The following is a 57,671-nucleotide window of genomic DNA, read 5'->3' on the forward strand; positions in this document are numbered from 1 at the left end:
TCCTCAAACGCCGGACGGGCTGGGTAGACCAGCCCGTCCGGCGTTTGCATGGTCACCTCCTGCGCAGCCGTATGCTCACCGCCTCCGTAGTGTCACCCCCGCCCCCACCGCCGCCAGCGCCAGCAGCACCGCCCCCGCGATCGCCGCCCCCTGCATCCCGCTGGTGAACGCCTCCCGTGCGGTCCGGGTCAGGGCTTCTCCCGCGGGCCCCGGCAGCCGGCTCGCCGTGGCCAGCGCGCCGCCCAGGGTCTCGCGGGCCCCGGCCGGGGCCGTGGCCGGCATCTCGTGGCGGTAGACCGCGGTACCGATCGAGCCCAGCACGGCCATGCCCAGCGCACCGCCGAACTCCGCGGCCGTCTCGAGGAGCGAGGACGCCGTCCCGGCCCGCTCCACCGGCGCGGCGGTCATCGCCAGGTCGGTCAGCTGGGAGACGATCGCGACCATCCCGCAGGCGAGGACACCGGCGCCGGTCAGCACCAGCCACAGCGAGTCGGTGCCGATCAGGGCGAGCAGCACGAACCCGGCCGCCATGGCCGCGAAGCCGCCGGCGACGACGTACCCGCGGTCGACGCCCCGTTGCACCAGCTGAGCTGTGAGCGGCCCCGCGGCTCCGATGAAGACCGAGGGCAGCAGACTCCACAGCGCCGCCGCGAGCGGGCTCATCCCGAGAACCGACTGCAGGTACTGCGTGGTGAAGATCGCCGAGCCCATCATGGCGAGCGAGGCGACGAGGTTCAGGACCAGCGCCGGGGTGAAGCCGTGGCCCTTCAGCAGGGCCGGCGGGATCAGCGGGGAGCCGGTGGTGCGCTGGCGGCGGACGAAGAGGGCGGCGAAGAGCAGGCCGACGGTGACCGAGACGACGTAGAGCGGGTGCCAGCCCTCGGAGGGGATCTCCTTGACGCCGTAGATCACCGGGAGCACGGCGGCCATCGAGAGCGGGACGCTCAGCCAGTCGAAGCGGCCGGGGGAGGGGTTCCGGGACTCGGGGAGCAGGAACGGGCCGAGCAGCAGGAGCAGGGCCATCGCCGGGAGGTTGACCAGGAAGACCGAGCCCCACCAGAAGTGCTCGACGAGGATCCCGCTCATCACCGAGCCGAGCGCGATCCCGCCGGTCATCACCCCGGACCACAGGCCGATCGCCTTCGCGCGCTGGCCGGGGTCGGTGAACATCGTGCGCAGCAGCGCCATCGTCGACGGCATCAGGGTCGCCCCGCCGATGCCGAGGACCGCGCGGGCGGCGATCAGGGTCCCGGCGCTGTCCGCGTAGGCGGCGAGCAGCGAGGCGCCGCCGAAGGCCGCGGCGCCGAACAGGAGCAGACGCCGGCGGCCGATGCGGTCGCCCAGCGCGCCCATCGTCATCAGCAGGCCGGCCAGGACGAAGCCGTAGATGTCGAGGATCCACAGCTGCTGGGTACCGCTCGGTGCCAGGTCCGCGCCGATCGCCGGGAGGGCGAAGTAGAGGACCGAGACGTCCATCGAGACCAGGAGCAGCGGGAGCATCAGCACGCCGAGCGCGGTCCATTCGCGCCGCCCGGCCAGGGCGTCGGTGTCCGGTGGAGTGGTTGCGGTCGTGCTCGTCGGGTTCGTCATACCGAGGAATGTACGGGCGTCTTAAACGCTTGTCTAGAACGCTTGTATAAGTCATGCGTCTGGGACGGCTGTATGGATTCCGGGTAGGGTGGTCGGCATGGGACACCGTGAGGATCTGCTGGAAGGCGCCAAGCGCTGCCTGCTGGAGAAGGGGTTCGCGCGGACGACGGCGCGCGACATCGTCAGGGAGTCGGGCACCAACCTCGCCTCGATCGGCTACCACTACGGCTCCAAGGACGCGCTGCTCGCGCAGGCCTACATCGCCCTGGTGGAGGAGATGTCCTTCGAGGGCGGCGACGGGGGGCTGACCGGAGCGCCCGGCTCGATCGAACGGTTCCGGGAGGTGTGGTCGAACATCGTCGACAGCATGCGCGGGCCCGGCTCGATGTGGCGGCTCAGCGTGGAGATCGTGACGATGGGCGATCAGATGCCCGAGGTGCGCGACCAGTTGGCGCGCGCCCAGCGCGAGGGCGGCCGGGGGCTGACCTCGCTGCTGATGGGCGTGCCGGAGGAGGAGGTCTCCGACGAGACCGCCGACACCCTCGGCCGCTTCTACATGACCCTGATGTCCGGCCTCATCTCGCAGTGGACCTTCGACCCGAAGACCGCGCCCGACGGCGACGCGCTCGCCGCGGGGCTGCGCCAGATCGTCGAGGCCGCGAACCGGAGTTGACGCGGCGCGGCGCGGGTGCCGGCGGCCGGGTGGTTCCGGTGCGCCGGTTCAGCCGAGCGGGTACGTCACCACGGCGCGGGCCGGGAACCGGAGCACGTCGTCGTACAGCGGTGAGCGCTCGACGGTGACCCGGACGCCGTCGACGGGGTCGTAGTACCAGACGGGGCTCTGCAGGCCGGGCCCGCACAGGCCGTCCGGGAGCTTGTACGGCTCGCCGGCCACGCCGACGCTGCCGTTGCTCTCGTCGAACAGGTCCGCGTCCGCCGGCACGATGCCCGCGCCGCGCAGGTAGTCCGAGAGCAGGCCGCTCCGGAAGGACAGGACGGCCCTGCCGTTCCGGGTGAAGTAGTGGACGTCGGAGGCGTCGGACGGGATCGGCGTGCCGTGGACGAGGATCCGGTCCGGCAGCCGCTGCTCGCTTCCGGCACAGGCCCGTTGGTCGCCGAGCGGCTGGGGCAGGTCGTCCCGGAAGAGCCAGACGGCTCCGGCGGCGAACCCCGTCAGGGCGAGCCCCGCGATCCCCAGCGCGGCCGACCGGCGGCCCGGCCGGGGCCGTACCCCCGCACCGTTCTCCTCCGCAGGCGAAGCGGCCGCCTCGCCCTGCCGTATGTCCGGACCCGAATCGCCCATGTCCGCCCCCGCCGACATTCTTGATGTGAACACGCGGAGCATACGCCGACCGGCACCCGCACACGGCCCGGAAGGCGCACCTCAGGCGAGCCGGGCCCCCTTCAGCGCCATGTGCAGCAGCAGGCGGTCCTCGCCGTCGTCCAGGTCGAGGCCGGTGAGCTGCTCGACCCGGGACAGGCGGTAGTACAGGGTCTGCCGGTGGATGCCGAGCGCGGTGGCCGTGCGGCCCGCCTGGCCCGCGTGGTCCAGGTAGACCTCGGCGGTGCGGGCCAGTTCGTGGTGGGCCGGGGCGAGGAGGGGGGCCACGACCGGGTCGTGCGTCGCCTCCGGCGGCAGCGCGGTCAGCAGGCGGTACGGGCCGATCTCCGCCCACCGGGCGACCGGCCCGAACCGCGGCTCCGCCAGTGCGGCCCGGGCGGCCGCCGACGCCTCCTGCCAGACCGCGCCCAGCTCCGCCAGCCCGGTCCGGGCCCCGCCCACGCCCGCGGCGCAGGCCCGCGTGCCGGGGACCGGCCCCGCCGATCCCGCGGCCACGGCCGCCGCCGTCCGCGCCCCGGCGCCGTGCGCCGCCGCCGACCGGGCCTCCTCCGCCTCCTTGAGCAGCCGGGCGGCGGCCGTCAGGGCAGGGGTGGCGGTGTCCGTGCTGCGCAGCCGGACCAGGACGGCCAGGCTGTGACCGGCGGCCCCCCAGGGCAGTGCGCACAGCGCGGTGGCGTGCGGGACCGTGCGTGGGGACGGCGCGTCGTCCGGGTCGGCGGACGGCCAGGGGGCGACACAGACCAAAGTGTGCGGGACGTCCGCACGGACGCCCAGGGCCGTACGGAGTTCGGCCACCGCCATGTCCTGCTGCCAGCCGCTCTCCGCGACCAGCACCGCCCGCAGCTCCCGGCCGAGGCCCGCCCCCGCCTGCGCCTCGTCCGCGAGCAGTGCCCCGATCCGCCCCGCCACCCCCATGGCGGCGGCCAGCTGGGGGTCCGTCGGACCCGGATCGGAGTCGAGCAGCCACACATAGCCGAGGACGACACCCCGATGGCGTACCGGCAGACAGATCCGCCCCCGGTACACCCCGGCCTCCGGGGTCGGCGGGATCCGGACCGGTCCGGTCGCGCGGGTGATGCCGAACCCCTCGAACCAGGTGCGGACCGCCGTCGTGGAGCGCCGGGTCAGGATCGAGCGGGTGCGGACCGGGTCCAGCGCCGACGGATCGAGGTCGCCCTCACTGTCGTAGGCCCCGAAGGCGATCAGCTCGAAGTCGCGGTTCTCCAGGGTCGCCGGGACGCCCAGCAGCTCCGAGATCTCGTCGACCAGCTCCTGGTAGTCGCCCTTGAATTCGGATGTCACCCGGGCATTCTCCCGCAATTCACGGACGCCTTCATACATCTGTCTGAGATCCGCTGCGCGGATGCGTGACAGCTGTCGATGGCCCACGATCGGAGGGATCCTTGACTATCACGGTGGTTCCCCGTGCCGTATCCGAATCGTCGGATCGCGGCCTGTCTGGCATGTGTTGTGGAGGTGCCCCGTGCTGGGTCCCGTGATTCTCGCCGCGTCGCGCAGCGACCGGATGCGACGTCTGATCTCGGCGGCCCCGGTGACGAAGCAGGTCGTCGACCGCTTCATCCCCGGTGAGTCGGTCGCGGACATCGTCCCGATCATCGAGGAGCTCACCGGCCGCGGCCTGGAGCTGACGATGGACGTCGTCGGCGAGGACATCACCACCCCCGAGCAGGCCACCGCCGCCCGGGACGCCTACCTCGCGCTCGTCGAGCGGCTGAAGGGCCTCGGCCTGGGCGAGCGGGTCGAGATGTCGGTCAAGCTGTCCATGTTCGGACAGGCGCTGGACGGCGGTCACGAGCTGGCCCTCGCGAACGTCCGCCCGGTCGTCGAGGCCGCCGCCGCCATCGGTACGACCGTCACCCTCGACGCCGAGGACCACACCACGCTCGACTCGATGTTCGCCATCCACGAGGAGCTGCGCCGGGACTTCCCGCAGACCGGCTGCGTCATCCAGGCCTACCTCTTCCGCACCGAGGCCGACGCCCGCCGCCTCGCCGCGGCCGGCAGCCGGGTCCGCCTGGTCAAGGGTGCCTACAAGGAGCCCGCCGAGGTCGCCTACCAGCAGAAGCACGAGATCGACAAGGCGTACGTACGGATCCTGCGGACCCTGATGGAGGGCGAGGGGTACCCGATGGTCGGCTCCCACGACCCGCGCCTCATCTCCATCGCCCAGGAACTCGCCCGGCTCGCCGGCCGCAAGCCCGACGACTACGAGTTCCAGATGCTGTACGGCATCCGCAGCGACGAACACCTGCGCCTCGCCGCCGAGGGCCACCGCATGCGCGTCTACACCGCCTACGGCACCGACTGGTACGGCTACTTCATGCGCAGGCTCGCGGAGAAGCCGGCGAACCTGCGCTTCTTCGTCCGCTCCGTGCTCAGCAAGGGCTGAAGCGCCATCCCTCCCGCCCGCCTCCCTGCAACACCCGCTCACGTACAAGGAGTTACGGATCCCATGGACGCTGTGACCCAGGTCCCCACCCCCGTTAACGAGCCGGTGCACGGCTATGCCCCCGGCTCGCCCGAGCGCACCCGCCTGGAGGCGAAGCTCAAGGAGCTGGCCGAGAACCCGATCGAACTGTCGATGACCATCGGCGGCGAGAAGCGGCTCGGCGGCGGCGAGCCCTTCCAGGTCGTGCAGCCGCACCACCACAAGGCCGTCATCGGCACCGGCCGGCACGCCACCCAGCAGGACGCACAGGACGCCATCGACGCGGCCCTCGCCGCCGCGCCGGCCTGGCGCGCGATGTCCTTCGACGACCGCGCCGCGATCATCCTGCGCGCCGCCGAACTGCTCGCCGGCCCCTGGCGCGAGACCATCGCCGCCTCCACCATGCTCGGCCAGTCCAAGACCGCGCAGCAGGCCGAGATCGACAGCCCCTGCGAGCTGGTCGACTTCTGGCGGTTCAACGTCCACTACGCCCGCCAGATCCTGGCCGAGCAGCCCCCGGCCAACTCCCCGGGCGTCTGGAACCGCCTCGACCACCGCCCGCTGGAGGGCTTCGTCTACGCGATCACGCCGTTCAACTTCAGCGCGATCGCCGGCAACCTGCCGACCGCGCCGGCCCTCATGGGCAACGTGGTCGTGTGGAAGCCGTCGCCGACCCAGACCCACGCCGCCGTGCTGCTCATGCGGCTGCTGGAGGAGGCGGGTCTCCCCAAGGGCGTCATCAACCTCGTCACCGGCGACGGCATCGAGGTCTCCAAGGTCGCCCTCGAACACCGCGACCTGGCAGGCATCCACTTCACCGGCTCCACCAAGACCTTCCAGTACCTGTGGAAGACGGTCGGCAACAACATCGAGAAGTACCGCTCCTACCCGCGTCTGGTCGGCGAGACCGGCGGCAAGGACTTCCTCGTCGCCCACCCGAGCGCCGACCGGGCCGTCCTCAAGACGGCGCTCACCCGCGGTGCCTTCGAGTACCAGGGCCAGAAGTGCTCGGCGACCTCCCGCGCCTACATCCCCGCGTCCATCTGGAACGACGGCTTCCGCGAGGAGTTCGCCGCCGAGGTCGACTACCTGACCATGGGTGACGTCACCGACCTGTCGAACTTCGTCGGCGCCGTGATCGACGACCGCGCGTTCGCCAAGAACAAGGCCGCGATCGACCGCGCGAAGACCGACCCGTCCTGCGAGATCGTCGCGGGCGGCTCCTACGACGACTCGGTCGGCTGGTTCGTCCGCCCGACCGTCGTCGTCTGCAGCGACCCGGAGAACGAGGTCTTCCGCACCGAGTACTTCGGCCCGTTCCTCGCCGTGCACGTCTACGAGGACGACGAGTACGACGAGATGCTGACCCAGATGGAGTCGGTGTCCGACTACGCGCTCACCGGCTCGGTCATCTCCAACGACCGGGCGGCGGCCGCGTACACGATGGAGAAGCTGCGCTACGCGGCCGGCAACTTCTACATCAACGACAAGTCGACCGGCGCCGTCGTCGGCCAGCAGCCCTTCGGCGGCGGCCGCTCCTCCGGCACCAACGACAAGGCCGGCGCCCCGCAGAACCTGCTGCGCTGGACGCTGACCCGCGCGATCAAGGAGACGCTGGTCGCGCCGACCGACTACGCGTACCCGCACATGGGCTGACCCCCAGCCCCCCGAGCACGGGCCGGGAAGCCTGACCCACGAGCAGGCTTCCCGGCCCGTTCCCATGGGCGGATCCGTCCCGTTCGGATGGGCGGATCCGGTCCGCGCCGCCCGCCGCCCGCCGCCGTCAGACCGTCGCCGTCAGTCCGTCGGCGTCGTCGCGTCCCTGAACCCGGCCTCCGCCTCGGTGTCCGGCGCCGCCGACAGGATCACGATCTTCAGCTCCGAGTCGCCGTCCGTCAGGACGTCGCAGTCCACCGCCACCGGCCCCACCCTCGGATGCTCGACCGTCTTGCGGTCCTCGCGGTGGCCCGCCACCGTGCCGCTCGCCCACATCCGGGCGAACCGCTCGTTGCCCTCGGACAGTTCCCTGATCAGCTCCGCCAGCCGGGCGTCCCGCGGAAAGCGGCCGGTCGCGCGGCGCAGGTCGGAGACGAGGGCCAGGTCCGAGCCGTCGACGTCGTCGACGTGCACCGGCCACCAGGTGACACGGACGTCCGCGGCGCCGACCGGGAACCGCTCCCGGGCGAAGTTGCGCAGCTCCGGCGGGGTGGCCGACGGGTCACCGAGGAGCGCGGCCCAGCGGGCGTTCCAGCACAGCAGCTGCCAGTGCGCGGTGAAGACGGCGACCGCGACGTCCCCGAGCCGGCCGAGCACGCGGCACACACCCGGCGGGAGGTCGTCGGGGATCGGACCGCCGTCCGGCGGGACCAGGCCCGCCATGCGGTAGAGGTGCTCGCGCTCGTCGGCGGTGAGCCGCAGGGCACGGGACAGGGCGGCGACCACCTGCCCGGACGGCGCCGTGGCGCGGCCCTGCTCCAGCCGTACGACGTAGTCCACCGACACCCCGGCCAGCTCGGCGAGTTCCTCGCGGCGCAGCCCTGTCGCACGCCGGGTCCGGCCGGTCTCGGGCACGCCCACGGCGGCCGGCGACAGCCGCTCCCGCCAGGCCCGGATCGTCGGGCCCAGACCGGCTTCCTCTTTCCTGGCCATGACCTCCATCCTGCCCCAACCCGGTGATCCTGGTAATGCCGTTCCTACGGTCACGGCGTCCCTGGCAGCGGCTCCGCGCCGGGCAGACGATCGGTCCATGACCATCACCTTCATCACCGGGGCCAACAAGGGCCTCGGCCGCGAGACCGCCCGCCGCCTCGCCGCACTCGGCCACACCGTGCTCGTCGGCGCCCGCGAGCCGGAGCGGGGCGCGGCGGCCGCCGACGCGCTCGGCGCGCGGTTCGTGCGGATCGACGTGACCGACGACGCCTCGGTCGCCGCCGCGGCCGCCGACGTCGCCGCCCACGAGGGCCGGATCGACGTACTGATCAACAACGCCGGCGTGGCAGGTCCGCACGGCGACCCGGGAGAGCTCACCGCCGCCGACGCCCTCGCCGTCTTCGACGTCAACCTCTTCGGCGTGATCCGCACGACCACCGCGTTCCTGCCCCTGCTGCGCCGGTCGGCGGACCCCGTCGTCGTCAACGTCAGCAGCGGACTGGGGTCGGTCGCCGTCACCCACGACCCGGCCCGCATCGAGTCCACGGTCGTGGCGCCGCTCTACAACTCCTCCAAGGCGGCCCTCGTCATGCTCACCACCCAGTACGCCAAGGCCTTCAAGGACATCCGCGTCAACGCCGTCGACCCCGGTTACACGGCGACCGACCTCAACGCCCACAGCGGCCCGCAGACCGTCACCGAGGGCACCGACGCGATCGTCCGCCTCGCCACCGAGCCGTCCGACGCCGGGACGGGGCGCTTCATCGACCGCCACGGCCCCGTCGCCTGGTAGGCCGTACGGCCCCGCGGTCCGGTGGCCCCGTACGACACTGGGGCCATGTCTCTCACCGTCGCCCACACCGCCGACCTCGACCCCGCCGACCTGCGCGCCGCCCGGGCCCTCCTGCACGAGGCGTTCGGCGGGGACTTCGCCGACAGCGACTGGGAGCACGGCCTGGGCGGCCTGCACGCCCTCGTGCACGACGAGGCGGGGCTCGCCGCCCACGGCTCGGTCGTCATGCGCCGCGCCCGGCACCGGGGCCGCTGGCTGCGCGTCGGCTACGTCGAGGCGGTGGGCGTACGGCCCGACGCCCGCCGCCGGGGGCTGGGCGGTCAGGTGATGGCGGCGCTGGAGGGGATCGTCGGCCGGGCGTACGACCTGGGTGCGCTGTCCGCCAGCGAGGACGGGGCCCGGCTCTACACCGCCCGGGGGTGGGGGCGCTGGGGCGGACGGGTCTGCGCGGTGTCCCCGGCGGAGGGGATCGTGCGGCTGGCGGACGAGGAGGGGGACGTGTACGTGTGGCCCGGCCTCGCCGGGGACGTCCTCGACCCCGCCCACGAGCTGATCTTCGACTGGCGGGACGGGGACGTCCTGTAACCCGTTCGCCCCATCCGTTTCAGACGTCAAAACCCCAGGTCACTGTCGTGTGACCGGCTTCGCCGTCTCAGATAGTAGGAAGTCCGAGTAATTGTGCAGACAGAAGCGGGCCGCTCCCTTACTTTTGTAGGAGCCGAACGTCTCGCTCGATCAAGCGAATGGCGGTCGTGAGCCGGGCCCCGTGCAGGCAACCCCTGCGGCACCGCTCCCCGCCCCTTCCGGCGTCTCGTATCCCCCCTGCCGTACTCCATGTATGTCGAAGGAGTCGATTCCCATGGCCGAGACGACCGTCCGCCGCCGAGTCCGCCACGTGTCCCGCACGAGCGATTCCGACCGCAAGAACGCCGCCGCCGCTCTCCAGCGCGCCCTCGACCGCCGCGACAACGGCGGCGAGACCGGCCACTGAGCACACGTCATAAACGCCGGTAACACGTGTAACGCCCCCCTCGACGGGAGCCGCACCCGCACGGGGTACGGCGCGGCCGGGACAGCCGCGCCGTACCCTGCGGAGACTCCCCGCGTCACTGCCCGCGCCGTACCTCGAAGTGGTCGATCCGCGCACCGCTCTGCGCCAGCGCCGACACCGTCAGCCTCGGGGCCGTACCCGCCTCCGCCTCCACCTTGAGGAAGGAGAAGCCGGTGTACCGCACCCGCGACCACTCCACCGTCTCCGCCACGTTGTGCTGCCCCTTGGCCCAGTGGAAGCTGTCCACCGCGCCGTGCCGGGTGACGTGCCCCTCGTAGCTGTCCCTGACCCCGGACGGGAACGCGTACAGGTTCCGCCCGCCGCCGCCCGCCGTGACGTACACGATCCCGTCCCGCGTCGGGTCGGTCGAGCCGCCGACCGGGACCGCGCGGCCGACCCCGCCGTTCCTCACCGCGTCCGTGCGCTCGTAGACGTGGTTGTGGCCGTTGATCACCAGGTCCACCTGGTACTTGGTGAACAGCGGCAGCCAGGCCGCCCGGATCCCGCCGTCGGAGGCGTGCGAGGACGTCGAGTACGCGCAGTGGTGGAAGAAGACGACGACGAAGTCGACCCCCTTCGCCGCCCGCAGCTCCTTCAGCTTCTTCTCCAGCCACTTCGTCTGCCGGCCGCCGCTGTAGCCGAGGTTGGCGGGGATCTCGTACGACACGTCGTTCGCGTCGAGCGCCACGAAGCCGACGTTGCCGTAGGTGAACGCGTACACGCCCGGCGAGCCGTGCGGGTCGAAGCCGTTGTCCGGGAGGGCGAAGCGGGCGTACTGGCCGCCGTAGCCGTCGGGGGAGTACCAGGCCTCCATGTCGTGGTTGCCGGTCGTCACCATCCACGGGACGGACCGCGCCACCGGGTCGTTCTGCTTCAGGAACCGGTCCCACTCCGAGGCGTCGTAGCCGTCCGAGGTCTTCCCGGCGCCGTTGCCGTCCGCGTAGCAGATGTCGCCGGCGTGCAGGTGGAAGGCGGGGTTCTGCTTCAGCAGCGCGTTGTCGCTGGCCTTGCCGGCCTGGCTGACGCCCTGGTCGCCGAAGGCGGTGAAGACGAACCGCTCCGGGCTCGCGGGCGCGGTGCGGAACGGGGTGATGGCGGAGCGGTGGCTCGGCGCGGCCGGGTCCCAGCCGTCGTGGCCGACGCCGTAGTAGTACGTGGTGCCGGGCGTGAGGCCGTCCAGGGCCGCGTGCACGTAGTACTGCTCGACCACCGGGCGCACCCCCTGCACCCCGGGCGTGTGCAGATGCCGGATCTCCGCGGCGACACGCGTGCCCAGCTCGTCCGGGCGTGTCCCGATCCGCACGAACGGCTTGCGCACCGCGGACGGCACCTGCCAGGAGATCCGCATCCGGGTCCGCGGGTCGGAGCCGAAGGCGAGATGGCGGCCGAACGGCACGACCGTCGCGCCCCGCACCGCCGAGGTGGCCGGTGCCGGACTCGCCGACTTCGCCGCACAGCCGGCGACCAGCCCGCCGCCCGCCATCGCGCCCGCCGTCACCAGGGTGCGGCGGCTCACCAGCCGGGTGCGCAGGTACTCGTACTGCTCGGCCATGCTCATCCGGGCGGCCAGCCGCGGCGGGATGCCGAAGTCGGGGATGTCCATGAGGAGGACGCTGCCCAGCGCAGGCCAACACCAGCCACACATACGGGTGAACGCAGGTCGACGGAACGACCCGCCCTGTCCGTATGCCGGACGATGTGTGTCATCCCATGGGACGAGGAGTAGGGTGCCCGCATGTCTCGCAGCATCAATCTCGCAGTGATCCCCGGTGACGGCATCGGGCAGGAAGTCGTGGCCGAAGGCCTCAAGGTCCTCTCCGCCGTCCTCCCGCAGGATGTGAAGCTGGAGACCAAGGAGTACGACTTCGGCGCCCAGCGTTACCACGCCACCGGTGAGACCCTCACCGACGCCGACCTCGACGCGCTGAAGCAGCACGACGTCATCCTGCTGGGCGCCATCGGCGACCCGAGCGTGCCCTCCGGCGTCCTGGAGCGCGGCTTCCTGCTGAAGCTCCGCTTCGCCTTCGACCACCACGTCAACCTGCGTCCGTCGAAGCTGCTCCCGGGTGTCGCCACCCCGCTGGCCGGCGAGCCGCAGATCGACTTCGTCGTGGTCCGCGAGGGCACCGAGGGTCCGTACACCGGCAACGGCGGCACCATCCGCAAGGGCACCGAGCACGAGGTCGCCACCGAGGTCTCCGTCAACACGGCCTTCGGTGTCGAGCGCGTCGTCCGGGACGCCTTCGCCCGCGCCCAGGCCCGCCCGCGCAAGAAGCTCACGCTGGTCCACAAGAACAACGTGCTGACCTTCGCCGGGCACCTGTGGACGAACATCTTCAACAAGGTCGCCGCGGACTTCCCCGAGGTCGCGACGGACTACATCCACGTCGACGCGGCGACGATCTACCTCGTCACCGACCCCGGCCGCTTCGACGTCATCGTCACCGACAACCTCTTCGGCGACATCATCACCGACCTCGCCGCGGCCGTCTCCGGCGGCATCGGCGTCGCGGCGAGCGGCAACATCAACCCGAGCGGCGAGTTCCCGTCGATGTTCGAGCCGGTGCACGGTTCCGCGCCCGACATCGCCGGCCAGGGCAAGGCCGACCCCACCGCCACGGTCCTGTCCGTCGCCCTGCTGCTCCGCCACCTCGGCTACGAGGCCGAGGCCGCCCGTATCGACGAGGCCGTCACCGCCGACCTCACCGAGCGCCAGGGCAAGCCCGCCCGCTCCACCTCGGAGATCGGCGACGCGCTCGCCGTACGAGTAGCCGGCTGACCCTGCCCCAGAGCAAAAGGCCTGGGGGGACCCCCAGGCTTCTCCGATCACTCAGAAGCCGCCGGGTCGCACAAGCGCTCGGCGGCTTCCCCATGCCTGCCGCCGGGTGCCACCATCAACCCCGGGTCCGCATTCACCCCGATTCCTTCCACCCCGGCCCCCGCGTGATAATCGAACGCGGAGCCGCGCCATGAGGGAATGCTCGGACGTCCTAGGACAAGGGTGTGTGCGCGGCCCATCACTACAACCGGTGCTGCATCTCCCGGGGGACAACCCCCGGACCCCCGGCCGAAAGACCGCAGCCGCCCCGGCCCAAGCCTGGAAGCGAAGGACCCTACTGATGACGACGCCCACGATCGAGCTCAAGCCGTCCGCGCACCCGCTGCCCACCGCGGAGCGGCAGGCGATCCTGGCCAACCCCGGATTCGGCCGCCACTTCACCGACCACATGGTCACCATCAAGTGGACCGAGGGCCGCGGCTGGCACGACGGCCAGCTCGTTCCGTACGCGCCGATCCCCCTCGACCCGGCCACCAACGTCCTGCACTACGCCCAGGAGATCTTCGAGGGACTGAAGGCCTACCGCGGCCCCGACGGCTCGGTGGCCACCTTCCGCCCCGACCAGAACGCCAAGCGCTTCCAGCGCTCCGCCCGCCGGCTCGCCATGCCCGAGCTGCCGGTGGAGACCTTCATCGAGGCCTGTGACCTGCTGGTCCAGCAGGACAAGGACTGGGTCCCGGCGCACGGCGGCGAGGAATCCCTCTACCTGCGCCCCTTCATGATCGCCACCGAGGTCGGCCTGGGCGTCAAGCCGGCCAACGAGTACCTCTTCCTGGTGATCGCCTCCCCGGCCGGCGCCTACTTCCCCGGCGGGGTCCGGCCGGTCTCCATCTGGGCCTCCGAGGACCGTGTCCGCGCCGTCCCCGGCGGCATGGGCGACGCCAAGACCGGCGGCAACTACGCGGCCTCCCTGCTCGCCCAGGCCGAGGCGGCGGCCCAGGGCTGCGACCAGGTCTGCTACCTCGACGCGGTCGAGCACAAGTGGGTCGAGGAGCTCGGCGGCATGAACCTGTACTTCGTGTACGGCGACAAGATCGTCACCCCGACCCTCACCGGTTCGATCCTCGAAGGCGTCACCCGCGACTCCCTCCTCACCGTCGCCCGCGACCTCGGCTACGAGTCCGAGGAGGCCCGGGTCTCCATCGAGCAGTGGCAGCGCGACTCGGAGAACGGCACCCTCACCGAGGTCTTCGCCTGCGGCACCGCCGCCGTGATCACCCCGGTCGGCACCGTCAAGCGCACGAACGCCGAGTGGCAGCAGTCGGGCGGCGAGCCCGGCGAGGTCACCCTCAGGCTCCGCGAGGCGCTCCTCGACATCCAGCGCGGCACGGTGGAGGACAAGCACGGCTGGATGCACCGGCTCGGCTGATCCGGCCGACCGCACCACCGGTGGTCCCGCCGGCCGCACCAACGGGCGATCTTCGACCGACCGTTCGACGCGTAGTGCCTCCCCCGTGCGGGTATCTCCTGAGTCCACGGGGGAGGGAGCACGCGTGAGCGGACGATCGCCGATGCCACGGCTGCGCTGGCTGATGCGCACGTTACGCACCCCGCGCCGCCCGCAGAGCCTCACCGTGCTCGCCCTGCTCACCGCCGTCGCGGCCCTGCTGCTGTGGCGGGCCTCGTCCATGGGCAACTACGGGCAGAACCTCGCCCTCAACCTCGGCACCGACATCGTCGGCGTGGTCGTCACCGTGTTCGTGATCGGCCCCCTGATATCCCGGGCCCAGGAGGGCCGGGTCCGCGAACACACCCGGCTGGACTACGAGTGGTTCGCCGGGCAGGTGCACGGCTCGACCTCCAACGTGAAGGTCCTGGACACCTTCTCCAACCTGTTCGGACCCCAGTTCTCCGAGCGCCTGTTCCGGGGCGTCAGATCCGCCACGGCGAGCGGCGCCCGGGTGCAGATCCTGCTCCTGGACCCCGACTCCCTCGCGGTCATCCTGCGCGGCCGCGAACTGGGCGAGCAGAGCGCCGACATCCGCCGCGACATCATGCGCAACCTGCGCACCCTGGACGCGTTCGCCCGCCGCCTCGACACCACCTCCCGGCAGCTGCTCGAGGTACGGCTGTGCTCCACCTCCCCCGGTGTCACCCTCTACCGCTGGGACGAGCGCTGCCTGGTCTCCTTCCTGACCGTCGGCCGGCTCTCCGGCGAGGGCGTCCAGCTGGAGGTCGCGGTCCGCTCCCCGCTGGGCACCTTCGTCGAACAGCGCTTCGACGAACTCTGGCAGCAGGGCAAGCCGATGGAACGGTTCACCCGCATTCCCGTCACCCTCGTCGACGCCACGGACGGGCGACGGGAGTTCGTCTGCCACTTCGTCTTCCTCGACGACCGCCTGTACGTCGCCGCCCCCGACCTCGTCACCTACCTGGCCCGCCACCGGCTCGACCAACTCAGCGCCTACAGCGAGGCACTGAGCGGGTCCGGCGCGCACGACGTCATCGTCGTGGACGACGAGAGCGAGCTGCACCGACGGCTCATCCAGCACTTCGGGGAGAAGTACGATGCGCGGGCGGCCGCCTTCGTGGAGTTGCGGCCGTCCACGGTCCTGGTCACGGAATGACGGTCCTGGTCAAGGAATGACGGTCCTGGTCACGGAATAGAGGGCCCCGCCACACATGAGCTCAGCGCACCACCCCCGCTTTCGCGCCTTCACGCCCCGTGACCTGGACGGTCTGCTCCGGCGTGTCCCCCTGACGGACGATCAGCGGCTGGCGCTGCGGGCGGTCTCCTCGGTACTGCCGTTCCGTACCAACGCGTATGTCGTCGACGAGCTGATCGACTGGTCCGCCGTGCCCGAGGACCCGGTCTTCCGGCTGACCTTCCCGCAGTCCGGGATGCTGCCCGCGCCCGACGTCCGCCGGATGGCCGAACTGCTGGCCGCGGACGCCCCGCGCGCCGAGATCCAGCGTGCCGCGCACGAGATCCGGATGCGGCTCAACCCGCACCCCTCCGGCCAGCTCGACGCCAACGTCCCCGTGCACGAGGGACAGCGGCTGACCGGCCTGCAGCACAAGTACCCGGAGACGCTGCTGCTCTTCCCGCGCCAGGGCCAGACCTGCCACGCCTACTGCACCTACTGCTTCCGCTGGCCGCAGTTCGTCGGCGAGGCCGACCTGCGCATCGCCACCGACGACATCGCGGCCACCGGCTCCTATCTGCGCGCCCACCCCGAGGTCGCCAGCATCCTGGTCACGGGCGGCGACCCCCTGGTGATGAGCACGGAGGTGCTGCGCCGCTACATCGAGCCGCTGCTGCGGATCGACACCGTCCGCTCGATCCGCGTCGGCACCAAGTCCCTCGCCTTCTGGCCGTACCGCTTCACCACCGACCGCGACGCCGACGACCTGCTGCGCCTCTTCGAGGAGGTGGTGGCGAGCGGCCGGCACCTCGCCCTGATGGCCCACTTCACCCACCCGCAGGAGCTGCGCCCGCCCGTCGTCCGGGAGGCGATGCGGCGCGTCCGCGACACCGGGGCCGTGATCCGCTGCCAGGGCCCGCTGGTGGCCGGGATCAACGACAGCGCGGACGCCTGGGCCGAGCTGTGGGAGGAGACGACCACGCTCGGCGCGGTGCCGTACTACCAGTTCGTGGAGCGGGACACCGGCCCCCAGGGCTACTTCGGCGTCCCGCTCGCCCGCGGCCACGCCATCTTCCGCGACGCCTACGCCCGGGTCTCCGGCCTCGCCCGCACGGTCCGCGGCCCGGTCATGTCGGCGATGCCGGGCAAGGTCTGCGTGGACGGCGTCGCCGAGGTGGCCGGCGAGAAGGTCTTCGCCCTCCACCTCATCCAGGCCCGCGACCCGGACCTGGTCGGCCGCCCCTTCTTCGCCGCGTACGACGAGGGCGCGACCTGGTTCACCGACCTCAAACCGGCGTTCGGGGCGAGCCGGTTCCTGCCGGGGCTGGAGGCGGGGTGACGGGCGCCGGTCGTTGTCGGGTGCGGCGCCGTGGGGGTGGCGGCCCTTCCGGGGGCTGCGCCCCCAGACCCCCCTTCGGCCTGAACGGCCTCGTCCTCAAACGCCGGACGGGCTGAAAATGTGGCTGAGCGCCGCTCTCAGACGCCCGATGGGCTGAGGTGTGGCTGGGTGCTGTCGTCGGACGCCGGTCGAGGTGTGTCCGTCCGGTTCGACGTCAGCAACAGGTAGACCAGTCCACCCACGGTCCCCGACAGCAGGAAGCTGCAGTCCACCCCGCCCGTCAGCGTCAGCAGCGGGCCCTCGTACGACGGGAGCGACACCGCCAGCAGGCCGACGCCCGCGCCCAGGGCCCAGGACGCCGTGGCCCGGATGTTCCAGCCGGCCCGGTACCAGTAGATCCCGCCCCGGGAGCGGCGGTTGAAGACCTGGAGGGCGTCCGCGTCGTACACGCCGCGGCAGCGGACGAAGCCGATCAGGGTGATGACCGCCCACGGGGTGCCGATGGCGGTGAGCAGGAGGACGAAGGACGTCATCGCCGACTGCGCGTTCCAGGCGTAGTGGCCGGCGAAGACGCAGGCGGTGGCGACGACCGCGACCGTGCAGGTGGCGCGGGCGCGGGACGCGCGGGGCAGGATCGCGTCCAGGTCCAGGCCCATCGAGTAGAGCATCAGGCCCGCGTTGCCGACCGAGCCCGCGGAGGCGGAGAGCAGGAGCGGCACCAGGTACCAGGCGGGGGAGGCGGACACCAGCGGGCCCGCGTAGTCCGTCGCCGCCCGCGCGGCGTACGCGGTGAACGTGCCGAACAGCTGCGGGACCAGGAGGCCCAGGATCAGGCCCAGCCAGGTTCCGTGCAGGACCCGGCGGGAGGTGTGGCGGGCCGGGGAGATGTAGCGGGTGTAGTCGCCGAGGAGGGTGATGAAGGCGACCGGCCCGGACAGTCCGGCGGCCACCGCCGCCAGACACCACGTCGGCCAGAAGCCGCCCAGCAGGTAGCCGCCCGCCTCCGGCAGCGCGGAGGTGGTGAAGTGCGGGGCGTAGGCGAAGATCCCGAGGACCAGCAGGGCCGTCATGCCGATGGCGAGGACCTTGGACATGGCGAGCAGCACCCGGTAGCCGTACACCGCGCCCGCCACCGTCGCCGCCGCGAGCACCGTGTAGACCGCGGCGTACGCCACCCCGTCCGCCGGCATCCCGAACAGCCGCCCCAGCACGCTCACCATCACGTCGCCGCCGATCCACACGGTCAGCGCGGTGTAGCCGAGGGCGAGCAGCAGGCCCACCACCGAGCCGACCAGCCGCCCGCGCACCCCGAACTGGGCGCCGGAGGAGGTGGACAGGTTGGTCGCGGTGCGCAGCGAGACCAGGGCCAGCGGGGCCGTGAACACCGTGCCGACCAGCGTGCCCGCCACGATCGCGGTCACCGACGCCCACCAGCCGAGCCCGAAGGACGGCGGCAGCCAGCCGAAGATGATCACGCCGAGGCAGAGGTTGGAGCCGAGCAGGATCGAGACCAGGTCCTTCGGCCCGCTGGTGCGTTCCCCGTCCGGGATGGTGTCGACTCCGCGCTGTTCTATCGGCATGGCTGGTCTCCTCCGACGGCCACCTGAGGGTTAGAACGACGTTCAATGTGAGTGACCCGGAGGTGGATGTCAACGGTTCCCTTCTCGTATTCCGACATTTAGAGTGTTGTTCTAAGTCGAGCGAAGCAAGAGGAAGCGAAGGAGGTGCCGGGCGTGCGACTGACCCCCACGGAACGTGACCGGCTGCTGCTCTTCGGAGCCGCCGAGCTGGCCCGTGCCCGCCGCGCGCGGGGCCTCAGGCTCAACGTGCCGGAGGCCACCGCGCTGATCGCGGACACCGTCTGCGAGGCCGCCCGGGACGGCCGGCGGCTCGCCGAGGCGATCGAGGCGGCCCGCGCCGTCCTCGGCCCGGCCGACGTGCTGCCCGGCGTCGCCGACGTCGTCACCGAGGTGCATGTCGAGGCCGTCTTCGACGACGGGTCCCGGCTCGCCGTCGTCACCGACCCGATCGGGGGCGGGGGACTGGGCGAGGACGCGCCCGGCGCGCTGCTGCCGGGGCCCGAGCACGCCGACCCGGAGGCGGTCGTACGGCTGACCGTCACCAACACCGCGACCGTGCCCGTCTCCGTCACCTCGCACTTCCACTTCTTCGAGGCCAACCCGCGCCTCGACTTCGACCGCGCCGCGGCCTACGGCCTGCGGCTCGCCGTGCCCGCCGGGTCGTCCGTGCGGTTCGGGCCGGGGGAGTCGCACGAGGTCGGTCTCGTCCCGATCGGCGGCGCCCGGGTCGCCATCGGCTTCGCCGGGCTCGTGGACGGGCCGCTGGACGCGCCCGGTGCCCGCGAGGAGGCGCTGCGCCGCGCCGCCGCCTGCGGATACCTGGGCATTCGAGAGCAGGAGACCGAGCGATGAGCCGCCCCGGAGGCCACCCCGCCGAGGCCCGCCGCCTCACCCCGCACGAGTACGCGGCCACCCACGGCCCCCGCGCCGGCGACCGCGTCCGGCTCGGCGACTCGGGGCTCGTGATCCGCGTCGAGGACGACTCCCAGCGCTACGGCGACGAGTTCCTGGCCGGCTTCGGCAAGACGGCCAGGGACGGGCTGCACCTCAAGGCCGCCGCCGTCCGTGAGACCTGTGACGTCGTGATCAGCAACGTCGTCGTGATCGACGCCGTGCTCGGGATCCGGAAGGTGTCCATCGGGATCCGCGAGGGGCGGATCTGCGCGATCGGGCGGGCCGGGAACCCCGACACCCTCGACGGGGTGGACGTCGTGGTCGGCACCGGTACGTCCATCGTGTCCGGCGAGGGGCTCATCGCCACCGCCGGGGCCGTCGACACGCACGTCCACCTGCTGTCGCCGCGCATCATGGAGGCCTCGCTGGCCTCCGGTGTCACGACGATCATCGGGCAGGAGTTCGGGCCGGTGTGGGGCGTCGGCGTCAACTCGCCCTGGGCGCTGAAGCACGCCTTCAACGCCTTCGACGCCTGGCCGGTCAACATCGGCTTCCTCGGCCGGGGTTCGTCCTCGCACGCGGCTCCGCTGGTCGAGGCGCTGGCCGAGGGGGGTGCCTCCGGCTTCAAGGTGCACGAGGACATGGGCGCCCATACGCGGGCGCTGGACACGGCCCTGCGGGTCGCCGAGGAGTACGACGTCCAGGTCGCCCTGCACAGCGACGGGCTGAACGAGTGCCTGTCGGTGGAGGACACCCTCCGCGTCCTCGAAGGCCGCACCATCCACGCCTTCCACATCGAGGGCTGCGGCGGCGGACACGTGCCCAACGTCCTGAAGATGGCCGGTGTCCCCAACGTCATCGGCTCCTCCACCAACCCCACCCTGCCCTTCGGCCGGGACGCGGTCGCCGAGCACTACGGGATGATCGTCTCCGTCCACGACCTGAAGACCGACCTGCCCGGCGACGCCGCCATGGCCCGCGACCGCATCCGCGCCGGGACCATGGGCGCCGAGGACGTGCTGCACGACCTGGGCGCGATCGGCATCACCTCGTCCGACGCGCAGGGCATGGGCCGGGCGGGGGAGACCGTCCGCCGCACCTTCGCCATGGCCGGCAAGATGAAGGCCGAGCTCGGCGCCCCGGACGACGGCCACGACAACGAGCGCGTCCTGCGCTACCTGGCCAAGCTGACCATCAACCCCGCGATCGCCCACGGCCTCGCCCACGAGGTCGGCTCGATCGAGGTCGGCAAGCTGGCCGACATCGTGCTGTGGAACCCGGAGTACTTCGGCGCCAAGCCGCAGCTCGTCCTCAAGTCCGGTTTCCCCGCGTACGGTGTGACCGGCGACCCGAACGCGGCCACCGACACCTGCGAACCCCTCGTCCTGGGGCCGCAGTTCGGGGCGTACGGCGCCACCCCCGCCGACATCTCCGTCGCGTTCGTGGCCCAGGCCGCCCTCGACCAGGGCCACGACACCATGCCCACCCGGCGCCGCCGGGTCGCCGTCCGCGGCACCCGCGGCATCGGCCCCGCCGACCTGCGACGCAACTCCCGCACCGGAGCGGTCGACGTGGACCAGCGCACCGGCCTGGTCACCCTCGACGGCGAGCCGCTCCACTCGGAACCCGCCGACTCCGTCGCCCTCAACCGCCTCTACTTCCTGTAAATGCCCAAGCCACTAAGGACCCCCATGAACAAGGCTGCCTCCGACGGCTTCCGGATGCCCGCCGAGTGGACCCCGCACGAGCGGACCTGGATGGCGTGGCCGGGCCCCAACCCCACCTTCGACGACGCCGACGACCTCATCGCCGCCCGGATGGCCTGGGCGTCGGTGGCCCGCGCGATCCTCCGCTTCGAACCGGTGACGGTCGTGTGCGGCCCGGGCCAGTCGGCCGAGGCGCAGGCGCTGCTCGGGCCGGGCGTCGACACCGTCGAGCGCGACCTCGACGACGCCTGGATGCGGGACATCGGCCCCACCTTCCTCACCAACGGCCGCGAACTGGCCGCCGTGGACTGGACGTTCAACGGCTGGGGCGCCCAGCACTGGGCCCGCTGGGAGCACGACGCGAAGATCGCCGGGTATGTCTCGGACCTCGCGGGCGCGCGGACGTACGCCTCGAAGCTGGTGAACGAGGGCGGTGCGATCCACGTCGACGGCGAGGGGACCGTCCTGCTGACCGAGACCGTGCAGCTCGGCCCCGAGCGCAACCCGGGCTGGACCAGGGCGGAGGTCGAGGCGGAGATCCACGGGATGCTCGGCACCCGCAAGGCGATATGGCTGCCCCGCGGCCTCACCGGCGACTACCCCCCGTACGGCTTCGGCACCCTCGGGCACGTCGACATCGTCGCCGCCTTCGTCCGCCCGGGAGTCGTGGTGGCGCACTCCCAGCCCGACCCCGCGCACCCCGACCACGAGGTGTCCAAGGAGGTCATCGGCCTGCTGCGGTCCCAGACGGACGCGCGCGGCCGGACCCTGGAGGTCGTCGAGGTGCCGGCCCCGACCGTCCTGGAGGCCGACGGCCACTGGGCCGACTACTCCTACATCAACCACTACCTGTGCAACGGCGGGGTCGTGCTGTGCGGCTTCGACGACCCGCGCGACGAGATCGCCGCCGGGATCTTCCGCCGTCTCTTCCCCGAGCGGACGGTCACCCTGGTGGACGCCCGTACGATCTTCGCGGGGGGTGGAGGCATCCACTGCATCACCCAGCAGCAGCCGAGGATCTAGTTCCAGGGGACCTGGTTCTGGTCGTAGTTCGAGGAGCCGAAGATGGCCGGTGGGCGCAGACAGGCCCCGCCCCGCGAGGAGGTGCTCGCCGCCGCCATGACGATGATCGCCGAACGGGGCCTGGAAAAGCTCACCATGGCCGCGCTCGGCCGCGAGGTCGGGATGAGCAGCGGCCATCTCCTCTACTACTTCCACTCCAAGGACGAACTGCTGCTGCAGACCCTGGAGTGGAGCGAGGGCCGGCTGGGCGCCGAGCGCGGCCGGCTGCTCACCCGGCGCGGCACCGCCCGCGAGCGCCTCGACGCCTACGTCGACCTGTACGTGCCCGACGGGCACCGGGACCCGCACTGGACGCTCTGGCTGGAGGTCTGGAACCGCTCGCAGAACGCCGACGAGGCGGCCCGTGACCGGCAGGCCGCCATCGAGGGCGCCTGGCACCGCGACCTGGTGGCGCTGCTCGCCGAGGGCGTCTCACGCGGCGAGTTCCGGCCCGTCGACCCCGACCGCTGCGCCGCCCGCCTGCGCGCCCTGCTCGACGGCTTCTCCATCCACGTGGCGATCGGCCTCCGCGGCACGGACCGGGCGCAGGTTCTCGGCCACGTACGCGAGTTCCTGGAAGCGGATCTTCTCGCGGACGCGTGACCTTACGACCCGGTTGTACGCAATACGGGTGATTGACCCGGGTTGGGTGGCGCGGTTTCATCCTGTCGAGCCCTCGGCGCAGGGCCGGGGGACACGGGGATCGGCACGATCACCGGCGACGCCATCGCTCACAGGGGGAACAGACCATGGACATCGGCGCACGGGCCTTACTGGCCACCGCCCTCGTCACCGCCGCGGTGACTCTGGCGGGCACGACGGCGACCGCGGCACCCGAGGTGCCGTACACCGAGCGCGCCAGCATCGCCCAGGGCGACGGGCAGCTGGCCGAGGCGTCGTTCGGGGCGGCGGCCACGGACCTGGGCGTCGCGTTCACCTCGAACGGGGCCGCCTACAGCGGGGACACCAACGGGCAGTCCGACGTGTACTACCGCAGCTCGACCGGGACGTCCGTGGTCAGCTACGCGGCGCAGGCCGGCGGCGGCACGGGCGACGGCCCCTCCTACGATCCCTCGGCCTGCTCCACCGGCCGCTTCATCGCCTTCGTCTCCCAGGCCGCCAACCTGACGACGACCCCGCGCCAGGACCACGAACCGCTGATCTACCTGCGCAACCGCAGCGTCGGCAAGATCGGCTCGCTGCCCCGCAGCTACGAGGGCGTGCCGTTCACGTCGATGGGCGATCCGGCGATCAGCTTCGACTGCCAGTGGGTCGCCTTCGTGGCCACGCTCCCCTCCACCCCCGACCACGTGGAGCAGTCGCGCGTCTACCGGTACCGCGTCTACGACGGCTCGGTCACGCCGGTCAGCCAGGTCTCCGAGGACGGCTCGCGCGCCGCCGGCCGGCCCTCGATCAGCGCCGACGGCCGGTACATCGCCTACCAGTACGCGATCCCGCACCGTGGCGGACCGGCCGACCACAGCGACATCTACGTCCGCGACATGGACGGCGGGACCCTGGAGAAGGCATCCGTGGCGCGCGACGGGGGAGCGGCGAACCGCGAGTCCACCGGACCGTCGATCAGCGCCGACGGCCGCACGGTGGCCTTCGACTCGTACGCCTCGAACCTCACCCGCGGGGACACCAACGGCAGTGTCGACGTCTTCGTCCGCGATCTCGACCAGGGCCGCACACGGCTGATCAAGGGCAGGGGCAGGGGCACCTTCACCTACGGGGCTTCGCTCAGCGCGGACGGGCTCCGGGTCGCCTACGAGTCCGGCCGCCTGGCCGATCCGTCGGCACCGCGCCAGGTCTGGCTCGCCGATCTGCCCGCCGGCAGGGCGCGGCTCGTCAGCGCGAACCTGCGGCGCGGCCCGGGCGACGGCTCGTCGACGAGCCCGTCCATCCGGCCGGACGGACTGGCGGTCTCCTTCGAGTCGTACGCCGACGACCTGGTGCCGGGCGACACGAACGGCGCCGCCGACGTGTTCGTACGGCACCTGGGCTGACGCCCGCGCCGACACCTGTGCCGCACTCCACAGTGTTCGCATCATGAGACGGACGGTGAGCACGGGGCGGTCTGTGCCAGACTGCCTCCGTGCTCTCGTTCGCCACGATTATTGGCAGCAGGCGCGCCGGTCCGCAGTGACCACCACGTACGACCAGGTACGGGTGGCCATCGTCGTCCTCGACCCGCGCGCAGACCTCTCGCACCCGCGAGGGGTTTTTTCGTTTTCCGGCCCACCTTCAGCCGGACGGCGAGCGCGAGGGACCATGGAGGGACGGTGGAGCCGGTCATTCCGGTACGACCGAGAAAAGACATCAGGAGCCTAGGGACCATGACCGAGACGGAAACCCACGAGCTGGACGACTCGTTCCACGTCTTCGACACCACGCTGCGCGACGGCGCGCAGCGCGAGGGCATCAACCTCACCGTCGCGGACAAGCTGGCCATCGCACGGCACCTGGACGACTTCGGCGTGGGCTTCATCGAGGGCGGCTGGCCGGGCGCCAACCCCCGGGACACCGAGTTCTTCGCCCGCGCCCAGCAGGAGATCGACTTCAAGCACGCCCAGCTGGTCGCCTTCGGCGCCACCCGCCGGGCCAACGCCAAGGCGGCGGAGGACCCCCAGGTCAGGGCGCTGCTGGAGTCCGGCGCCCCGGTGATCACCCTGGTCGCCAAGTCCCACGACCGGCACGTCGAGCTGGCGCTGCGCACCACCCTCGACGAGAACCTGGAGATGGTCCGCGACACGGTGTCCTTCCTGAAGGGCCAGGGCCGCCGGGTCTTCGTCGACTGCGAGCACTTCTTCGACGGCTACCGCGCCAACCCCGAGTACGCCAAGGCCGTCGTACGGGCCGCCTCGGAGGCCGGCGCCGACGTGGTCGTCCTCTGCGACACCAATGGCGGCATGCTCCCCGCCCAGGTCCAGGCCGTGGTCTCCACCGTCCTCGCCGACACCGGCGCCCGGCTCGGCATCCACGCCCAGGACGACACCGGCTGCGCGGTCGCCAACACCCTGGCCGCCGTGGACGCGGGCGCCACCCACGTCCAGTGCACGGCGAACGGCTACGGCGAGCGGGTCGGCAACGCCAACCTGTTCCCGGTGGTCGCCGCCCTGGAGCTCAAGTACGGCAAGCAGGTGCTGCCGGAGGACCGGCTCCGCGAGATGACCCGCATCTCGCACGCCATCGCCGAGGTCGTCAACCTCACGCCCTCCACCCACCAGCCCTACGTGGGCGTCTCGGCCTTCGCGCACAAGGCCGGCCTGCACGCCTCCGCGATCAAGGTCGACCCGGACCTGTACCAGCACATCGACCCCGAGCTGGTCGGCAACACCATGCGCATGCTGGTCTCCGACATGGCCGGCCGCGCCTCCATCGAACTCAAGGGCAAGGAACTCGGCGTCGACCTCGGCGGCGACCGCGAACTGGTCGGCCGCGTCGTCGAGCGGGTCAAGGAGCGCGAACTCCGGGGCTACACCTACGAGGCCGCCGACGCCTCCTTCGAGCTCCTCCTGCGCGCCGAGGTCGAGGGCGGGCCGCGCTCCTACTTCCGCGTCGAGTCCTGGCGGGCCATCGTCGAGGACCGCCCCGACGGCACCCACGCCAACGAGGCCACGGTCAAGCTCTGGGCCAAGAGCGAGCGCATCGTCGCCACGGCCGAGGGCAACGGCCCGGTCAACGCCCTCGACCGCGCCCTGCGCGTGGGCCTCGAGAAGATCTACCCGCAGCTCGCCAAGCTGGACCTGGTCGACTACAAGGTCCGCATCCTGGAGGGCAAGCACGGCACCGAGTCCACCACCCGGGTCCTGATCTCGACCTCCGACGGCACCGCCGAATGGTCGACGGTGGGCGTCGCGGAGAACGTCATCGCCGCCTCCTGGCAGGCCCTGGAGGACGCGTACACCTACGGCCTGCTGCGCGCGGGCGTGGAGCCGGCGGAGTAGCAGGGAGCCCGGCGGAACACCCGGCGTCGGCTCGGCCGACGCCGGGTGGACCTCACCTCTCTCCCGACCGAGTCGGGTGGTGGGTGGGCGAGGGCCTTACTGGAGGTGCCACTTCTGGTTGGACGCCCCGGTGCAGGACCAGATCTGCGCCCGCGCCCCGTTCGCCGACGAGTTGTCCGTGACGTCCAGGCACTTGCCGGCCGCCGCGTTGACCACGTCACCCGTCGAGGAGTTGTACGACCACTGCTGCGCACCGGTGCCGTTGCAGTCGTACAACTGCACCTTCGCGCCGTTCGCCGTCGACGCCGACGTCACGTCGAGGCACTTGCCGAGCGCCCGGACCGACCCGTCGGACTGCACGGTCCACTGCTGGGCGGTGGAGCCGTTGCAGTCGTAGAGCTGGACGGCCGTGCCGTTGGCGGTCGCACCGCCCGCCACGTCCAGGCACTTGTTCGCGAGCCCCACGAAGGCCCCCGTCTGGCTGCCGCCGCCCGACTGGGTGCCGGACCAGGTGAAGGTCGCCGAGGTCTTGCCGGGGAGCGAGTAGGTGGCGTGCTGCGAGCCCCAGTTGACGGTCACCGTCTGCGCGCTCGACGAGTCGTTGTAGGCGATCAGCGCCTTCGAGCCGTCCGGGTTGCGCCAGGCCACGTTCGGCACGGTGGTGGACGCGGTGGAGGAGATCCGCTGCGCGCCGGGCCGGACGAACTTGGTCAGGTGGCCCATGTCGTAGTACTCGACGGTGTAGTCGACCGTCCCGCTGGCGCCGTCCCCGTTGTGGACGGTGATCAGGCCCGTGCAGGTGCCGCAGCCGCCGTTGTGCGGGCCCATGTTCTGGTCCACGGCCAGCGACCACTTGGTCACCGACTTCGCCCAGTTGCGGGTGTAGTCGATGATGTTGGACATGTCCTCCTTCTGCTGGTTGGCGACCCAGGTGCCGCCGGAGTGCTCGGTGCCGAAGGCGTCCAGCGTCGGGTACTGGTTGTGCACGGTGGTCTGCTCGGAGACGTCACCGCCGTAGCCGTGCCAGGCGATCCCGCCGAAGTTGGGGTGGTTGCGGATCGTCGAGTCGTTGACGAGCGCGGCCGCGTACGAGTCGTATACGTCCCAGTTCCAGTCGTGCGCGAGGACCTTGGTGGACAGGCCGGCCGACTGGAGCTGCGGCAGCAGGTCGTTCTTGAGGAAGTACTGCAGCCCGGAGGCGTTCCAGCTCATCGACGGGTAGCCGGAACAGCAGGTCGGCTCGTTCTGCGGGGTCACGTAGGAGACGTTGACGCCCTGCGCCTGGTACGCCTGGAGGTACTTCACGAAGTATGCGGCGTAGGCGGCGTAGTCCTCCGACTTGAGCCAGCCCCCGTTGAGCGAGCCGCTGTCCTTCATCCAGGCCGGTGCCGTCCATGGCGAGGCCATGACAGTCAGAGAGGGGTTCAGCTGGAGCGCCTGCTTGGTCAGCGGCACGACGTCCGCGAGGTCGTGCGAGATGGAGAAGCTGTTGAGGTTCGGGTCGCTCTGCCCGGCGGGTACGTCGTCGTACGTGTACCCGTACCGTGCCAGGTCCGAGGCGCCCATCGGATTGCGCAGGAACGACAGCCCGATGCCGTTCGTCGGCGAGAACAGCTTCTGCATGGTGGCGTCCCGGGTGGCCTGGGACAGCGCCCCGCTGCTGTTCATCAGCCAGGCCGCGGTGTCCGTGAAGGACGCGCCGCCGCCGGTGAAGGTCTGGTAGCGGGTGTTCTCGTCGACGGTGATGTTCGTGCCGCTGCCGCCGGTCCCGGCGGAGAAGGCGAACGGCGTCTGCGCCTGGAGCCCGCGGGTGACATGGCGTCCGGCGGAGTCGTCGGTGGTGGTGAGGTACGCGGTGACCTGCTCGCCTGCCGCGTGCGCCGGCGGCACGACGGCGCTGAAACCGGCCGCCGTGAGCAGTCCGGCGAGGGCCAGCCGGAGCGTACGGCGTGTTCTTCTCGTCGGCACGTGGGGGGTGCTTCGCATGGGCACATCGCCCTTCCTGACGGGACGTCTTGACGGGTGTGCGAGCCGTTAGTTAACTCACGTCGTGATCTAAGCCATGAGTGAACTGTGAGAGCCCCGAGTGAACCAGAGAGTCGAGGGAAGGTCCATGCCAAGAGCCGCCCTGCTCGTCTCCACCGCCCTACTCGCAGCCCTGATCCCCCTGTCGGCCGCCAGCGCCGCCGACGACCCGGCCCCCACCCCCGTCGACCACTTCGAGGGCGAGGTCCCCTTCGCCTCCCAGCCCGCCGAGGGCATCTTCACCTGGGGGAGCGACAGCGACGACCCGCCCGCCCTCCAGTTCGCCGACCGCGCCGACGCGCCCGAGGGCGCCAAGGTCCTCTCGGGGACGTACGACATCAGCGGCTACGGCGGCTTCACCCACGACTACGCGGCCACCGAGCCCGCCCACGACTGGTCCGCCCACCAGGGCATCCGCTTCTGGTGGGACGGCCAGGACAACGGCAAGAAGATCGCCTTCGAGATCAAGGACGGCGGCGCCAACGGCGAGGCCTCCGAGCTGTGGACGACGTCGTTCACCGACGACTTCACCGGCTGGAAGCAGATCGAGATCCCGTTCTCGGACTTCGTCTACCGGACCGACTACCAGCCGGTCGGCGGCATCGACCACGTCCTCGGCCTGACCCAGATGTGGGGCTACGCGGTCACCCTCCCCGTCGGGCTCAAGGGCCAGTTCGCCATGGACGACGTGGAGCTGTACGGCAAGGCGGACCAGGCGCTGCGGGCCTCCGTCACCACGGACGCGGCCGTCTACCCGGTCAAGGAGGGCGGCACGGCGACCGTGAAGGTCACCGTCGCCACCACCGGCTCGGCTCCGATCGACGACCCGGTCACCGTCGCCTACGAGACGTCCGGCGGGACCGCCGACGCCGGCAAGGACTACCAGGCGGTCTCCGGCACCCTCACCTTCCCCGCGGGCACGGCCTCCGGGGCCACGCAGACCATCAAGGTGCCGACGCTGAAGGACCGTTCGGCCGAATCGGCGGAGACCATCCCGCTGAAGCTCACGGTCACCGGCGCCAAGGCCCCCGCCGAGACCCCGCAGGTGGTCATCGACGCGCACGGACTGCCGTATCTGGACAGCAAGTTGCCGGTGAAGAAGCGGGTCGCCGATCTCCTCTCGCGGATGTCCCTGGCGGAGAAGGTCGGCCAGATGACCCAGGCCGAGCGCGGTGCGGTGGGCACCGGCGGTGACGTCACCGCGTACGACCTCGGCTCGCTGCTCTCCGGCGGCGGCTCGACCCCCACGCCCAACACGGCCGCGGCCTGGGCGCAGATGATCGACTCCTTCCAGCTCCGGGCGCAGGCGACCCGGTACCAGATCCCGCTGATCTACGGCGTCGACGCGGTGCACGGCCACAACAACCTGGCCGGCGCCACGATCATGCCGCACAACATCGGCATCGGCGCCACCCGCGATCCCCGACTGGCCGAGAAGACCGGCGCGGTGACCGCCTCCGAGGTCCGCGCCACCGGCATCCCCTGGGACTTCGCGCCCTGCCTCTGCGTCAGCCGTGACGAACGCTGGGGCCGCTCCTACGAGTCCTTCGGCGAGGACCCGGCCCTGGTGAAGTCCATGGAGACCATCATCCAGGGCCTGCAGGGACGCGCCGACGGACGTGACCTCAAGGACGACGACAAGGTCCTCGCCACCGCCAAGCACTTCGTCGGCGACGGCGGCACCGCCTACGGCTCCTCCACGACCGGGTCGTACACCGTCGACCAGGGCGTCACCACGGTCACCCGGCAGCAGCTGGAGGCCGTCCACCTGGCACCGTTCCAGACCGCCGTCGACCGGGGCATCGGCACCGTCATGCCCTCCTACTCCTCCCTGGACATCGTCGGCGACGGCCAGGGCCCGGTGAAGATGCACGCCCGCACCGACATGATCACCGGGGTGCTCAAGGGGCAGATGGGCTTCCAGGGCTTCGTGATCAGCGACTGGAACGCCATGGACCAGCTCCCCGGCGACTACGCCGCCCACGTGCGCACGGCCGTCGACGCGGGCGTCGACATGATGATGGTCCCGTACGGCTACAAGGACTTCACGGCCTCCCTGACCGACCAGGTGACGGCGGGCACCGTCACCGAGCAGCGCATCGACGACGCGGTCTCCCGCATCCTCACCCAGAAGTTCAGGCTGGGCCTCTTCGAGCACCCGTACGCCGACACCAGCGGTGCCGCGCAGATCGGCTCCGCCAAGCACCGGGCCGTCGCCCGGCAGGCGGCCGCCGAGTCCCAGGTGCTGCTGAAGAACTCCGACAGCGTCCTGCCCCTGAAGAAGTCGGAGAAGGTGTACGTCGCCGGGTCCAACGCCGACGACCTCGGCAACCAGACCGGCGGCTGGACCCTCACCTGGCAGGGCGCGTCCGGCACCCACACCACCGGCACCACCATCCTCCAGGGCATGAAGAACGCCGGGGGAGACGTCACCTACTCCAAGGACGCCTCGGCGCCGACGAGCGGCTACGACGTCGGGGTGGTCGTGGTCGGCGAGACCCCGTACGCCGAGGGCGTCGGAGACGTCGGCAACGGAAACGACCTCACGCTGACCCCGGCCGACCAGGCCGCCGTGGACAAGGTGTGCGCGGCCATGAAGTGCGCGGTGCTGATCGTCTCCGGGCGCCCGCAGCTGATCGGCGACCGGCTCGGCGAGATCGACTCCCTGGTGGCGTCCTGGCTGCCGGGCACCGAGGGCGACGGCGTGGCCGACGTGCTCTACGGGAAGAAGGCCTTCACCGGGCAGCTCCCGGTCACCTGGCCGAAGTCCGAGGCGCAGCTGCCGATCAACGTGGGCGACGCGTCCTACGACCCGCAGTACCCCTACGGCTGGGGTCTGACCACCCTGACCAGGGCCCCCAAGGGCGGCGAGGCCACCCTGAAGTCGCTCGGCGCGGCCGCGAGGTCGGCTGAACGGGCGGGCTCCGACGCGGCCGGCCGGAAGCTGGTCGCCAAGGCGCGGCTGCTGGTCCAGGCGAAGATCGGGCAGTCGATCACGGCCGCCGTCTCCAAGCCCTTCGCCGACGCCGACCACCTGCTGCTGACCGGCAAGTACGGCGCGGCGGTGGAGAAGCTGACGGAGGCGTACCGGGCAGCGTAGAGGGAGAGCGCTCTTTGGGAGGCTTCGGGGTAGTTTCGAAGCATGAAGGCGGTGCGACGGACCACCCGAAGCCTCCCGGGGCTGCTGTTCCTGGCATTGGCGCTGGCGCTGGTCGCCCTGACCGCGTCCGCCCCGCGGGCGACCGCGGTCACCGGCGTCTCGGCGATCGCGGACGCCCTGCGCAAGAACCCGGTGTACGTCGACCCGGCGGCCGCGGCCCAGCTCTCCACGGCCGACGCCGACACCCTGGCCCGGCAGATCAAGGACGCCGACAAACCTCTGTTCATCGCCGTCCTGCCGGCCGGCTACCCCACCCAGGACCTCTTCACGAACCTGCGCACCGCCACCGGCGTCACCGGCCTCTACGCGATCCGCCTCGGCGACCGCTTCGACGCCCGCGCCGACTCCTCGGTGCTCTCCCGGACGGCCGTGCAGAACCTGGTGACCAGCGTCCAGGGCGAGACCGCCAAGACCCAGCTGACCGACTTCACCGACCGCGCCCTGACCAACATGGGCGGCAAGGCCCCCGCGGCCTGGGGCGGCGGCAGCTCGGGCGGTTCGGGCGTCTCCGGTACGGCGCTGATCACGATCGGGGCCGTGGTCGTGGCCGGCGGGGCGGGCGCCTACGCGCTGGTCCGCCGTAACCGCCGGCGCCACGAGGAGGAGCAGCGGGCCGCCCTGGACCGGCTCCGGGTGGTCGTGGACGAGGACATCACCGCGTTCGGCGAGGAACTGGACCGCCTCGACTTCCACCCGGCCGAGCCCGGCGCCGACGACGCGATGCGCGCCGACTACGAGCGCGCCCTGAACGCCTACGAGCAGGCGAAGTCCGCCATGGCCGAGGCCCGCAGACCGGAGGACGTCCGCGGGGTCACCCAGGCCCTGGAGGACGGCCGCTTCTCGCTCGCCCAGCTGGCCGCCCGCCGCGAGGGCCGCCCGCTCCCGGAGCGCCGCCCGCCCTGCTTCTTCGACCCCCGGCACGGCCCTTCGGTCACGGACGCCAGCTGGATCCCGCCCGGCGGGGCACCCCGCGAGGTCCCGGTCTGCGCGGCCGACGCGACCCGCCTGGCCGACGGCCGCGACCCGGTGGTCCGCGAGGTCGACACCGACTACGGCCGCCGCCCCTACTGGGACGCGGGCCCGGCCTACGGCCCCTGGGCGGGCGGCTACTTCGGCGGCGGCATCCTCCCCGGTCTCCTCCTCGGCACGGCCCTGGGCGGCTGGATGTCCGCGCCCGCCTACGCGGCCGACTACGGCACCGGGTACGGCGACTTCGGCGCCGGCGGCTACCAGGGCGGCGACATGTCGGGCGCGGACTTCGACCCCGGGGACTTCGGGGACTTCGGCGGGGGCGGCGACTTCGGCGGCGGGGGCGGGGACAGCGGGGACTTCGGCGGCGGTTTCTGAGCCGCGCCGGCTACTCCAGGCCTCCCAGCCGCTCCAGCACACCGGCGGCGAGCAGCAGCACCCCGCGCTCGGTCTCGCCCAGCGCCCCGAACGCCCCGGCCAGCCAGGCGTCCCGCTGGGCCATGTCGTCCTCCAGCGCACGCCGTCCCGCCTCGGTCAGGCTCAGCACGGACTGCCGCCGGTCGGTCGGGTCCGGCGCCCGTCCGACCAGCCCCTCCGCCTCCAGCTCCGCGAAGACCCGGGTCAGCGACTGCGGCCGCTGCCGCTCGGCCGCCGCGACCTCGCCGGGCGTGGACGGCCCGTGCCGGTACAGATGGCCGAGCACCGACAGCTGATTGGGACTGAGGCTCCCGTCCCCGCGCTCCTGCCGCAGCCGACGGTTGAACCGGAGGACGGCACGACGGACACGGGCGGCTTCGGCGAGATGCTCCATGAGCTTGATCGTACGCTATTACTTACTATCTATCCGGCAACCATCCCGTACTCTGCATCAGGTGACCGCAAAACTCATACGCAACGCGTACGAAGCCGGGTTGACGATGACGGCCGTGCTGCTCTCCTGGGGAGCCGCGCTGGTACTGGAGGGGGCCGCCGGGCTGCACACCGACGTGCTGGTCCTCGCGGTCGCCCTCACCCTGACCCTCGCCTCCAGCCAGCGCACCGCCGACACCCGCCGACGGCTGATGTCACTGGTGGTGCTGCCCGTGACAGCCGCCGCCTCGATCTTCGTCGGCCGGCTGCTCGCCTCCCACTACGCCGCGGGCGCGGCCGTCTACACGGCCGGCATGGCACTGGCCATCTGGATCCGCCGCTACGGCCCGCTCGCCACCAAGGCGGGCACGCTGCTGGCCCTGCCCCTGGTGGCCCTGCTGGTGGTCCCCGGCCCCGCATTACCGCCAGAGGCGCAGAGCGGCCTTGTGACCTGGGGCTGGTCCGCGCTGGTCGGGCTCATGGCGTGCTGCTCGGTGTGGCTGGTGCAGGCCCTGGGCGACCGCTTCGGCCCCTGGCGCGCGGCCCCGGCCCCCGAGCCTCCCCCACGCCCCTCCCGCCTCCACCCGCGCCCGAGCAGCCGCATGGCCGTCCAGATGGCCGCCGCGATCGCCGCCGCCTTCACCCTCGGCCACCTGCTCTTCGACGACCACTGGCCCTGGGTCGTGCTGACCGCCTACGTCGCCGCGAGCGGCAACCGCGGCCGGACCGACGTCCTGCGCAAGGGCATCGAGCGCCTGGCGGGCGCCTGCGTGGGCACGTTCCTGGCGGCGGGCGTCGCGGAGGCCGGCGTCACGGGCCGCACCGCGGTGGCCCTGATGTTCACGACCCTCGCGATCGCCCTCTGGCTCCGCCCCCTCACCTACGCCTACTGGGCCGCCGGCATGACCTGCGCCCTGTCCCTCCTCCTCGGCTACTTCGGCCAGGACGCCCTCCATCTCCTCCCCACCCGCCTGGAGGGCATCGCGGTGGGCGCGGTCCTGTCGGTGGCGTCGGCGTGGTGGCTGCTGCCGGTGCCGCGCAGGAGGGCGGCGGCACGCCCCGGGGTACGGGCGGGCGCCGAATCCCTGTAGACGCCGCGACCAGCCGGTTCGCCGCCCCCGGAATCTGGGTCATTTGACGGGTGCCACCGCAAAAACGGTCTTCATAGGGTCCGTGACATGCCACACCGATCACATTCGGCCGTGTGTGGCCTGACCCGACCCCTATGCGTGAGGAGTCCCATGAGTGCCGAGGTTTCCCGTCGTCAGGTACTGGCCGCCGGAGCGGCGCTGGCCGGGGCGGCGGCGCTGACAGCCGGCTCCGAAGGAACGGCCGACGCGGCGGCCCCCGCCGATTCCGGCAAGGAGAAGCCGGGAGTGAAGCCCACGATCGTGCTGGTGCACGGCGGTTACGCCGATTCGTCCTGCTGGAACGCCACCATCCACAGGTTGCAGGACAAGGGCTACACCACGGTCTGCGGGTCGAACCCGCTGCGGGGCATTCCGACCGACGCCCCCTACACCGCGAGTCTGCTGGACTCGATCAGCGGACCGGTCGTGCTGGTGGCGCACTCCATGGGCGGCACGGTCATCACGAATGCCGCTGCCGGGAAGAGCAACGTCAAGGCGCTGGTCTACATCGCGGCGTTCGTGCCCGAGGTGGGCGAGACGCAGGGGGACCTCATCGGCAAGTTCCCCGGCAGCGAGGTCCTGCCGGTGAGCGTGCCGGTGCCGTACACGAAGGCCGACGGCACGACCGGGACCGACCTGTACCTGAGCAAGGACGGCCAGGCGGCCTTCGCCGCCGACATCTCGACCGCCGACTTCCGGGTCCTGCAGGCCACGCAGCGCCCGTTCGACGCCGATTCCTTCACCTACCCGACCACGGCCGCGGCCTGGAAGACGATCCCGACGTGGGGGCTGGTCGCCGGCCAGGACAAGGCGATCCCGCCGGCCTGCGAGCGCTGGATGTACGGCCGCGCCAACGCGCGCAAGGTCGTCGAAGTGCCGGACTCGTCCCACGTCGTGATGCTCAGCCACCCCAGGGTCGTCGCCGACCTCATCCGGGACGCCGCCGAGGCGGTCGCCTGACGCTCGCGACGAGCGCCCCGGTCCGCCGCCACGGACCGGGGCGCCCGCGCCTCGACGGGAGTGACCGGGGCCGCCGCCCTAGACTCGAAGGACCGTCACGGGGGACGCCTACCCCAGGAGGACGCGATGGTGCGGCAGACGAGGCTGGCCGGGGAGACCGAGGAGTATGTCGGCGCCCGCGAGGAGCTGCGGCTGGCCGAGATCGAGCTGATGCGGCGCCGGGAGGAGGTCGCGGCGCTGCGGCGGGCGCTCCCGCAGGGGCCGGCCGTCGACGACTACGTCTTCCTCGAAGGGCCCGCCGACCTCGACGCGGGGGACACCCCGGTGCGCGAGGTCGCGCTGAGCGAGCTGTTCTCCGGCCCCGAACGGCCGCTGATCGTCTACCACTTCATGTACGGCAAGCTCCAGACCAGCGCCTGCCCGATGTGCACGATGTGGATCGACGGCTACAACGGCATCGCCCACCACCTGGCGCGGAACGCGGACCTGGTCGTCGCCGCGGCCGCGGACCCGCCCACCCTCCGCCAGTACGCCCGCGATCGCGGCTGGCACCGGCTGCGGTTGCTCAGCTGTGGTGACAGCACGTTCAAGTACGACCTGGGCAGCGAGGACAAGGACGGCGCGCAGGACTCCACGGTCTCCGTCTTCACCCGTGCGGGCGACGGCACCGTCCGGCACACCTACTCCGCCCATCCGCGCATGGCCGAGGACATCCAGGAGCGCGGCATCGACCTGCTGACGCCCGTGTGGCACCTCCTCGACCTCACCCCGCGGGGGCGCGGCGACTGGTACGCGAGCCTCGACTACTAGGACACGGCACCCGGGACATCCGGACGGACATGGCCGAGCGCCGCCCTCAGGGGAGTGGAGGGCGGCGCTCAGTGGTCGTGATCGGGGCCGGCGGTACGGCGCCGCGGGGTCACGCGTTCTTGATCGCCGAGATGTCGAAGTTCAGCTTGATCTTGTCGGAGACGAGGACGCCACCGGTCTCCAGCGTCGCGTTCCAGGTGACGCCCCAGTCGGAGCGCTTGATCTCGGCCTTGCCCTCGAAGCCGACGCGCTCGTTGCCGAACGGGTCCTTGGCGGCGCCGTTGAACTCCAGGTCGATGGTGACCGGCTTGGTGACACCGAGGATCGTGAGGTCGCCGGTGATGCGGTAGTCCTCGCCGCCGAGGGCCTCCGCCTCGGTGGAGCGGAAGGTCATCGTCGGGAACTCGTCGATCTTGAAGAAGTCCGCCGACTTCAGGTGACCGTCACGGTCGGGGCTGCCGGTGGTGATGCTCGCCATCTTGATGTCGAGCGAGGCGGTGGACTTCGACGGGTTCTCGCCGTCCAGGTGCAGGGTGCCCTCGAACTCCTGGAAGCTGCCCTTGACGTTGGTGACCATCGCGTGGCGGGCCACGAAGCCGAGCGTGGTGTGCGCCGGGTCGATCGTGTAGTCGCCGGTCAGCGCGGCCGTGTCGGCGCCGGTGCCGGCGGCGGTCGTCTCGTCGTTCTTGCGGCCGAAGATGCCCATGAGGTGCTCCTTGGGGGGACGGGTCGCGGCTTCGAAGCGGTACATACGGAAGGCGCGGCCTTGATGTTTAACGTTCAACGAACTCAACGAGAGACACCGTAGACCTATTCCATTCAACCTTCAACATCATCGGTTCGCGTGTCGCGGGCATTACTCACCGTAGTGTCGCGCCGACCGGTATCGCGGCCGGGACCCGCTGGCGGGAGCGGCTAGGCTCCGTGTGGGTGAACCGCCGTCCGGAGTCCTGTGTCACTCCGCGGGTGGTATGGGCGGCCGGGGAATGTGAGGCGCGTCTCAGTCGATGCCTTTGTGGTACCCCTACAACGGCGAGGCCCCCTGAGCAGTCGGAACGGCTGCATGCCGTTCTGGTTCTGTTCAGTGGTTCCAGGAAAACGCGTCGGAGACTGTACGGAGTCGACGTCTCGCATTCCTTGGTGTCCTTCGTAAGGTCGCTACATGACCGTTTTGGAAGAGACGACGGGCGAGCCCACCGGTGAGCCGACGGACGCGCGCGGGCGGGTCGCCGAGCTGCACGAGATCCGTGCGGCGGCGGTGGCGGGACCCAGCGAGAAGGCGACCGAGGCGCAGCGGGCCAAGGGCAAGCTGACGGCCCGGGAGCGCATCGAGCTGCTCCTGGACCCGGGTTCCTTCCAGGAGGTCGAGCAGCTGCGCCGGCACCGTGCGGTCGGCTTCGGCCTGGAGGCCAAGAAGCCGTACACCGACGGTGTCATCACCGGCTGGGGCACGGTCGAGGGCCGTACCGTCTTCGTCTACGCCCATGACTTCCGGATCTTCGGCGGCGCGCTGGGCGAGGCCCACGCCACCAAGATCCACAAGATCATGGACATGGCCATCGCGGCCGGTGCCCCGCTGGTGTCGCTGAACGACGGCGCCGGCGCCCGCATCCAGGAGGGCGTCTCCGCCCTCGCGGGATACGGCGGCATCTTCCAGCGCAACACCAAGGCCTCCGGCGTCATCCCGCAGATCTCCGTGATGCTCGGCCCGTGCGCGGGCGGCGCGGCCTACTCGCCCGCCCTCACGGACTTCGTCTTCATGGTCCGCGAGACCTCGCAGATGTTCATCACCGGCCCGGACGTCGTCAAGGCGGTCACCGGCGAGGAGATCACCCAGAACGGGCTCGGCGGCGCCGACGTCCACGCGGAGACCTCCGGCGTCTGCCACTTCGCGTACGACGACGAGGAGACCTGCATCGCGGAGGTCCGCTACCTCCTCTCCCTCCTCCCGCAGAACAACCGCGAGAACCCGCCGCGCGTCGAGTCCACGGACGCGGTCGACCGCCGCAGCGACGTCCTCCTCGACCTGGTCCCGGCGGACGGCAACCGGCCGTACGACATGGCCAAGGTCATCGAGGAGATCGTCGACGACGGCGAGTACCTGGAGGTCCACGAGCGCTGGGCGCGGAACATCATCTGCGCGCTGGCCCGGATCGACGGCCAGGTGGTGGGCATCGTCGCCAACCAGCCGCAGGTGCTGGCCGGCGTCCTGGACATCGAGGCGAGCGAAAAAGCTGCGCGCTTTGTGCAGATGTGTGACGCTTTCAATGTTCCGATCGTCACATTCCTGGACGTACCGGGCTTCCTCCCCGGTGTCGACCAGGAGCACGGCGGGATCATCCGCCACGGCGCGAAGCTCCTCTACGCCTACTGCAACGCGACCGTGCCCCGGATCTCCCTGATCCTGCGCAAGGCGTACGGAGGTGCCTACATCGTCATGGACTCCCAGTCGATCGGCGCCGACCTCACGTACGCCTGGCCGACCAACGAGATCGCGGTCATGGGCGCCGAAGGTGCCGCCAACGTGATCTTCCGCCGGCAGATCGCCTCCGCCGAGGACCCCGAGGCCATGCGGGCCCGCATGGTCAAGGAGTACAAGTCCGAGCTGATGCACCCCTACTACGCGGCCGAGCGCGGCCTGGTCGACGACGTCATCGACCCGGCCGAGACCCGCGAGGTACTCGCCAGGTCGCTGGCGATGCTCCAGACCAAGCACGCCGACCTGCCGTCCCGTAAGCACGGCAACCCCCCGCAGTAATCCTGCGGAAACCTCTCTCACGGAGACTGACACCCATGAACGTGCCTGACATCCGCGTCGAGAAGGGCAACGCCGACCCGGAGGAAGTCGCCGCCATAACGGCGGTCCTCCTGGCCCGCGCGGCCGCCCGGCCGACCGCCGACACCGAGCAGACCCACCGCGGCCGCGCCAAGGCCGGCTGGCGCCGCCTGGAGCGCGAGAACGGCTTCCGCGCCCCGCACAGCTGGCACGGCTAGGCCGCGCCGCTCAGCCGACAGCACGTAGGAGAAGGGCCCCTCTGGCTTGAGAGGGGCCCTTCTCCGTGTGCGCGCCAGGGGTGCCGGACCGGGTTCGGCGCCGCCGGACACCGCCGTCGGGCCGAGCGCCGTTGCGGCGGAGAAAAGATGGAAACAGTTCGGGCCCCTCCGATGAAGGGGCCCGGAACGCGCCCCTCAAGGGGCGCGGGACTGCATCTATGTGCGGCTCCGCCGCGTGGGCGCGACAAGCCACGGACTACCCGCAGTCGGCGAGCGGCCAGCCGTGGCAGCCCAATGGCCGAACCTAACGGAGCCGAGCCATCAGGGCGTGCTCCACGAGAGTGATCAGCGCCGACTTCGCATCGGCACGATGCCGCGCATCCGTCGTGATGATCGGCGTGTCCGGCCCGATCTGCAGGGCCTCGCGGACCTCTTCGGGGTTGTAGGGCTGGCTGCCGTCGAAGCCGTTGAGGGCGACGACGAAGGGCAGGCCCGAGTTCTCGAAGTAGTCGACCGCGGGGAAGCAGTCGGCGAGGCGGCGGGTGTCGACCAGGACGATCGCGCCGATCGCGCCTCGTACCAGGTCGTCCCACATGAACCAGAAGCGGTCCTGGCCGGGGGTGCCGAACAGGTACAGGATCAGGTCCTGGTCCAGGGTGATACGGCCGAAGTCCATGGCGACCGTGGTGGTCGTCTTGTCCCCGGTATGGGTGAGGTCGTCGATGCCGGCAGACGCGGACGTCATCACGGCCTCTGTGCGCAGCGGGTTGATCTCCGAAACGGCCCCGACGAACGTGGTCTTGCCCACGCCGAAGCCGCCCGCCACCACGATCTTCGCGGAGGTGGTGGAGCGGGAAGGACCGCCGCTAGAGCTTGCGAAGTCCACTGAGCACCCTTTCGAGCAGTGTCACGTCTGGCTGGCCACCGGCGTTCTCGTCGCCGCCGGGCTGATGAATGGCGACCAGGCCTGCCTCCGCCAAGTCGGCGACGAGGATCCTGGCCACGCCGAGTGGGATCGACAGGAGGGCCGAGACTTCGGCCACCGACTTGATCTCCCGGCAGAGGTTGCAGATCCGCTGATGCTCGGGCAGCTGGCCCTGCATCTGGTGCGGCTGTGCGGTGGTGTGCACCAGCGCCTCGATGGCGAGCTGGTACCGCGGGCGGGTCCGGCCACCGGTCATGGCGTACGGACGCACCAGGGGGTTGTTGGACCCCGAGGCCGGCGCCGGCTCGGGGCGCCGCTGCGGCTGCACCGGCTGGATGCGCGGCGCCGGCGGCTGGTCGTACGGCGAGGGACCGGGGCCCTGCGGTGCGTACGGCTGCCGGTGGCTCGGCGTGGAGGGGAAGTTGTACCGGTTCCCGGAACCGTCGCCCTGGCCTTGCGCAGGCCCGTACGACCAGTTGCCGTTATTAGAACCGCCTGGGGGTGTTGCCACTTTCTCTCCTCCTCCGACCGCGCCGGGCACCCATCCTTGTGGAGCCGCGTCCCGAAACCTTACGGCCCCGGGACGCCAAAACGCACCGTCTGACTGTTAGTTGAGAAGGCTTCCTTGGAGTTCCTGGCGCAGATCCGGGGTAAGAACGGTGCCCGCGCGGTCCACCAAAAGGGCCATCTCGTACCCAATCAGGCCGATGTCGGCCTCCGGGTGGGCCAGGACCGCCAGCGACGATCCATCGGAAACGGACATGATGAACAGGAATCCCCGCTCCATCTCCACAACCGTCTGATTCACGCTTCCCCCCTCGAAGATCCGGGAGGCGCCTGCCGTCAGGGACGTCAGACCGGAAGCCACGGCCGCGAGCTGGTCGGCGCGGTCGCGGGGGAAGCCTTCGGACATCGCCAGAAGGAGTCCGTCGGCGGAGACCACCACCGTGTGGGACACCCCCGGGGTGTTGTCCACGAAGTTGGTGATCAACCAGTTCAGGTTCTGTGCCGCCTGGCTCATCGGGCTCACACTAACGCTCCTGGTTGTAGGTGCTGTCAGGACCGAAGCCCTGGCCGTTCGTTTCACTGCCTGCGTTGCGCCCGCGCTCGACGCCGCGACGCAGGTTGCTCAGCCTGCCCCGGATGTCCTCCGGGGCGCGGGAGACCTGTGGGCCTCCCTGAGGGGTGCTCTCGGCGGCTCCCTCGACCAGGTTGGCCTTGGGTACCCGCCTGGGCAGACCGGAGGAGGTGACCCCGCCCGCCTTGGGCCTCCGCAGCGCCGAGGCCTGCTGCCAGCGCTCGTCGTTCTGCGAACGCCAGGAGTTGTCACCGGCCGGCTCCGGAGCGGAGGCCGCCGGTGCCGGAGCCGCCGGAGCAGAGGCCTGCTGCACGGGACCCGCGCCGTTCGCGCCGCCGGAGCCCCGGCGGGGCAGCCCCGCGTCGGTCAGCTGGTGGCCCGCTGAGGGGGCCGCTCCCGGACGGTCGAAGCCTACGCGGTTCCGCTCGGCCACGTCACCGGCCTGCGCCGACTCCGCTTCCGGAGCGTACTGGGCCGGGTAGCCGTTCGTGTAACCGTCCTGCTGCGGCCAGTCGTCCTGGTAGGCCTGCTCGCCGAAGGCGGCGAACGCCTCGGCGGGCGCGGCCGCGGGCTCCTCCTGAGCCGGCTCCGCATAGGCGGGCTCCGGGTAGCCGCCGTTGACGGAGAACGCGTCGGGCGAGAACGTGTCGTTCTGCGGCAGGCCGCCGTTGGGCGCGTAGTACTGCTCGTCGTACGCGGCCTGCGACTGCTCCTGGTACGCCGGCTGCCCGTCGTAGCCCGTGGGCTGCTCCTGGAAGCCCGTACCGTTCGTGCCGTAGCCCTGGCGGCCGCTGTCGAACTCGTCGACGTACGCCGGGATCTCAGCGGTCTCCTGCGGGGCCTGAGGGAGCTCTGCGCCCTGCGTGGGCTGCGCCTGGGCCTCCAGGGCCGCACGGCGCTCCTCGCGCATCAGGGAGCGGCCCACGGGGTCCAGGTCGCGGATGTCGTCGGGGACCTCGATGTAGCGGCTGTCGTCGAACCCGAGCTCGGCCGCCGTACGCATCGGCTGGAGCTGCGGCTGGCCGAAGTTCTCGGCCTGGAACTGCTGCTCCGGGATGATCTGCGAGACGGTGAACTCGTCGCGGTCCAGCTGCTGTTCGCCGCCACCGCCGTGGGTGATCGCGTCCGGCAGCATGACCAGCGAGGTGGTACCGGCCTGCTCGCCGGAGGGGCGCAGCTGGACCCGGATGCCGTGCCGGTCGGACAGTCGGCCGACCACGAACAGGCCCATGCGCTGGGAGATCGCGGCGTCCACGGTCGGCGGGTTGGCCAGCTTGTGGTTGATGTCCGCGAAGTCCTCGGCCGTGAGGCCGATGCCCTTGTCGTGGATCTCGATCATGACGCGGCCGTCGGGGAGACGGGTCGCGGTGACGCGGACCTTGGTCTGCGGCGAGGAGAACGTGGTGGCGTTCTCCAGGAGCTCGGCGAGCAGGTGCACGAGGTCGGTGACCGCGCGGCCGTGGATCTCGGCCTCCGGGACGCCGGAGAGCTCGACGCGCTCGTACTGCTCCACCTCGGAGGAGGCGGCGCGGAGCACGTCGACCAGCGGGACCGGCTGGTCCCAGCGGCGGCCGGGCTCCTCGCCGGCGAGGACGAGGAGGTTCTCGCCGTTGCGGCGCATACGGGTCGCCAGGTGGTCCAGCTTGAAGAGGTTCTCCAGCTGGTCCGGGTCGGCCTCGTTGTTCTCCAGGTCGGTGATCAGGGTCAGCTGGCCCTCGATCAGCGACTGGTTGCGGCGCGACAGGTTGGTGAAGATCGCGTTGATGTTGCCCCGCAGCAGAGCCTGCTCGGCGGCGAGCCGCACGGCCTCACGGTGGACCTGGTCGAACGCGCGGGCGACTTCACCGATCTCGTCGGTCGAGGTGATCGGGATCGGTGCCACCCGGGTGTCGACCCGGCCGGGGTCGGTGCGGGAGAGCTGGTCGACCAGCATCGGCAGGCGCTGCTCGGCGATACCGAAGGCGGCGTTGCGCAGCTGGCGCATCGAGCGGGACATCTGGCGGGCCACCATGCCGGCCAGGATGAACGCGGCGAGCAGGGCGACCATGACCGCGGCGGCGGTGATGAACGCGGAGGTCTTGGCGTCGTCGGCGATGCTGGAGGCCTCGCTCACCGCCTTGTCGGCCATGTCCGACTCGATCGTGCGGTAGGCCTGGTACTTGAGGGTGTTGACCGTCCACCAGTTCTCGGCGGTGATGCCCTTCGCGGCCAGCGCCTGCCGGGTGGAGGGGGCGGTGTCCTGCAGGGTGGCCAGCGCCGTGACCATGGCGTTGTCGCCGGACGGCGGGGCCACGTAGTTCGGGTCCTTGGCCTTCGCCTGCTGGACCAGCGCCGCGCCGTCGGTCTTGATCTTCTTCGAGAGGTCGGTCAGCTTCTGGGCGTCCGCCTCGGTACCACCGCCGATGTACTCCTCGACGGCGATGCCCTCGAGGTAGGCGTACGAGGAGAGAGCGACCCGCTGGTTGGCCAGGTTGCCGGCGTCCGGGCCGGGCTTGACCAGCAGGTGCATGCCGATCGACCGCTCCAGCGACAGGGAGGCCTTGGTGAGCGCGATGGCGTAGACGGTGCGGCCGTAGGAGGTGATGTTTCCGGTGCCCAGACCGAGCTCGTTGGCGAACTCCATCAGCGGGTGGGCGACCAGGGTGTAACCCTCTTCGGTCTTCACACCGCCGAGCTTGCTGGTGTACGCGGCGGCACGCAGGTTCGTGAGGGTGGGCTCCTCCTCGCGGAACAGCTTCAGCCGGCGCTCCAGGCCCGGCTTCTGCGGCATGTTCTGCACGGCCGCGTCGAAGGCGTCGGCGGCCTTGTCGGTCTCGGCGCGTGCCTCCGTGACCGTCTTCTTGTCCTTGTCCAGGAGCAGCGGTGCCGCACTGACGTCACGCTCGTTGTAGAGGGCGTCGCCGTAGGTGAGGGCGGCGCGGACCAGGCGCGCGGTGTTCTCCGCGTCCCGGGCCTCCTGCCAGGTGTCGATGGAGCTCTTCACCTGGAAGCCGCCCATGACCAGGCCGACGACCACGGGTATGAGCAGAATCGCGTTCAGCCTGGTCGGCACTCGCCAGTTCCGCGGGGAGAAGCGGCCGCCGCTCTTCGCGGGCGCGGCCGGTGGTTCCGCGGCTGGCACAGGGGTGGGCGCCGCAGCGCGCGGCGGCGGGGTGAAGTTGCCCCGTGCCGACGGCTCGGGACCGTTCTTGCTTCGCCTCACTCGACCAACAACCTCTCGGCGGCGGGCACCTATCGTCGTGCCGCAGTCTCTCAGAGCCCGGTGTGTCTCAGACCACTACTCAGTACGTCGTTGACTATTGGGCAGTTCAGGCATTCCAGCACGTGGTCCGGTGCACTTCCAAACAGTCCATTGGGGCAGAGAGCGCTGATGTAAGCCCCAGATAAAACGGTCATAAAGAGCGAGCCCCGCCAAAAGGCGGGGCCAATGTGAGCGGAGCGGCACCGCGCGACCGCGACGCGTGGCGATACCACTGGATTCCTCTGCCGAAACGTTATGAACACCGGAGCCGACCGTGTCAAAGGCCACAGTCGGCTCCGGTTTCCATACGACAACTGCCGTACACGATGACGGACTTGGCTACGCCGTCACGGCTACCGCAGGCGCGCCATGAGGGCGTGCTCGACCAGCGTGATCAGCGCGCTCTTCGCGTCGGCGCGGTGCCGGGCGTCGGTCGTGATGATCGGTGCGTCCGGCCCGATCTGCAGCGCCTCGCGCACCTCTTCGGGTGTGTAGGGCTGGTGTCCGTCGAAGCCGTTGAGGGCTATGACGAACGGCAGGCCGCTGTTCTCGAAGTAGTCCACCGCCGGGAAACAGTCGGCCAGGCGCCGGGTGTCCACGAGCACCACCGCGCCGATGGCTCCCCTGACCAGGTCGTCCCACATGAACCAGAAACGGTCCTGACCGGGGGTGCCGAACAGGTACAGGATCAGGTCCTGGTCGAGGGTGATACGGCCGAAGTCCATGGCCACCGTGGTGGTGGTCTTGTCCCCGGTGTGGGTCAGGTCGTCGATGCCCGCCGAGGCGGACGTCATCACGGCCTCCGTGCGCAGCGGGTTGATCTCGGAGACCGCTCCCACGAACGTGGTCTTGCCGACGCCGAAGCCGCCCGCCACCACGATCTTCGCGGAGGTGGTGGCCCGACCTCCGTCAGAGCTTGCGAAGTCCACTGAGCACCCTTTCGAGCAGCGTCACGTCAGGTGCGCCACCGTTGTTCTCGTCGCCGCCCGGCTGGTGGATGGCGACCAGGCCGGCCTCGGCGAGGTCGGCCACCAGGATCCGGGCCACACCCAGCGGCATGGCGAGCAGCGCCGAGACCTCGGCCACCGACTTCACCTCACGGCACAGGTGGCAGATGCGCTGGTGCTCCGGGAGCAGCCCCATGAGCGCTGCCGGGTCGGCCGTCGTGCTGATCAGCGCCTCGATGGCGAGCTGATAGCGCGGCCGGGTCCGGCCGCCGGTCATCGCGTAAGGACGTACCAGCGGCTGGTCGCCCTCGTCCCCGTACGGCTCCGCGTACGGATCATGAGAGGCGGTGGGCGGGGTCATCGTTCCTCCGGGCGGGACAGCAAGTCGGTCAGTCGTGCCGTCGGACGTGGCCGGTGGGGGGATTGTGGCGGCCGGACGGTGATTTGGTGAGGTGGGTTGGATCCAGGCGGTCTAGTGGAGCAGACTGCCTTGCAGTTCGGCGCGCAGGTCGGGCGTGAGCACCGCGCCCGCGCGGTCGACCAGCAGTGCCATCTCGTAGCCGACGAGGCCGATGTCGCACTCCGGGTGGGCCAGCACGGCGAGGGACGAGCCGTCGGAGACGGACATCAGGAAGAGAAAGCCGCGTTCCATCTCGACGACCGTCTGCGCCACGTTGCCGCCCTCGAAGATCCGGGAGGCCCCGGCCGTCAGCGAGGTGAGCCCGGACGCGACGGCCGCCAACTGGTCGGCGCGGTCACGTGGGAAGCCTTCGGACATCGCCAGAAGGAGACCGTCGGCGGACACGACGACGGTGTGGGACACCCCTGGGGTGTTGTCCACGAAGTTGGTGATCAACCAGTTGAGGTTCTGTGCCGCCTGGCTCATCGGACTCAACTAACGCTCCTGCTGGTGAGTGGGGCTCGGGAAGCTGCCGGTCTGCGGGCCGTTGCCGGCCTGCCTGCCCTGCGCGATACCCCGACGGAGATTGGTCAGCCGGCCGCGGACGTCATCAGGCGCACGCGAGACCTGCGGACCGGTGTGGTGCTGTTGCTGCTGTGCCGTGCCCGGAACGAGGTTCGCCCGGGGCACCCGGCGCGGCAGACCGGAGGTGGTGACACCGCCCGCCGCCGGCTGCCGTACGCGCTCCGCCTGCCGGACGAGGTCGTCGTTCGGGGAGGTGCGCCAGGCTGCCTGGGCGGGACGCTGGGGGGCCGCGGCGGCGGGGGCCGGCGGCTGGGAGGGCGCCGGCGGGATCGGCGGAATCGACGCCGCCGAACCGTTGCCGTTGCTCTGCGGGCGCTGCTGCTCCTGCTGGCCGCCGTGGAACCAGTTGGTCTCCAGCGTGTCGTACAGCGGGGTACGACCGTCACCGGGACCGCTGGCCGGCGGCAGCGCCTCCGGCTCCTGGCGGACCGGCGGCGCGGGCGGGACCGGCGGACGCTGCGGCGTACCGAAGTCCATGCCGCGGCCGTTGGTCCCCGGACGCTCGAACTGGCCGGTGCCGTACTGACCGTTGCCGTTCTGGCCGTTGCTCGCGTAGCCGTTCTGGCCACCGGGCAGGGAGTGCTGCCCGGTGGACCCGCCGTCGAAGGACGGCGCGGCGAACTGACCGGTGGAACCGTTGTCGTAGGCCTGCGGGGCCGCGAACTGCCCGGTGTTCTGGGAGCCGTTCTGCGGTCCGGCCGGCGTTCCGAAGACATCGGAGCGCACGAACTGGCCGTTGTCCTGCTGGCCGTTGACGTTCGGGCGGGGGAACGAACCGGTGTCCTGCGGTCCCGTCGTGCCCGGCCGCGGGAACGACCCGGTGTCGTGCTGGCCGTTGACGTTCGGGCGCGGGAAGGAACCGGTGTCCTGCGGTCCGGTGGTGCCCGGTCGCGGGAAGGAGCCGGTGTTCTGCACGCCGTTCGGCGCGTTGAAGTCCGGGCGCGGGAACTCGCCGGTCGACGGGGCCTGGGGGATCGCCGGCATCTGCGAGGTGGCGCCGAGGCCCTGCCGGTCGTCGATGCGGGGCATCGGCGCGGTGTGGGTCGGGTCCTGCTCGTCGTGGCCGCGCGGGGTGTCCAGCGAGGCACGGGAGAGCGGCGGCTGGGCGTTGTCGTCGCTCCAGCTGGGACGGCCCGCCTGCGGGTTGCCGCCGGGCAGTTCGGCCCGCGGGCCGCCGCGCGGCGGCAGCTGGGGCTGACGGCCCTGGTCGGAGGGGTTCGCGGAGCGCTGCGGCGGGACCGGGGCGCGGTTGCCGAAGGCGTCCTGGCCGCCGAAGGAGCCCTGCGAGTTGCCGAACGCGTCCTGGTTGCCGAAGGCACCGGCACCCGCGTTCGGTCGGCCCTGCTGCTGGCCGCGCCCGCCGGCCGGCGCACCCGGACGGCCGCCGTTCTGGCCCGCGCCGGGCAGCGCGGCCCGGGGACCCTGGCCGCCGCCGACCTGGCCGCGCGGACCCGCACCGGCACCGAGCAGCCCGCCACCGGAGGGAGCACCGGAACCGAGGGCGCCACCGCGTCCGCCGGCCGAGGCGCCGCCGAGCGCCGGAGCGGGAGCACCCGCGCCGAGCGAACCGGCACCGCCACCCTGGCCGTTGCCCCGCCGGGCGGCGGCCGCACCGGCCGCGGCCTGCGCGGCCGCCGGGCCGCCGGACTGGGCCGGGACACCGGGCTTGCCGGGAGCCGGCTTCTTGCCGCCCTGGGCGACGTCGACCGGCAGCATGACCAGCGCGGTCGTACCACCGGAGTCGGACGGGCGAAGCTGGATACGGATGCCGTGGCGCTGCGACAGACGACCGACCACGAACAGACCCATGCGGCGGGAGACCGAGACGTCCACGGTGGGCGGCGAGGCGAGCCGCTCGTTGATCGCCGCGAGGTCCTCGGGGGAGAGGCCGATACCGGTGTCGTGGATCTCGATCAGGACGCGGCCGTCGGGCAGCGCGTGACCGGTCACCTTGACCTTGGTCTGCGGGGAGGAGAACGAGGTGGCGTTCTCGAGGAGCTCGGCGAGCAGGTGCACGAGGTCGTTGACCACGCGGCCGGCCACTTCGGTGGTCGGCACGGCGGCCAGTTCGATGCGCTCGTACTGCTCCACCTCGGACGCGGCGGCGCGGAGCACGTCGACCAGCGGGACCGGGCGGGTCCAGCGACGGCCGGGCTCTTCACCGGCGAGGACCAGGAGGTTTTCACCGTTACGGCGCATACGCGTCGCGAGGTGGTCGAGCTTGAAGAGGGAGGACAGCTGGTCCGGGTCGGCCTCGCGGGACTCCAGTTCGGAGATGAGCGAGAGCTGACGCTGGATGAGGCCCTGGGAGCGGCGCGAGAGGTTGGTGAACATCGCGTTGACGTTGCCCCGGAGGAGGGCCTGCTCGGCGGCGAGGCGGACCGCCTCGCGGTGCACGTCGTCGAAGGCCGCGGCCACCTGGCCGATCTCGTCCCGGGAGTGCACACCGACCGACTCCACGGACGTGTCGACGTCCTGCGGGTCGGACTCGGAGAGCTGCTTGACCAGCTCGGGCAGGCGGTCCTGGGCGACCTTGGTGGCGGTCTCCTGGAGGCGGCGCAGCGAGCGGATCATGGAGCGGGCCACGATGAAGGCGCCGACCAGCGACACACCGAGGACGAGCAGGATCAGCGCACCGGAGATGATGGCGGACTGCTCGGAGGAGGCACGCAGCTCGCGGGCCTTCTGCTCCATGTCCTCGAGCAGCGTGTGCTCGATCTTCTTCATCTGGTCGATCTTGGTCGAGCTGTCGTCGACCCAGTCGAGGTACGAGCGCTTGCTGAGCTCGTTCAGACCGTTCTGGGCGCCGAGCGCACGCTTGGCGTAGGTGTCCGCGGCCTCGATCGTCGGGTTGTTGCCGTCGATCGGGCTGAGCAGGTCGGCCGCGTTGCCGGCGTAGATCTTCCGGAAGATCGTCAGCTCGGAGGTCTCGCTCTCCTGGGCGGACTCGCCGTAGAGGCGGTCGTTCTCGGAGAGGTCGCCGGCGCTCGTGCCGTTGGCGGGCAGGGCCGCGGCGATGACGGCGCGCTGCACGGACGCGTACTCCTTGGCGGTGGAGAACGCCGCCAGGGCGCGGGTGCGCTGGATCATCTCCGGGTTGCTGGAGGCCTGCGCCATGTCCTGGGAGAGGTCGATCAGCTGGGTGATCAGCCGGTGGTAGGCCTCGACCGTCTGGGTCGAGTTCTCGTTCTGCTGGTAGGCGTCCTTGCGGATCTTCGCGAGGTCGTCCAGCTGGCCGGCCAGACCGACGAGGCTGTCGCGGACGCCCTGGAGCTGACCGTTCTTGCTCGCGGTGTCGATTTCCTCGGAGGCGTTGAGGAAGTTCTCGCGGGCGCGGTCGGTCTGGTCCTCCAGACCCTTGATCGCGGCGCCCGTGGGCGATCCGCCGTGCGCCAGCGGACCGGCCGTCCGGTCGCGCTCGGTCTGCAGCGCGGTGGCCAGCTCGGTCGCCTGCGTGGTCATGTCCGTCAGCAGCTGCATGTTGTCGAGCTGCTGGATGTCGTCGAGCGACTGGTTGATGCGCACGGCGCCCAGCGTCGTCGCCGCCACCACGGGGAGCGCGAGCAGCGACACCAGGCGCGTGGAGATGCGCCAGTTGCGCAGGGCTATGCGCGAGCCCGCGCTGGACGGACCCGTCGGGGGCTTGATCGTCGGAGTCGGTGTGGTGGTCGGCTGGGGGCCCGAAGACGCCGACACGGCGGGGCGCCCGGAGCGCTCACCGCCGTCACCACCACCGCCGACCGGGGTCGGGCCCGGGTTCTGGGCGTGCTGGGGCGAGGAACCGCGGTCGGTCCCGCCGTGCGCCTCCGGCTCCGCCGGAGCGCTGCCATCCCTCTTGAAACGTCCCTGCACTAGCGTCGCAACCTCTGGACCAGGCGCCCTTCCGAGAACGGAAGGACACGGTGTCGGCGTTGATACGGGGAGCGCCCTGAATACGCCCCCTGTTGGTCGTGAGTGTGACCGGCGCTGGCTCCCCCTGTCTCGCCGCCACTCGGCGCTGCGTTGCGCCCCCTGCGCGCCGGCTCGATCCTGCGGCGGTTCCGTGGAATTCCAGCACAGTGCCGGATCTCCAACAAGGGCCGTGGACCGAGCTGTGACCTCCGTGACAGCGTGTGAGTGACACGTTACGAGATGTGGAAGCCGATCGCGTACATAAAGGGCGTATCCCTGTCAGTTGGCAGTGTGTGGACCGTGTCCCAGTCGCCATGATCAGGAGCGGAATGACAGGTTCAGTTCGTCAATGTCCGTTTCGTTGCGCCTGGTTGTCGGCCGGATATGACCGCTTTGCCCTTGACGCCGTGAGCAAACTCACATGCAGATCCAGGCCTCTTGGCGGCTTCGGCCGGGAATTCGATGTTTAGCCTGGCGCTTTACAAGAGGGAAGTCTCTGCCAACCCACACACGACGGGGTCCACTGCAACCGTGAAGACGACGATGATGTTCCGCAACATAGCCAACCCCCGCCGCACCACCCTCGCCCACCTCGAGGACGCCGAGGAACTGCAGACCCCCGAACTGCCCGAGCACTCCCTCGACCTCCCGGCCCAGACCGCCAACCCGCGGCGCACGATCCTCATGGAGATCCCCGCCGGGACCTCGGTCGCGGAGTAGTACGGGGCCAGGCCGCCGTTCACTCACCCACCCGGTCACCGGGTTATTCCGCGGCGGCCACCCCTTACCGCGTTAGCCTGGAGCGTCAGACTCCAGCCGGCTCAGTGAGGGGCGCCAGGATCCCGTGCGCATCGCCAGGTTCTCCATCGACGGGAACGTCGCCTTCGGCGCCGTCGAGGGCGACAAGCAGGACGAACTCGTCCTCGACATCATCAAGGGCATTCCGTTCGCGGACTTCGAGCTCTCCGGTACCAAGGTCCCGCTGAGCAAGGTCCGCCTGCTCCCGCCGGTGCTCCCCAACAAGGTCGTCGCCTACGGCCGCAACTACGCGGAGCACGCGAAGGAGCTGGGCAACGAGGTCCCGGACGCCCCCTTCGCCTTCTTCAAGCCGTCCACCTCGGTGATCGGCTCCGGCGACGAGATCCAGTACCCGTCCTTCTCTCAGGACCTCCACCACGAGGCCGAGCTGGCCGTGGTGATCGGCCGCATGTGCCGCGAGGTCCCGCGCGAGCGCGTGGCGGACGTGATCCTCGGCTACACCTGCGCCAACGACGTCACCGCCCGCGACGTCCAGAAGCGCGAGAAGCAGTGGGCCCGGGCCAAGGGCTTCGACACCTCCTGCCCGCTCGGCCCCTGGGTGGAGACGGACCTGGACCTCGCCACCGCGTCCGACCTGACGATCCAGCTCACGGTCAACGGCGAACAGCGCCAGCTCGGCCGTACGAGCGAGATGATCCACTCCATCGCGGACCTGGTCGTCAACATCACCGAGGCCATGACGCTGCTCCCCGGCGACGTCATCCTCACCGGCACCCCGGCAGGGGTCGGCCCCCTCAGCGTCGGCGACGAGGTCGCCGTCACCATCGAAGGCATCGGCACTCTCACCAACAAGGTTGTCAAGCGTGGCTAGCGCACCCGGCACTCCCGTTCGCGTACGTTTCTGTCCGTCCCCCACCGGTAACCCCCACGTGGGCCTGGTCCGCACCGCCTTGTTCAACTGGGCGTTCGCTCGGCACCACCAGGGCACGCTGGTCTTCCGCATCGAGGACACCGACGCGGCCCGCGACTCCGAGGAGTCGTACAACCAGCTGCTCGATGCGATGCGCTGGCTGGGCTTCGACTGGGACGAGGGCCCCGAGGTCGGCGGCCCGCACGCGCCGTACCGCCAGTCGCAGCGGATGGACATCTACCGGGACGTCGCCGCCAAGCTGCTCGACGCCGGTCACGCCTACCACTGCTACTGCTCCCAGGAGGAGCTGGACACCCGCCGCGAGGCCGCCCGCGCCGCCGGCAGGCCGTCCGGCTACGACGGCCACTGCCGCGACCTCACCGAGGAGCAGGTGGCGGAGTACAGGGCCCAGGGCCGCACCCCGATCGTCCGCTTCCGGATGCCCGACGAGACGATCACCTTCACCGACCTGGTCCGCGGCGAGCTCACCTTCACCCCGGAGAACGTCCCGGACTACGGCATCGTCCGCGCGAACGGCGCCCCGCTGTACACGCTGGTCAACCCGGTCGACGACGCCCTGATGGAGATCACCCACGTCCTGCGCGGCGAGGACCTGCTCTCCTCCACCCCGCGTCAGGTCGCCCTCTACAAGGCGCTCATCGACCTCGGCATCGCCCAGCAGGTCCCGGCCTTCGGCCACCTCCCCTATGTCATGGGCGAGGGCAACAAGAAGCTGTCGAAGCGCGACCCGCAGGCGTCCCTCAATCTCTACCGCGAGCAGGGCTTCCTGCCCGAGGGCCTGCTCAACTACCTCTCGCTGCTGGGCTGGTCGCTCTCCGCCGACCAGGACATCTTCTCGATCGGCGAGATGGTCGCGGCCTTCGACATCTCCGACGTGAACCCCAACCCGGCCCGCTTCGACCTGAAGAAGTGCGAGGCGATCAACGCCGACCACATCCGCATGCTGGACGTGAAGGACTTCACGGAGCGCTGCGCCCCCTGGCTGAAGGCCCCCTTCGCCCCCTGGGCCCCGGAGGACTTCGACGAGGCGAAGTGGGAGGCGATCGCCCCGCACGCCCAGACCCGGCTGAAGGTCCTCTCGGAGATCACCGAGAACGTCGACTTCCTGTTCCTGGCGGAGCCGGCCGAGGACGAGGCGTCCTGGACCAAGGCGATGAAGGAGGGCAGCGACGCCCTCCTGGCCACGGCCCGCGAGAAGCTGGAGTCTGCCGACTGGGCCTCCCCGGAGTCCCTGAAGGAGGCCGTCCTGGCCGCAGGCGAGGCCCACGGCCTCAAGCTCGGCAAGGCCCAGGCCCCGGTCCGGGTGGCCGTCACCGGCCGCACGGTCGGCCTGCCGCTCTTCGAGTCCCTCGAGGTCCTGGGCAAGGAGAAGACCCTGGCGCGGATCGACGCGGCACTGGCGAAGCTGACCGCGTAGACACGTGCGCGTGAAGGGGCGGCAACCGGATCACCGGAGGCCGCCCCTCACGCGTCCCCCAGTAGCCCCCGAGCCGTCTCCGGGAGTTAACCCCTCCGGCCAACTTCCGCTTCCTGGCCGGACGTTGGATGTTTCCTGTGCGCATGATGTGCATGCGCGACCGGTACAGGGGGTGGGGGACGTGACCCGTTCACGGAACAAGACGATCCGTTCGCGCAGACTGGCCACGGCCGTCGTCGCCGGAGCAGCGGCGCTGACCGGCGTCGCAGGGACCTCGCCCGCGCAGGCCGGGCCCGCGGTCCCCGCACCGGTCGGGTTCGTCACGCTCAGGTCGTGGGAGCCGACCTCCGTGTCCTACATGTGGGCGGGGGCGTCCGGGTTCCAGTGGGAACCCCGGACCTCCGCCGGCTCCGGCACCTGGGTGGACTACCCGGGCTTCGTCCCGCCCGCGCATGCCGGGCCGGACGACCTGGCCACCGGCACCGACGTGGTCGGCACCTGGGACGGGGGTGCCAAGGTGACTCAGCGGCACCGCTCCACCGGCGTGACCGCCACCGTCACCATCCCGGCGGGCCAGACCTACAAGGCCACGTCCGGCTGGAGCGTGCTGACCCAGGACGCCTCCGGCACCCCGCACGTCCTGCGGGCCGCGGCCGACGGCTCCACCACCGACCTCCCCGTGACCGGACTCCCCGCGGGCGCCCGGCCCACCGGATACGTCCCGGGCGGCTCGGTCCGCCGCGCCGCGATCGTCTACACCCTGGACGGCACCACCTCCGTCGGGCTGGTGGACCTCGGCGACGGCACCTTCCGCACCTACGTCACCGGAGTGGCCGCCGATCCGCCGGTCCGCTTCAACGACCGCTGGCTGGTCGCCGACTGGAGGTACATCCGCGTCGACGCCGCCCCGGGCACCCAGCCCACCGGAATGACGCCCTGGGGCGCCGAACTGGTGGCCGTCGTCGGTGACCAGCTCCTCACCGGCAACCCGACCTTCGTCCAGGGCGGCACCAGGCCCGCGCTGACGGCCCGCTCGCTGACCACCGGAGAGACCCGCACCGTCCTCGCGAACTCCTCCGGAGGAATGGGCCCGACCCCGGACGGCGGCGCACTCGCCACCGCGGGCACTTCCAGCCTCGACTGGAACGTCCACCGCATCACCCCCACCGCGGACGGCGGCACCGCCACCGAGAAGGTGGCCCAGATCCCGGCCGACCGGATACGGGCCGAGGGGCTGGCCATGGCCGGCGGTGAGCTGTTCCTGGACGGCAGGCAGGGCAACGGCCACCTGATCTCCAGCTTCGCGCTCGACGCCGCCGGCGTGCCGGTCGGGCCGCAGACCCGCCGCAGCCCCGCCCTGGCCGACCCCACCTGCCTCCCGGGCGACGCCGCCTGCCCCCAGCTGGAGGCGCTCGGCGACGGACACGTCGTCCACCTCTTCACCGACTCCTCCGGCCGGGAGTACGTGATCGAGACCGGCCTCGACACCGCCTCGCTGCAGAACGTGCAGACGGGCGACCACGGCGGCCGCATCGCCGGCGCCACCGGCCGCTACGTGCTCTACAACGGCGGCACGCCCGGCGTGCAGAAGATCGTCGACTTCCCGCGCGGCGCCACGTCCGGCAGAGTCGCGCTCAGCCGGAGCCGCACCACGGCGGCCCTGTGGGGCACGGTCCTGTGGACGCCCGGCAGCACCAAGGGGTCGATCACCGGCCACGACCTGAGGACCGGCAGGACCACGACCACGGTCACCACCGGCGCCCACTGCACCCCCACCGACATCCAGGCCGTCAACAGCCGCCTCTACTGGAGCTGCGGCGCCTCCGGCCCGGCCGGGGTCTACGACCGGGCGGCCAAGCGGAACATCCCGGTCCCCGCCGGCCCCTCCCCGGCCCGCCTCGGCGACGGCTTCCTGGTGCGCGAGAACCGGACCACCCACGAACTGGTTCTCACCGACGTCCACACCGGGACCGCGACGACCCGCGTCGTGGCCGTGCTGCCCGCGACCGACCAGAACACGGGTGCCGGCAACGGCCGTTGGGCCGTGGACCGGTTCGGTGGCCAGATCGCCTACCTGGGCGCGACGTACGGACAGGTGTGGCTCGTCCCCAGCGGCGTCCCCACCTCGCCGCTCGCCCAGATGGACGTGCAGGTCTACTCGCCGTCCGTCATCACCAGGTCGGCGCCCTGGTCGCCGGTGTGGCAGCTGAACAAGCCGTCCACCTGGACCCTGACGCTCGCCACGCCCTCGGGCACGGTCCGGCGCACCCTGACCGGCGCCGCCACGGGCGCGGCCGTACGCCCGGCCTGGGACGGCACCACCGACAGCGGCGCCGCGGCCCCGACCGGCACGTACACCTGGAAGCTCACCGCCCGTCCCCGCGACGGTCAGGGCCGGACCCTGACCCTGACCGGCACGATCACCCTGGGCTGACGGCGCCCGCGGGGTACGGTCGGTGTCATGACGATCAGGGCCGTGGTCTGGGACGTGGACGACACTCTCTTCGACTACACGAGTGCCGACCGCGAGGGCATGCGGGCGCACCTGGCGGCGGAGGGGCTGCTCGCGGGGTGGCGGAGCGCGGAGGCGGCGCTGGTGCGGTGGCGGGAGATCACCGACCAGCAGTGGGCGCGGTTCGCGGCGGGCGAGCTCACCTTCGAGGACCAGCGCCGGGACCGGGTGCGGGTGTTCCTGGGGGCGGAGCTCACCGACGCCGAGGCCGACGACTGGTTCCGCCGGTACCTGACGCACTACGAGGCCGTCTGGAGCCTGTTCCCGGACGTCCTGCCCGCCCTGGACGCCCTCGCGGCCGGCTACCGGCACGCCGTGCTCTCCAACTCCAGCCTGCACGTCCAGGACCGCAAGCTGCGCACGCTCGGGGTGCACGACCGCTTCGAGGCCGTCCTGTGCGCCGCCGAACTGGGCGTCTCCAAGCCCGCGGCCGGTGCCTTCCTGGCGGCCTGCGAGGCGCTGGAACTCGCCCCGCACCAGGTCGCGTACGTCGGCGACCACCCGGAGATCGACGGGCGGGGCGCCGCGGACGCCGGGCTGCTGTCGGTCTGGATCGACCGCCGGGGACCGGCCGCCGCGCCGGCCTTCCGGCCGTCCACCGACCCGGCCACAGGCCCGTCCACCGACCCGTCCACCGACCCGTCCACCGGGGTCGACGCTCCCGCCGGCCCGCACCGGATCGCCTCCCTCGCCGAACTGCCCGCGATCCTCCGCGCGGATACCCGTTTTGGAGCCCCGTCCACCTTCGGGTAATGTTCTTCCTGCGCCGCCGGAGAGCGGGCCGAAAGGCCGGAACCGGAGGCGCGAAACTAGAACAAGATCCCCTCAGGGGCTTGCGTTCCAGTGGCCTATGGTGTAATTGGCAGCACGACTGATTCTGGTTCAGTTAGTCTTGGTTCGAGTCCAGGTAGGCCAGCTCGCAGAGCTCATCTGCAAAGCCCCCGTTGTGTAGCGGCCTAGCACGCTGCCCTCTCAAGGCAGTAGCGCCGGTTCGAATCCGGTCGGGGGTACGGAGATCTTCCACGGATGATCGCTAGGGCCCCCGTTGTGTAGCGGCCTAGCACGCCGCCCTCTCAAGGCGGTAGCGCCGGTTCGAATCCGGTCGGGGGTACGAACTGGTCTAAACCACATTGGTCTATGGTGTAATTGGCAGCACGACTGATTCTGGTTCAGTTAGTCTTGGTTCGAGTCCAGGTAGACCAGCTCGGATCTGCGGAAACGCAGATCTTCGCCCCCGTTGTGTAGCGGCCTAGCACGCCGCCCTCTCAAGGCGGTAGCGCCGGTTCGAATCCGGTCGGGGGTACACACAGAAGGCCCTCCGCTTCGGCGGAGGGCCTTTGCCGTGCCGTACGGCGAAGGGGCGTACGGCACGGGGGCGTACGTCTCCCTACTCGAAGCCGTAACGCCGGGCTGTCTCCTCCTCCTGGGCCAGCCGGTGCAGCGCCTGGAGCATCGGCTCCACCAGCACCGCGCTGGCCACCGCGGCCTCCACCTTCTCCGCCTCCGACGGATGCGTCTCCAGGAAGTCCAGGTCGGCGACGGCCGCCTGGTACATCAACTTCGCGCGCGGCAGCAGGAGTTCGGCGTCCCAGTCGTAGCCGAGGCGGCGGAACGCGGCCAGTGCGACCACCAGCCGGCGGTACGCGGGGGAGATGGTCGTCAGCTGCTTGGCGTTCTCCCAGCCGAGAGCGTCGAGCAGGGCGTCGGCCTCCCGGTGCGCGGCCCGCACGTACTCGTCGTCCTCGTCCGGCTCCGGGAGCTGCGGCAGCGCCCACAGGGCGGCGCCCACCCGGATCGTGCGGCCCAGCGAGTCGTCGTCCACATGCCCGAGCACCTCGCGGACCGTCGCCACGGGGATCCGCCCCACCTGGATCATCGCCCGCACCAGCCGCAGCCGCCGCAGGTGCTCCTCGTCGTACTCCGCGGTCGTGGCGTTGACCTGGCGGCCCGGCGGCAACAGCCCCTCGCGCAGGTAGTACTTGATCGTCGCGGCGGACACCCCGCTGCGCTCGCTCAACTGGGCAAGCCGCATGTCTTGCGCGCCTCCTTGGTAAGTGCCACTATCCAAACACCGACAGAAGGATAGTGCCGCTATCCGACAGGCTCCGGGGGTGTCGTTCCTCATGTTCACCAAACCGATTCCGGGCCGTACGACCGCTGCCCGCGAGGGTGACGCGGTGGTCCTGCTCATCGGCATGCGCATCAACCACTTCTGGGCGGTCCACCAGTGGCTCCCGGTCATGCTGTCGATGTTCCGCA

Annotated in this window: 47 protein-coding genes and 5 tRNA genes (1 of these 52 running past the window's edge); 34 read left to right on the forward strand and 18 right to left on the reverse strand. The window is 71.1% G+C overall.

The genetic code is table 11. From position 1 onward, the window contains the following. Positions 1–75: 75 nt before the first annotated feature. Entirely contained in the window at positions 76–1,590 is a 1,515-nt protein-coding gene (locus ACFWPQ_RS16620) for an MFS transporter (protein WP_384034422.1), read from the reverse strand. A 97-nt stretch (positions 1,591–1,687) separates the two neighbouring features. On the opposite strand from ACFWPQ_RS16620, the gene ACFWPQ_RS16625 reads away from it, so the two are divergent. Next, positions 1,688–2,263 (forward strand): TetR/AcrR family transcriptional regulator, encoded by a 576-nt coding sequence (locus ACFWPQ_RS16625; RefSeq protein WP_384034424.1) that lies wholly within the window; start codon positions 1,688–1,690, stop codon positions 2,261–2,263. Between the two features lie 48 nt (positions 2,264–2,311). Here the strand turns inward: ACFWPQ_RS16625 and ACFWPQ_RS16630 are convergent, their stop codons facing one another. Both ACFWPQ_RS16630 and ACFWPQ_RS16635 read right to left on the reverse strand, forming a co-directional pair. Beyond that, positions 2,312–2,926 carry a hypothetical protein gene (locus ACFWPQ_RS16630; protein ID WP_384034427.1) on the reverse strand — a complete coding sequence of 205 codons (615 nt, stop codon included), beginning with the start codon at positions 2,924–2,926 and terminating at the stop codon, positions 2,312–2,314. Between the two features lie 48 nt (positions 2,927–2,974). After that, on the reverse strand, positions 2,975–4,273 hold the full coding sequence (locus ACFWPQ_RS16635; protein WP_384034430.1) for a PucR family transcriptional regulator: 1,299 nt from the start codon (positions 4,271–4,273) through the stop codon (positions 2,975–2,977). A 142-nt stretch (positions 4,274–4,415) separates the two neighbouring features. Between ACFWPQ_RS16635 and ACFWPQ_RS16640 the strand changes: the two genes are divergently transcribed. Then, positions 4,416–5,342 carry a proline dehydrogenase family protein gene (locus ACFWPQ_RS16640; protein ID WP_384034433.1) on the forward strand — a complete coding sequence of 309 codons (927 nt, stop codon included), beginning with the start codon at positions 4,416–4,418 and terminating at the stop codon, positions 5,340–5,342. Positions 5,343–5,405: 63 nt separating this feature from the next. Beyond that, a complete protein-coding gene (gene pruA / locus ACFWPQ_RS16645) occupies positions 5,406–7,037 on the forward strand; it encodes an L-glutamate gamma-semialdehyde dehydrogenase (protein ID WP_384034436.1) in 1,632 nt (543 codons plus the stop codon). 141 nt (positions 7,038–7,178) lie between these two features. On the opposite strand, the gene ACFWPQ_RS16650 is transcribed toward pruA, so the two are convergent. Then, positions 7,179–8,039, reverse strand: a complete 861-nt coding sequence (locus tag ACFWPQ_RS16650; RefSeq protein ID WP_384034439.1) for a helix-turn-helix transcriptional regulator — start codon at positions 8,037–8,039, stop codon at positions 7,179–7,181. Between the two features lie 88 nt (positions 8,040–8,127). Between ACFWPQ_RS16650 and ACFWPQ_RS16655 the strand changes: the two genes are divergently transcribed. The 3 genes from ACFWPQ_RS16655 (at position 8,128) to ACFWPQ_RS16665 (ending at position 9,814) form a co-directional block, all read left to right on the forward strand. Further along, positions 8,128–8,823, forward strand: a complete 696-nt coding sequence (locus tag ACFWPQ_RS16655) for an SDR family NAD(P)-dependent oxidoreductase (protein ID WP_384034442.1) — start codon at positions 8,128–8,130, stop codon at positions 8,821–8,823. A gap of 45 nt (positions 8,824–8,868) precedes the next feature. Continuing rightward, positions 8,869–9,408 carry a GNAT family N-acetyltransferase gene (locus tag ACFWPQ_RS16660; RefSeq protein ID WP_384034445.1) on the forward strand — a complete coding sequence of 180 codons (540 nt, stop codon included), beginning with the start codon at positions 8,869–8,871 and terminating at the stop codon, positions 9,406–9,408. A 274-nt stretch (positions 9,409–9,682) separates the two neighbouring features. Continuing rightward, entirely contained in the window at positions 9,683–9,814 is a 132-nt protein-coding gene (locus ACFWPQ_RS16665) for a hypothetical protein (RefSeq protein ID WP_294004210.1), read from the forward strand. A 115-nt stretch (positions 9,815–9,929) separates the two neighbouring features. Here the strand turns inward: ACFWPQ_RS16665 and ACFWPQ_RS16670 are convergent, their stop codons facing one another. Continuing rightward, positions 9,930–11,477: a purple acid phosphatase family protein gene (locus ACFWPQ_RS16670; RefSeq protein ID WP_384034448.1), complete on the reverse strand. Its 1,548-nt coding sequence runs from the start codon at positions 11,475–11,477 to the stop codon at positions 9,930–9,932. Positions 11,478–11,609: 132 nt separating this feature from the next. On the opposite strand from ACFWPQ_RS16670, the gene ACFWPQ_RS16675 reads away from it, so the two are divergent. The 4 genes from ACFWPQ_RS16675 (at position 11,610) to ACFWPQ_RS16690 (ending at position 16,637) form a co-directional block, all read left to right on the forward strand. After that, positions 11,610–12,653 carry a 3-isopropylmalate dehydrogenase gene (locus ACFWPQ_RS16675; RefSeq protein ID WP_361289811.1) on the forward strand — a complete coding sequence of 348 codons (1,044 nt, stop codon included), beginning with the start codon at positions 11,610–11,612 and terminating at the stop codon, positions 12,651–12,653. A 340-nt stretch (positions 12,654–12,993) separates the two neighbouring features. Further along, entirely contained in the window at positions 12,994–14,082 is a 1,089-nt protein-coding gene (locus ACFWPQ_RS16680; protein WP_384034451.1) for a branched-chain amino acid aminotransferase, read from the forward strand. A gap of 124 nt (positions 14,083–14,206) precedes the next feature. Then, positions 14,207–15,280 (forward strand): hypothetical protein, encoded by a 1,074-nt coding sequence (locus ACFWPQ_RS16685; RefSeq protein WP_384034454.1) that lies wholly within the window; start codon positions 14,207–14,209, stop codon positions 15,278–15,280. Between the two features lie 55 nt (positions 15,281–15,335). Further along, positions 15,336–16,637, forward strand: coding sequence for a KamA family radical SAM protein (locus tag ACFWPQ_RS16690; RefSeq protein WP_384034456.1), 1,302 nt, complete (start codon positions 15,336–15,338; stop codon positions 16,635–16,637). Between the two features lie 137 nt (positions 16,638–16,774). Here ACFWPQ_RS16690 and ACFWPQ_RS16695 read toward each other — a convergent pair whose 3' ends face one another. After that, on the reverse strand, positions 16,775–18,217 hold the full coding sequence (locus ACFWPQ_RS16695; RefSeq protein ID WP_384034459.1) for a cytosine permease: 1,443 nt from the start codon (positions 18,215–18,217) through the stop codon (positions 16,775–16,777). Positions 18,218–18,370: 153 nt separating this feature from the next. Between ACFWPQ_RS16695 and ureA the strand changes: the two genes are divergently transcribed. The 6 genes from ureA (at position 18,371) to cimA (ending at position 25,829) form a co-directional block, all read left to right on the forward strand. Further along, a complete protein-coding gene (ureA, locus tag ACFWPQ_RS16700) occupies positions 18,371–19,069 on the forward strand; it encodes an urease subunit gamma (RefSeq protein ID WP_361289793.1) in 699 nt (232 codons plus the stop codon). Further along, complete coding sequence (locus tag ACFWPQ_RS16705) at positions 19,066–20,778, forward strand: urease subunit alpha (RefSeq protein WP_384034462.1); 1,713 nt, start codon at positions 19,066–19,068, stop codon at positions 20,776–20,778. Before ureA ends, ACFWPQ_RS16705 begins: the two co-directional genes overlap by 4 nt. Positions 20,779–20,802: 24 nt before the next feature. Next, on the forward strand, positions 20,803–21,840 hold the full coding sequence (locus ACFWPQ_RS16710) for an agmatine/peptidylarginine deiminase (protein WP_384034465.1): 1,038 nt from the start codon (positions 20,803–20,805) through the stop codon (positions 21,838–21,840). Between the two features lie 42 nt (positions 21,841–21,882). Then, a complete protein-coding gene (locus ACFWPQ_RS16715) occupies positions 21,883–22,482 on the forward strand; it encodes a TetR/AcrR family transcriptional regulator (RefSeq protein WP_384034468.1) in 600 nt (199 codons plus the stop codon). Between the two features lie 146 nt (positions 22,483–22,628). Beyond that, positions 22,629–23,888, forward strand: coding sequence for a TolB family protein (locus tag ACFWPQ_RS16720; protein WP_384034471.1), 1,260 nt, complete (start codon positions 22,629–22,631; stop codon positions 23,886–23,888). 330 nt (positions 23,889–24,218) lie between these two features. Beyond that, positions 24,219–25,829, forward strand: coding sequence for a citramalate synthase (gene cimA / locus ACFWPQ_RS16725; protein ID WP_384034474.1), 1,611 nt, complete (start codon positions 24,219–24,221; stop codon positions 25,827–25,829). A gap of 96 nt (positions 25,830–25,925) precedes the next feature. Here cimA and ACFWPQ_RS16730 read toward each other — a convergent pair whose 3' ends face one another. After that, positions 25,926–27,815 (reverse strand): ricin-type beta-trefoil lectin domain protein, encoded by a 1,890-nt coding sequence (locus ACFWPQ_RS16730; RefSeq protein WP_384034477.1) that lies wholly within the window; start codon positions 27,813–27,815, stop codon positions 25,926–25,928. A gap of 127 nt (positions 27,816–27,942) precedes the next feature. Here ACFWPQ_RS16730 and ACFWPQ_RS16735 point away from each other — a divergent pair, with 127 nt between their 5' ends. Both ACFWPQ_RS16735 and ACFWPQ_RS16740 read left to right on the forward strand, forming a co-directional pair. After that, positions 27,943–30,954, forward strand: coding sequence for a glycoside hydrolase family 3 N-terminal domain-containing protein (locus ACFWPQ_RS16735; RefSeq protein ID WP_384034479.1), 3,012 nt, complete (start codon positions 27,943–27,945; stop codon positions 30,952–30,954). Between the two features lie 42 nt (positions 30,955–30,996). Then, on the forward strand, positions 30,997–32,361 hold the full coding sequence (locus ACFWPQ_RS16740; RefSeq protein ID WP_384034482.1) for a hypothetical protein: 1,365 nt from the start codon (positions 30,997–30,999) through the stop codon (positions 32,359–32,361). Between the two features lie 10 nt (positions 32,362–32,371). On the opposite strand, the gene ACFWPQ_RS16745 is transcribed toward ACFWPQ_RS16740, so the two are convergent. Beyond that, entirely contained in the window at positions 32,372–32,794 is a 423-nt protein-coding gene (locus ACFWPQ_RS16745; protein ID WP_384034485.1) for a MarR family winged helix-turn-helix transcriptional regulator, read from the reverse strand. Positions 32,795–32,855: 61 nt separating this feature from the next. On the opposite strand from ACFWPQ_RS16745, the gene ACFWPQ_RS16750 reads away from it, so the two are divergent. The 3 genes from ACFWPQ_RS16750 to ACFWPQ_RS16760 all read left to right on the forward strand — a co-directional run bounded on the left by ACFWPQ_RS16750 (position 32,856) and on the right by ACFWPQ_RS16760 (position 35,732). Then, complete coding sequence (locus ACFWPQ_RS16750; RefSeq protein WP_384034488.1) at positions 32,856–33,923, forward strand: FUSC family protein; 1,068 nt, start codon at positions 32,856–32,858, stop codon at positions 33,921–33,923. 150 nt (positions 33,924–34,073) lie between these two features. After that, the gene (locus ACFWPQ_RS16755) at positions 34,074–34,922 is read left to right on the forward strand and encodes an alpha/beta fold hydrolase (protein WP_384034491.1); all 849 of its coding nucleotides are present in this window, start codon (positions 34,074–34,076) and stop codon (positions 34,920–34,922) included. Positions 34,923–35,048: 126 nt separating this feature from the next. After that, positions 35,049–35,732, forward strand: a complete 684-nt coding sequence (locus tag ACFWPQ_RS16760) for a DUF899 family protein (RefSeq protein ID WP_384034494.1) — start codon at positions 35,049–35,051, stop codon at positions 35,730–35,732. Positions 35,733–35,841: 109 nt separating this feature from the next. Here ACFWPQ_RS16760 and ACFWPQ_RS16765 read toward each other — a convergent pair whose 3' ends face one another. Continuing rightward, on the reverse strand, positions 35,842–36,438 hold the full coding sequence (locus ACFWPQ_RS16765) for a YceI family protein (protein ID WP_384034496.1): 597 nt from the start codon (positions 36,436–36,438) through the stop codon (positions 35,842–35,844). Between the two features lie 456 nt (positions 36,439–36,894). Between ACFWPQ_RS16765 and ACFWPQ_RS16770 the strand changes: the two genes are divergently transcribed. Together ACFWPQ_RS16770 and ACFWPQ_RS16775 are read left to right on the forward strand one after the other, a co-directional pair. Continuing rightward, positions 36,895–38,490 (forward strand): acyl-CoA carboxylase subunit beta, encoded by a 1,596-nt coding sequence (locus ACFWPQ_RS16770; RefSeq protein ID WP_384034500.1) that lies wholly within the window; start codon positions 36,895–36,897, stop codon positions 38,488–38,490. A gap of 35 nt (positions 38,491–38,525) precedes the next feature. Further along, positions 38,526–38,726 (forward strand): acyl-CoA carboxylase subunit epsilon, encoded by a 201-nt coding sequence (locus ACFWPQ_RS16775; protein ID WP_046729245.1) that lies wholly within the window; start codon positions 38,526–38,528, stop codon positions 38,724–38,726. 304 nt (positions 38,727–39,030) lie between these two features. Here ACFWPQ_RS16775 and ACFWPQ_RS16780 read toward each other — a convergent pair whose 3' ends face one another. The 8 genes from ACFWPQ_RS16780 to ACFWPQ_RS16815 form a co-directional block, all read right to left on the reverse strand. Continuing rightward, entirely contained in the window at positions 39,031–39,612 is a 582-nt protein-coding gene (locus tag ACFWPQ_RS16780) for an ATP/GTP-binding protein (RefSeq protein WP_123973912.1), read from the reverse strand. Next, entirely contained in the window at positions 39,593–40,162 is a 570-nt protein-coding gene (locus ACFWPQ_RS16785; protein ID WP_089098549.1) for a DUF742 domain-containing protein, read from the reverse strand. Before ACFWPQ_RS16785 ends, ACFWPQ_RS16780 begins: the two co-directional genes overlap by 20 nt. Positions 40,163–40,258: 96 nt before the next feature. Next, entirely contained in the window at positions 40,259–40,672 is a 414-nt protein-coding gene (locus ACFWPQ_RS16790) for a roadblock/LC7 domain-containing protein (RefSeq protein ID WP_093825739.1), read from the reverse strand. A gap of 10 nt (positions 40,673–40,682) precedes the next feature. After that, positions 40,683–43,931 carry a nitrate- and nitrite sensing domain-containing protein gene (locus ACFWPQ_RS16795; protein WP_384034503.1) on the reverse strand — a complete coding sequence of 1,083 codons (3,249 nt, stop codon included), beginning with the start codon at positions 43,929–43,931 and terminating at the stop codon, positions 40,683–40,685. 392 nt (positions 43,932–44,323) lie between these two features. Further along, a complete protein-coding gene (locus ACFWPQ_RS16800) occupies positions 44,324–44,899 on the reverse strand; it encodes an ATP/GTP-binding protein (protein ID WP_046729249.1) in 576 nt (191 codons plus the stop codon). Further along, complete coding sequence (locus ACFWPQ_RS16805; protein WP_019058642.1) at positions 44,880–45,278, reverse strand: DUF742 domain-containing protein; 399 nt, start codon at positions 45,276–45,278, stop codon at positions 44,880–44,882. The genes ACFWPQ_RS16800 and ACFWPQ_RS16805 overlap by 20 nt, the downstream gene beginning before the upstream one ends. 111 nt (positions 45,279–45,389) lie before the next feature. Next, on the reverse strand, positions 45,390–45,803 hold the full coding sequence (locus ACFWPQ_RS16810) for a roadblock/LC7 domain-containing protein (protein WP_003973453.1): 414 nt from the start codon (positions 45,801–45,803) through the stop codon (positions 45,390–45,392). A 9-nt stretch (positions 45,804–45,812) separates the two neighbouring features. Beyond that, positions 45,813–49,754, reverse strand: coding sequence for a nitrate- and nitrite sensing domain-containing protein (locus ACFWPQ_RS16815; protein WP_384034506.1), 3,942 nt, complete (start codon positions 49,752–49,754; stop codon positions 45,813–45,815). Between the two features lie 570 nt (positions 49,755–50,324). On the opposite strand from ACFWPQ_RS16815, the gene ACFWPQ_RS16820 reads away from it, so the two are divergent. The 10 genes from ACFWPQ_RS16820 (at position 50,325) to ACFWPQ_RS16865 (ending at position 56,715) form a co-directional block, all read left to right on the forward strand. Next, positions 50,325–50,513 (forward strand): hypothetical protein, encoded by a 189-nt coding sequence (locus ACFWPQ_RS16820; RefSeq protein ID WP_361289737.1) that lies wholly within the window; start codon positions 50,325–50,327, stop codon positions 50,511–50,513. Positions 50,514–50,637: 124 nt separating this feature from the next. Then, complete coding sequence (locus ACFWPQ_RS16825; protein ID WP_384034510.1) at positions 50,638–51,423, forward strand: fumarylacetoacetate hydrolase family protein; 786 nt, start codon at positions 50,638–50,640, stop codon at positions 51,421–51,423. Further along, a complete protein-coding gene (gene gltX, locus ACFWPQ_RS16830; protein WP_384034513.1) occupies positions 51,416–52,900 on the forward strand; it encodes a glutamate--tRNA ligase in 1,485 nt (494 codons plus the stop codon). The genes ACFWPQ_RS16825 and gltX overlap by 8 nt, the downstream gene beginning before the upstream one ends. Positions 52,901–53,081: 181 nt before the next feature. Next, positions 53,082–55,334, forward strand: coding sequence for a FlgD immunoglobulin-like domain containing protein (locus ACFWPQ_RS16835; protein WP_384034516.1), 2,253 nt, complete (start codon positions 53,082–53,084; stop codon positions 55,332–55,334). Between the two features lie 27 nt (positions 55,335–55,361). Then, positions 55,362–56,165 carry an HAD family hydrolase gene (locus tag ACFWPQ_RS16840; protein WP_384034519.1) on the forward strand — a complete coding sequence of 268 codons (804 nt, stop codon included), beginning with the start codon at positions 55,362–55,364 and terminating at the stop codon, positions 56,163–56,165. 91 nt (positions 56,166–56,256) lie between these two features. Next, positions 56,257–56,328 (forward strand) — tRNA-Gln (locus tag ACFWPQ_RS16845). A gap of 21 nt (positions 56,329–56,349) precedes the next feature. Then, a tRNA-Glu gene (locus tag ACFWPQ_RS16850) sits at positions 56,350–56,422 on the forward strand. Between the two features lie 28 nt (positions 56,423–56,450). Next, positions 56,451–56,523 (forward strand) — tRNA-Glu (locus tag ACFWPQ_RS16855). Between the two features lie 20 nt (positions 56,524–56,543). After that, positions 56,544–56,615 (forward strand) — tRNA-Gln (locus tag ACFWPQ_RS16860). A 27-nt stretch (positions 56,616–56,642) separates the two neighbouring features. Beyond that, positions 56,643–56,715: transfer RNA gene (locus tag ACFWPQ_RS16865), tRNA-Glu, on the forward strand. An 84-nt stretch (positions 56,716–56,799) separates the two neighbouring features. Here ACFWPQ_RS16865 and ACFWPQ_RS16870 read toward each other — a convergent pair. After that, complete coding sequence (locus ACFWPQ_RS16870) at positions 56,800–57,444, reverse strand: MerR family transcriptional regulator (protein WP_384034522.1); 645 nt, start codon at positions 57,442–57,444, stop codon at positions 56,800–56,802. A gap of 91 nt (positions 57,445–57,535) precedes the next feature. Between ACFWPQ_RS16870 and ACFWPQ_RS16875 the strand changes: the two genes are divergently transcribed. After that, a protein-coding gene (locus ACFWPQ_RS16875) for a DUF4188 domain-containing protein (protein WP_384034525.1) crosses the window boundary here: on the forward strand, positions 57,536–57,671 show its start. 365 nt of this gene lie beyond the right edge of the window; only the first 136 of its 501 coding nucleotides appear in the window; its start codon is at positions 57,536–57,538; its stop codon lies off the right edge, out of view.

The organism is Streptomyces sp. NPDC058464 (genome assembly GCF_042721035.1).
In the GTDB taxonomy this organism is placed as follows: domain Bacteria; phylum Actinomycetota; class Actinomycetes; order Streptomycetales; family Streptomycetaceae; genus Streptomyces.

Bases quoted from the DNA above. Each gene is read 5' to 3' on its own strand.
- ACFWPQ_RS16620 (WP_384034422.1), bottom strand. From the start codon at position 1,590: ATGACGAACCCGACGAGCACGACCGCAACCACTCCACCGGACACCGAC.
- ACFWPQ_RS16625 (WP_384034424.1), top strand. From the start codon at position 1,688: ATGGGACACCGTGAGGATCTGCTGGAAGGCGCCAAGCGCTGCCTGCTG.
- ACFWPQ_RS16635 (WP_384034430.1), bottom strand. From the start codon at position 4,273: ATGTATGAAGGCGTCCGTGAATTGCGGGAGAATGCCCGGGTGACATCC.
- pruA (WP_384034436.1), top strand. From the start codon at position 5,406: ATGGACGCTGTGACCCAGGTCCCCACCCCCGTTAACGAGCCGGTGCAC.
- ACFWPQ_RS16650 (WP_384034439.1), bottom strand. From the start codon at position 8,039: ATGGAGGTCATGGCCAGGAAAGAGGAAGCCGGTCTGGGCCCGACGATC.
- ACFWPQ_RS16655 (WP_384034442.1), top strand. From the start codon at position 8,128: ATGACCATCACCTTCATCACCGGGGCCAACAAGGGCCTCGGCCGCGAG.
- ACFWPQ_RS16660 (WP_384034445.1), top strand. From the start codon at position 8,869: ATGTCTCTCACCGTCGCCCACACCGCCGACCTCGACCCCGCCGACCTG.
- ACFWPQ_RS16665 (WP_294004210.1), top strand. From the start codon at position 9,683: ATGGCCGAGACGACCGTCCGCCGCCGAGTCCGCCACGTGTCCCGCACG.
- ACFWPQ_RS16670 (WP_384034448.1), bottom strand. From the start codon at position 11,477: ATGGACATCCCCGACTTCGGCATCCCGCCGCGGCTGGCCGCCCGGATG.
- ACFWPQ_RS16675 (WP_361289811.1), top strand. From the start codon at position 11,610: ATGTCTCGCAGCATCAATCTCGCAGTGATCCCCGGTGACGGCATCGGG.
- ACFWPQ_RS16680 (WP_384034451.1), top strand. From the start codon at position 12,994: ATGACGACGCCCACGATCGAGCTCAAGCCGTCCGCGCACCCGCTGCCC.
- ACFWPQ_RS16690 (WP_384034456.1), top strand. From the start codon at position 15,336: ATGAGCTCAGCGCACCACCCCCGCTTTCGCGCCTTCACGCCCCGTGAC.
- ACFWPQ_RS16695 (WP_384034459.1), bottom strand. From the start codon at position 18,217: ATGCCGATAGAACAGCGCGGAGTCGACACCATCCCGGACGGGGAACGC.
- ACFWPQ_RS16705 (WP_384034462.1), top strand. From the start codon at position 19,066: ATGAGCCGCCCCGGAGGCCACCCCGCCGAGGCCCGCCGCCTCACCCCG.
- ACFWPQ_RS16710 (WP_384034465.1), top strand. From the start codon at position 20,803: ATGAACAAGGCTGCCTCCGACGGCTTCCGGATGCCCGCCGAGTGGACC.
- ACFWPQ_RS16715 (WP_384034468.1), top strand. From the start codon at position 21,883: ATGGCCGGTGGGCGCAGACAGGCCCCGCCCCGCGAGGAGGTGCTCGCC.
- ACFWPQ_RS16720 (WP_384034471.1), top strand. From the start codon at position 22,629: ATGGACATCGGCGCACGGGCCTTACTGGCCACCGCCCTCGTCACCGCC.
- cimA (WP_384034474.1), top strand. From the start codon at position 24,219: ATGACCGAGACGGAAACCCACGAGCTGGACGACTCGTTCCACGTCTTC.
- ACFWPQ_RS16730 (WP_384034477.1), bottom strand. From the start codon at position 27,815: ATGCGAAGCACCCCCCACGTGCCGACGAGAAGAACACGCCGTACGCTC.
- ACFWPQ_RS16735 (WP_384034479.1), top strand. From the start codon at position 27,943: ATGCCAAGAGCCGCCCTGCTCGTCTCCACCGCCCTACTCGCAGCCCTG.
- ACFWPQ_RS16740 (WP_384034482.1), top strand. From the start codon at position 30,997: ATGAAGGCGGTGCGACGGACCACCCGAAGCCTCCCGGGGCTGCTGTTC.
- ACFWPQ_RS16745 (WP_384034485.1), bottom strand. From the start codon at position 32,794: ATGGAGCATCTCGCCGAAGCCGCCCGTGTCCGTCGTGCCGTCCTCCGG.
- ACFWPQ_RS16755 (WP_384034491.1), top strand. From the start codon at position 34,074: ATGAGTGCCGAGGTTTCCCGTCGTCAGGTACTGGCCGCCGGAGCGGCG.
- ACFWPQ_RS16760 (WP_384034494.1), top strand. From the start codon at position 35,049: ATGGTGCGGCAGACGAGGCTGGCCGGGGAGACCGAGGAGTATGTCGGC.
- ACFWPQ_RS16765 (WP_384034496.1), bottom strand. From the start codon at position 36,438: ATGGGCATCTTCGGCCGCAAGAACGACGAGACGACCGCCGCCGGCACC.
- ACFWPQ_RS16770 (WP_384034500.1), top strand. From the start codon at position 36,895: ATGACCGTTTTGGAAGAGACGACGGGCGAGCCCACCGGTGAGCCGACG.
- ACFWPQ_RS16775 (WP_046729245.1), top strand. From the start codon at position 38,526: ATGAACGTGCCTGACATCCGCGTCGAGAAGGGCAACGCCGACCCGGAG.
- ACFWPQ_RS16790 (WP_093825739.1), bottom strand. From the start codon at position 40,672: ATGAGCCAGGCGGCACAGAACCTGAACTGGTTGATCACCAACTTCGTG.
- ACFWPQ_RS16805 (WP_019058642.1), bottom strand. From the start codon at position 45,278: ATGACCCCGCCCACCGCCTCTCATGATCCGTACGCGGAGCCGTACGGG.
- ACFWPQ_RS16810 (WP_003973453.1), bottom strand. From the start codon at position 45,803: ATGAGCCAGGCGGCACAGAACCTCAACTGGTTGATCACCAACTTCGTG.
- ACFWPQ_RS16840 (WP_384034519.1), top strand. From the start codon at position 55,362: ATGACGATCAGGGCCGTGGTCTGGGACGTGGACGACACTCTCTTCGAC.
- ACFWPQ_RS16870 (WP_384034522.1), bottom strand. From the start codon at position 57,444: ATGCGGCTTGCCCAGTTGAGCGAGCGCAGCGGGGTGTCCGCCGCGACG.